This is a genomic window from Capnocytophaga sp. oral taxon 324 str. F0483 (assembly GCF_000318315.2).
GTDB lineage: Bacteria > Bacteroidota > Bacteroidia > Flavobacteriales > Flavobacteriaceae > Capnocytophaga > Capnocytophaga ochracea.
The window spans coordinates 47,477-87,907 of the sequence record NZ_KB291525.1 but is presented as its reverse complement, the minus strand read 5'-3'; the positions used below and the strand labels follow the sequence as shown (position 1 = coordinate 87,907).

General features: G+C 35.1%; 36 protein-coding genes and 2 pseudogenes. 3 read left to right on the top strand and 35 right to left on the bottom strand.

From position 1 onward, the window contains the following. Window positions 1-282 precede the first annotated feature (282 nt). The 3 genes from HMPREF9072_RS07285 to HMPREF9072_RS07275 all read left to right on the top strand — a co-directional run bounded on the left by HMPREF9072_RS07285 (window position 283) and on the right by HMPREF9072_RS07275 (window position 3,765). Window positions 283-1,059, top strand: a complete 777-nt coding sequence (locus tag HMPREF9072_RS07285) for a phosphatase PAP2 family protein (RefSeq protein ID WP_002674231.1) — start codon at window positions 283-285, stop codon at window positions 1,057-1,059. 11 nt (window positions 1,060-1,070) lie between these two features. Next, complete coding sequence (locus tag HMPREF9072_RS07280) at window positions 1,071-2,285, top strand: OprO/OprP family phosphate-selective porin (RefSeq protein ID WP_009750631.1); 1,215 nt, start codon at window positions 1,071-1,073, stop codon at window positions 2,283-2,285. Window positions 2,286-2,478: 193 nt separating this feature from the next. Continuing rightward, window positions 2,479-3,765, top strand: coding sequence for a histidine-type phosphatase (locus HMPREF9072_RS07275; protein ID WP_009750629.1), 1,287 nt, complete (start codon window positions 2,479-2,481; stop codon window positions 3,763-3,765). A gap of 133 nt (window positions 3,766-3,898) precedes the next feature. Here the strand turns inward: HMPREF9072_RS07275 and HMPREF9072_RS07270 are convergent, their stop codons facing one another. The 35 genes and pseudogenes from HMPREF9072_RS07270 to HMPREF9072_RS07095 form a co-directional block, all read right to left on the bottom strand. Continuing rightward, complete coding sequence (locus tag HMPREF9072_RS07270; protein ID WP_009750628.1) at window positions 3,899-4,510, bottom strand: hypothetical protein; 612 nt, start codon at window positions 4,508-4,510, stop codon at window positions 3,899-3,901. A 187-nt stretch (window positions 4,511-4,697) separates the two neighbouring features. Next, window positions 4,698-5,770: pseudogene (locus HMPREF9072_RS07265) on the bottom strand (GDP-L-fucose synthase family protein). Window positions 5,771-5,872: 102 nt separating this feature from the next. Beyond that, window positions 5,873-6,314, bottom strand: a pseudogene (locus HMPREF9072_RS07260) (GDP-mannose 4,6-dehydratase); the annotation flags it as partial. Window positions 6,315-7,122: 808 nt separating this feature from the next. Then, on the bottom strand, window positions 7,123-7,953 hold the full coding sequence (locus tag HMPREF9072_RS07250) for a glycosyltransferase (RefSeq protein ID WP_009750622.1): 831 nt from the start codon (window positions 7,951-7,953) through the stop codon (window positions 7,123-7,125). A gap of 773 nt (window positions 7,954-8,726) precedes the next feature. Further along, window positions 8,727-9,350 carry a haloacid dehalogenase-like hydrolase gene (locus tag HMPREF9072_RS07245; RefSeq protein WP_009750620.1) on the bottom strand — a complete coding sequence of 208 codons (624 nt, stop codon included), beginning with the start codon at window positions 9,348-9,350 and terminating at the stop codon, window positions 8,727-8,729. Between the two features lie 5 nt (window positions 9,351-9,355). After that, window positions 9,356-10,216 carry a glycosyltransferase family 2 protein gene (locus HMPREF9072_RS07240; protein ID WP_009750619.1) on the bottom strand — a complete coding sequence of 287 codons (861 nt, stop codon included), beginning with the start codon at window positions 10,214-10,216 and terminating at the stop codon, window positions 9,356-9,358. Continuing rightward, a complete protein-coding gene (locus HMPREF9072_RS07235; protein WP_009750618.1) occupies window positions 10,149-11,354 on the bottom strand; it encodes a hypothetical protein in 1,206 nt (401 codons plus the stop codon). The genes HMPREF9072_RS07240 and HMPREF9072_RS07235 overlap by 68 nt, the downstream gene beginning before the upstream one ends. Further along, on the bottom strand, window positions 11,341-12,312 hold the full coding sequence (locus HMPREF9072_RS07230) for a hypothetical protein (protein ID WP_009750617.1): 972 nt from the start codon (window positions 12,310-12,312) through the stop codon (window positions 11,341-11,343). The genes HMPREF9072_RS07235 and HMPREF9072_RS07230 overlap by 14 nt, the downstream gene beginning before the upstream one ends. Then, window positions 12,309-13,451 (bottom strand): NAD(P)-dependent oxidoreductase, encoded by a 1,143-nt coding sequence (locus HMPREF9072_RS07225; RefSeq protein ID WP_009750616.1) that lies wholly within the window; start codon window positions 13,449-13,451, stop codon window positions 12,309-12,311. The genes HMPREF9072_RS07230 and HMPREF9072_RS07225 overlap by 4 nt, the downstream gene beginning before the upstream one ends. Next, window positions 13,451-14,056 (bottom strand): DapH/DapD/GlmU-related protein, encoded by a 606-nt coding sequence (locus HMPREF9072_RS07220; RefSeq protein ID WP_009750615.1) that lies wholly within the window; start codon window positions 14,054-14,056, stop codon window positions 13,451-13,453. The genes HMPREF9072_RS07225 and HMPREF9072_RS07220 overlap by 1 nt, the downstream gene beginning before the upstream one ends. After that, the gene (locus tag HMPREF9072_RS07215) at window positions 14,053-15,471 is read right to left on the bottom strand and encodes a lipopolysaccharide biosynthesis protein (protein ID WP_009750614.1); all 1,419 of its coding nucleotides are present in this window, start codon (window positions 15,469-15,471) and stop codon (window positions 14,053-14,055) included. The genes HMPREF9072_RS07220 and HMPREF9072_RS07215 overlap by 4 nt, the downstream gene beginning before the upstream one ends. Further along, window positions 15,468-16,784 carry a hypothetical protein gene (locus HMPREF9072_RS07210; protein WP_009750613.1) on the bottom strand — a complete coding sequence of 439 codons (1,317 nt, stop codon included), beginning with the start codon at window positions 16,782-16,784 and terminating at the stop codon, window positions 15,468-15,470. Before HMPREF9072_RS07210 ends, HMPREF9072_RS07215 begins: the two co-directional genes overlap by 4 nt. A 21-nt stretch (window positions 16,785-16,805) precedes the next feature. Continuing rightward, complete coding sequence (locus tag HMPREF9072_RS07205; protein ID WP_009750612.1) at window positions 16,806-17,573, bottom strand: oxidoreductase; 768 nt, start codon at window positions 17,571-17,573, stop codon at window positions 16,806-16,808. After that, a complete protein-coding gene (locus HMPREF9072_RS07200) occupies window positions 17,570-18,361 on the bottom strand; it encodes a nitrilase-related carbon-nitrogen hydrolase (RefSeq protein ID WP_009750611.1) in 792 nt (263 codons plus the stop codon). Before HMPREF9072_RS07200 ends, HMPREF9072_RS07205 begins: the two co-directional genes overlap by 4 nt. Beyond that, entirely contained in the window at window positions 18,361-19,653 is a 1,293-nt protein-coding gene (locus HMPREF9072_RS07195) for a glutamate-1-semialdehyde 2,1-aminomutase (protein WP_009750610.1), read from the bottom strand. Before HMPREF9072_RS07195 ends, HMPREF9072_RS07200 begins: the two co-directional genes overlap by 1 nt. Further along, window positions 19,650-20,369 carry a cytidylyltransferase domain-containing protein gene (locus tag HMPREF9072_RS07190; protein WP_009750609.1) on the bottom strand — a complete coding sequence of 240 codons (720 nt, stop codon included), beginning with the start codon at window positions 20,367-20,369 and terminating at the stop codon, window positions 19,650-19,652. Before HMPREF9072_RS07190 ends, HMPREF9072_RS07195 begins: the two co-directional genes overlap by 4 nt. Before the next feature lie 3 nt (window positions 20,370-20,372). Continuing rightward, window positions 20,373-21,416 carry a nucleotidyltransferase family protein gene (locus tag HMPREF9072_RS07185; protein ID WP_009750608.1) on the bottom strand — a complete coding sequence of 348 codons (1,044 nt, stop codon included), beginning with the start codon at window positions 21,414-21,416 and terminating at the stop codon, window positions 20,373-20,375. Window positions 21,417-21,427: 11 nt separating this feature from the next. Continuing rightward, complete coding sequence (gene neuC, locus HMPREF9072_RS07180) at window positions 21,428-22,585, bottom strand: UDP-N-acetylglucosamine 2-epimerase (protein ID WP_034566276.1); 1,158 nt, start codon at window positions 22,583-22,585, stop codon at window positions 21,428-21,430. 4 nt (window positions 22,586-22,589) lie between these two features. Next, the gene (locus HMPREF9072_RS07175; RefSeq protein WP_009750606.1) at window positions 22,590-23,576 is read right to left on the bottom strand and encodes a polysaccharide deacetylase family protein; all 987 of its coding nucleotides are present in this window, start codon (window positions 23,574-23,576) and stop codon (window positions 22,590-22,592) included. A gap of 3 nt (window positions 23,577-23,579) precedes the next feature. After that, the gene (locus HMPREF9072_RS07170; RefSeq protein ID WP_009750605.1) at window positions 23,580-24,635 is read right to left on the bottom strand and encodes a hypothetical protein; all 1,056 of its coding nucleotides are present in this window, start codon (window positions 24,633-24,635) and stop codon (window positions 23,580-23,582) included. Between the two features lie 2 nt (window positions 24,636-24,637). Then, complete coding sequence (locus tag HMPREF9072_RS07165; protein ID WP_009750604.1) at window positions 24,638-25,639, bottom strand: 3-oxoacyl-ACP synthase III family protein; 1,002 nt, start codon at window positions 25,637-25,639, stop codon at window positions 24,638-24,640. Window positions 25,640-25,644: 5 nt separating this feature from the next. Further along, window positions 25,645-26,394: an SDR family NAD(P)-dependent oxidoreductase gene (locus tag HMPREF9072_RS07160; protein ID WP_009750603.1), complete on the bottom strand. Its 750-nt coding sequence runs from the start codon at window positions 26,392-26,394 to the stop codon at window positions 25,645-25,647. A 4-nt stretch (window positions 26,395-26,398) separates the two neighbouring features. Next, window positions 26,399-27,457: a ketoacyl-ACP synthase III gene (locus HMPREF9072_RS07155; RefSeq protein WP_009750602.1), complete on the bottom strand. Its 1,059-nt coding sequence runs from the start codon at window positions 27,455-27,457 to the stop codon at window positions 26,399-26,401. After that, entirely contained in the window at window positions 27,457-27,687 is a 231-nt protein-coding gene (locus HMPREF9072_RS07150) for an acyl carrier protein (RefSeq protein WP_009750601.1), read from the bottom strand. Before HMPREF9072_RS07150 ends, HMPREF9072_RS07155 begins: the two co-directional genes overlap by 1 nt. A 64-nt stretch (window positions 27,688-27,751) precedes the next feature. Next, entirely contained in the window at window positions 27,752-28,759 is a 1,008-nt protein-coding gene (gene neuB, locus HMPREF9072_RS07145) for an N-acetylneuraminate synthase (protein ID WP_009750600.1), read from the bottom strand. Further along, on the bottom strand, window positions 28,756-29,349 hold the full coding sequence (locus HMPREF9072_RS07140; RefSeq protein ID WP_009750599.1) for a NeuD/PglB/VioB family sugar acetyltransferase: 594 nt from the start codon (window positions 29,347-29,349) through the stop codon (window positions 28,756-28,758). The genes neuB and HMPREF9072_RS07140 overlap by 4 nt, the downstream gene beginning before the upstream one ends. Further along, on the bottom strand, window positions 29,346-30,488 hold the full coding sequence (locus HMPREF9072_RS07135; RefSeq protein WP_009750598.1) for a LegC family aminotransferase: 1,143 nt from the start codon (window positions 30,486-30,488) through the stop codon (window positions 29,346-29,348). Before HMPREF9072_RS07135 ends, HMPREF9072_RS07140 begins: the two co-directional genes overlap by 4 nt. A gap of 69 nt (window positions 30,489-30,557) precedes the next feature. Beyond that, on the bottom strand, window positions 30,558-31,766 hold the full coding sequence (locus HMPREF9072_RS07130) for a UDP-N-acetylglucosamine 4,6-dehydratase (protein ID WP_009750597.1): 1,209 nt from the start codon (window positions 31,764-31,766) through the stop codon (window positions 30,558-30,560). Between the two features lie 39 nt (window positions 31,767-31,805). Then, a complete protein-coding gene (locus HMPREF9072_RS07125; RefSeq protein WP_009750596.1) occupies window positions 31,806-33,122 on the bottom strand; it encodes a UDP-glucose/GDP-mannose dehydrogenase family protein in 1,317 nt (438 codons plus the stop codon). Further along, on the bottom strand, window positions 33,119-35,044 hold the full coding sequence (locus HMPREF9072_RS07120; protein ID WP_034566271.1) for a nucleoside-diphosphate sugar epimerase/dehydratase: 1,926 nt from the start codon (window positions 35,042-35,044) through the stop codon (window positions 33,119-33,121). The genes HMPREF9072_RS07125 and HMPREF9072_RS07120 overlap by 4 nt, the downstream gene beginning before the upstream one ends. Before the next feature lie 67 nt (window positions 35,045-35,111). Beyond that, window positions 35,112-36,239, bottom strand: a complete 1,128-nt coding sequence (locus HMPREF9072_RS07115; protein ID WP_009750594.1) for a DegT/DnrJ/EryC1/StrS aminotransferase family protein — start codon at window positions 36,237-36,239, stop codon at window positions 35,112-35,114. Next, the gene (locus HMPREF9072_RS07110) at window positions 36,236-36,883 is read right to left on the bottom strand and encodes an HAD family hydrolase (RefSeq protein ID WP_009750593.1); all 648 of its coding nucleotides are present in this window, start codon (window positions 36,881-36,883) and stop codon (window positions 36,236-36,238) included. The genes HMPREF9072_RS07115 and HMPREF9072_RS07110 overlap by 4 nt, the downstream gene beginning before the upstream one ends. After that, window positions 36,876-37,850: an ATP-grasp domain-containing protein gene (locus tag HMPREF9072_RS07105; RefSeq protein WP_009750592.1), complete on the bottom strand. Its 975-nt coding sequence runs from the start codon at window positions 37,848-37,850 to the stop codon at window positions 36,876-36,878. The genes HMPREF9072_RS07110 and HMPREF9072_RS07105 overlap by 8 nt, the downstream gene beginning before the upstream one ends. 21 nt (window positions 37,851-37,871) lie before the next feature. After that, complete coding sequence (locus HMPREF9072_RS07100; protein ID WP_009750591.1) at window positions 37,872-38,495, bottom strand: sugar transferase; 624 nt, start codon at window positions 38,493-38,495, stop codon at window positions 37,872-37,874. A 77-nt stretch (window positions 38,496-38,572) separates the two neighbouring features. After that, complete coding sequence (locus tag HMPREF9072_RS07095; RefSeq protein WP_009750590.1) at window positions 38,573-39,670, bottom strand: methyltransferase; 1,098 nt, start codon at window positions 39,668-39,670, stop codon at window positions 38,573-38,575. Window positions 39,671-40,431 lie beyond the last annotated feature (761 nt).

The following is a 40,431-nucleotide window of genomic DNA, read 5'->3' as shown; positions in this document are numbered from 1 at the left end:
CTGAGGCACAGCCTCATTCCTCTAACTCAACCTCACACTCCATTTTCTAATTTTCTCATTCTCTCATTTTCTCATTCTCTAATTTCTCCCCCGTCTGTGCGGCTCGCACCTCACACCTAAAAACCACAAAATCACCATATTTGTTTTTATTTCTTTCTTTTTTAGTAAATATTTTTTTGAAATAATTTGCACATTTATTCTTTTCTTTCTACATTTGTAGTGTTTTTTAAAACCTAAATACCTTCCAAAAGAGAATACAATAAATTTTAACTGTATAATAAGATGAGAAAAACATTATTATTCGTAGCCTTGCTATCGGTGATGGCAACTACATTCGCACAAGAGAAAATCAAAGACGTAAGAACCAAACCCGACCTCTACTTCTTGCAAATAGGTGAGGTGGCAAACAGTCTTGAACTCCTACCTCCTCCTCCTCAACCAGGTAGTATCCTCTTCCTTAACGACGAAGCCCAATACCAATGGGGCTTAATGCAACGCCGTACCCCTCGTGGTGAGCAAGCTGTATCCGATGCCCGTGTAGAGGGTCCTGGTGTGCCTAATGCTTTTTCCGAAGCTTTTGGCATCAAGATTTCTAAGGAAACTACTCCCGAAATCTTCAAACTCGTAGTAAATATGCGTGAAGATGCAGGCGACCTCGCTACTCGTGCCGCCAAAGAACACTATATGCGCGTGCGTCCGTTTGCTTTCTACGAAAAGACCACTTGCAATCCCGAACAACAAAAAGAACTCTCTACTAATGGTTCTTATCCCTCTGGTCACACCGCTATCGGGTGGGCTACCGCTTTGGTACTTGCCGAAATCAATGTGGATAGACAAAACGAAATCCTCAAACGCGGATATGAAATGGGACAAAGTCGCGTGATTTGTGGTTACCATTTCCAAAGTGATGTAGATGCCGCTCGTCTCGTAGCAAGTGCCGTAGTAGCGCGTCTCCACGCTAATGATGCCTTTATGAAACAACTCGAAAAAGCTAAAAAAGAATTTGAAGGACTTGTAAAAAAAGGCAAAGTAAAGAAAAGTGAACGTATGACTAAATAAAATTTAAAACTATGAAAAAGATATATTTTATGATGTTCAGCCTAATGGCTGTGGGCTATACTTATGCCCAAGAAGAACCAACCACCGTTACCGATACCACCGAACCTATGCCCGCTACACCTATACAGGAAGCTCCTAAACCCGAAGAAAAGTTAGAAGTAAAACCCGGAGGACGTATTTTATTGGACGCTGGTTATTTCAATGCCAATGAGCAAAAAGATAAGTTTGTAAGTGGGGTAGCTATCCCCGATGTGCGTATGGGCTTAGGCGTACGCTATGGTAATTGGAAAGGAAAAGTAGATATCGGCTTTGCTTATGGCAAAGTTTCCCCTAAGGATATCTTTATCGAATACGGTTTCAGCAAACACACACTTTTGCGTGGAGGTTATTTCGTACACCAATTCGGTATGCAAAGTGCCACCAGCTCTTCTTTCAAAATATCGATGGAGGAACCTCAAAGTAACGAGGCTTTCTTCAACTCTCGTCTCATCGGTTTGATGCTCTTACACCAAAAAGATGACTTTATGGGTACTTTAAGCCTCTTTGCCGAAGGTGAAACGATGAAGAAAAGCTCTGATGCTACAGGCGACCAAGGTATGGGTATGATGAGCCGTTTGCTTTATCGCCCACAACGTGAAGAAGGCAAGATTTTTCACGTAGGACTCTCAGGTGCTTTCGAAACACCTCGTTATAACGAAACACCAGCACTTAACCACAACTCTTATGTGCTCAAAACACCTTTCCCTACTCGTATCGCTAAGGTAACCGCACAACAAGCAACTATTGATAACGCTACTTTCCTTTATAAATTCTCCCCCGAATTGCTCTTTGCACGTGGTCGTTTAGGGTTAGAAGCCCAATATTACTATGTGAATGTAAATCGCAAGAGTGGTTTCGATAATTTCAAAGCAAGTGGTGCTTATGGTATGTTCCGTGCTATCGTAAAAGGAAACCCTTACGAATATACTGATATCGATGGAGGTATCGCTACTCCCAGACCTGGTGCTATGGAACTCGTTGCCGGTTATAACTACACCGACTTATCCGACCCTAAAGCGGGTATCTTAGGAGGTCGCCTTAACGATTATTCACTTACATTCAACTATTATATCAATAAGTATATGATTTGGCGTGTACGTGCTTCCTACACCGGTGTTACTTACCGTGAAAGTATTCCCGACACCAATCTAAGTCTTATCGAAACTCGTTTGCAAATCAAATTCTAAGTGCGAGCCACACAGGCAATTGTAAAAGGACTGTTTGAAAAGTTTTTATAGAGGTATAATTGTGGATTGTCCCCCTTTTGGAGGGGGGAACGGGGGAGGTTTATTATCATATAGTTATAAAAGACCTCCCACCATATGGCAGTCACAAACTTTGCCAAAGTTAAAGAATATAATTTTCTAATTAAAACACAGTATGAAAATAAGAATCATAACTCTACAAGCATTACTACTCCTTTTGTGTCCGCTTTTAGCGATGGCACAACTCAACCGCTCTGAGAGTTTTAAAAGTCAGTATAAACTCAAAGAAGTGGTGATCCTCAGCCGTCATAACATTCGCTCCTCTCTATCAGTGAACGGGAGTACCTTGCAAAAAATGACGCCTCACGAGTGGATAAAGTGGAGTGCTGCCCCCAGTGAACTTACCCTTCGTGGAGGTGCTCTTGAGACCATTATGGGTCAGTTTTTCCGCAAATGGACAGTCTCCGAAGGACTCTTTGCCGAAAATGCAGTTCCTACCGTTGATGAAGTGAATTTCTATGCTAATAGTATGCAACGCACCATCGCGACAGCGCAATATTTCTCCTCAGGATTTATGCCCGTAGCCAATTTGCATATCAACCACCGCTTTACCCCCAGCAAAATGGACCCTGTGTTCTTCCCTGCGCTTACCAAAAGTAGCCCTGCCTTCAAAGCACAAGCAATGAAAGAAATTGCTGCTATGGGAGGTAAAAAAGGCATTGTGGGCATCAACGAGGGTTTGAAAGACTCTTACCAACTCTTGGAAAAAGTACTCGATTTGAAGAACTCACCCGCTTGTAAATCAGGTGAAGTGTGTGCTTTCAACGATTACAACACCCAGTTGAAACTCGAAAAAGACGATGAACCTAATATGAAAGGTTCGTTGAAGTTAGCCAACTCCGCTTCCGATGCTTTTATTTTGCAATATTATGAAGATAAAGACCCTGTGCAAGCAGCATTTGGCAACAACCTCACCACCTCCGACTGGGAAAAAATCGCTAAGGTAAAAGATGTCTATGGCGATGTGCTTTTCACCGCTCCTATCGTAGCCGTGAACGTAGCGCACCCACTATTGGTGTATATGAAAGACGAGCTCAACGCCAAAAACCGTAAATTTACTTTCCTTTGTGGTCACGATTCTAATATTGCCAGCGTGAATGCCGCTTTGGAAGTAGGAGAATACAGTTTGCCAAAATCTATTGAGAAGAAAACCCCAATAGGTAGCAAACTCGTGTTTGAAAAATGGGTAGACAACAGCGGTAAAGAGTTTGTATCGGTAAACATTGTATACCAAACCACCGAACAATTGCGTGGAATGGAACTATTGGATATGCAAAATCCGCCAGTGGTATTCCCTCTAAAACTCAAAGGGATGAAAGCCAATGCCGATGGTCTCTACACTTTAGAGAGTGTAAACGACCGCTTCGACAAAGCTATTCGTGCTTACGAAGCTATCAAATAGTATAGTATCTATTAAAACAATAAAAAAAGCTGTCCCATCTCAGGACAGCTTTTTTTATTGTTTCACATATCTCTTTAAGCAGTATCTTAAAATTCTTAGCCCAAATTTACATTAAAGAATATGAAAAAATTAATTATAAAAAGTTTTGATTTTGCAAAACATCTGTCTTTGTAAAGTGGTGCATATTCATTGGCAGATGTCTTCTTCTGTATTTATGAACATCTGCCAATTTGTGATGTGATTTCATTGTTACCAAAAGCATGCAAAATAAGATACTCGCGCTTATCAAAAATATCAACCAAAGATAGGCTAATCTTGAAGTTTTCTTGTTTTTATAAACATTTATAATTTGCTTGAGTTTTTCTTTTGTGATTTCTTTTTTATCAACAAGAATAAACAACTTTTCTTGCCAAGCCTGCTGTAGAGCTTTGTCATTCCAATTAACAAACCATAAATTTCCGCAAAACTGATAGTTGGGTATTGTTTGTTGTAAATGCTTTTGAAGACGATAATTAAAGATGAGCCTTGTGAGAATGTAATAGAAAATATCAAAGACAAGCGCCAAATAAACAAGAATACTTTTCTCAATATTGGTATGGGCTGCGTAGTAACAAAACGAAGCAACAACCATAATAGGCAAAAACAGCGCATTGTGAATACTGTTATGCTCTTTTTTCAGATAGTCATCTCCTTTGAGCATACGTTTAGGAGAAAAGTTTCTAATTTTTAAAGTAGATTCGGTCATAAGTAATAGTGTTTAATGCTAAAATTTAGTAAAAAGTCAATTGTTTTTTAGGGAAGGCGAAATTACAAAAAATATTTTAAATATTACAAACGTTTTACTAAAAATTTTCTTTGTTCTATATGCAATTCATTGTTTTAAAGAGATTTATCACTTTATTTTTAAGCTAAGCAAAAAGAGGAAAGAATCTCTATTCTGCTAAATAATGCTCATACATCAATTTAATTCCTTCTTGGAGTTCTATGGAATGTTTCCACTCAAGTTGGTGTAGTTTAGAGGGGTTGGTGAGCTTGCGCATTGTGCCATCAGGTTTAGAGCTATCAAATATTATTTCTCCTTGATAGCCAATGGTCTCTTTTATCATATAGGCGAGCTCTTTGATAGAAAGTTCCTTACCTGTACCAATATTGATGTGGGTATTGCGGACTTCTTTAGTATCAGCAGGATAGGTATCTTTAAAATTGATGCGTTCCATTAGAAACACACAAGCATCAGCCATATCTTCACTCCACAAGAACTCACGCAAAGGACTGCCCGTACCCCATAGCGTAACTGTTTCGGCTGTAATACCATATCTTGATAAGATTGTTTTTATTTCTTCTTGGCTGTTTTTACCACTTATTCCTTTTACAGGACGCTTGTTGAAGTCTGTTTTTACTGCTTCCCAATCATTTTTAAGCAAGGCGTTTGCTAAGTGTGTTTTGCGTACCATCGCTGGCAATACGTGAGAATTTTCGAGGTGAAAATTGTCGTTAGGCCCATAGAGATTGGTAGGCATTACAGCAATATAATTAGTGCCATATTGTAGGTTGTAACTCTCGCATAGCTTGATGCCCGCAATCTTAGCAATGGCATAGGGTTCATTGGTATATTCTAACGGAGAAGTGAGCAAACAGTCTTCTTTCATAGGCTGGGGTGCTTCCTTAGGGTAGATACAAGTACTCCCTAAGAACAGTAATTTTTTCACCTTATTTTCATAAGCCGAATGAATCACATTGTTTTGAATCATCAGGTTTTCGTAGATAAAATCGGCGCGATAGGTGTTGTTAGCCATAATACCCCTACTTTGGCTGCTGCCAAGAAGACATACTCGGGTTTCTCTTCACTAAAGAATTGAGCCACAGCCAGGGCATCACGAAGGTCGAGTTCGGCACTGGTTCTACCTATCAAATGGGTATATCCTTTTTGTGAAAGATTCTTCCAAATAGCAGAACCTACCAACCCTTTGTGTCCTGCGATATATATTTTAGCGTTTTTATCCATTGTTATTCAAAGTAATTCATTACAGTGAAGCCACCTTCTTTGAGGTAAGCATCGCGTTTGAAGAGTTTGATATCTGAACGCATCATATCTTCAATCAGTCCTTTGAGGTACTTCTTGCACTAAACCGTAGAGTTCGGAGGTAGAAGCCTGATAGATACGCGTTTTTTCGGTAAGCCTCAAGAGGCGTACTGCTTCGAGGATGCGCAAGGTGCCCAGACCATCGGCGTTACCGACGTATTCGGGTGTTTGGAAACTCACGTGCACGTGACTCATCGCAGCGAGGTTGTAGATTTCATCGGATTGTACTTCTTGGACAAGGCGTGTGATATTCATACTATCGGTAAGGTCGCCGTAGTGTAGGATGAGTTTGTGGTGTTCTAAATGAGGGTCTTGGTAGAGGTGGTCGATACGGTCGGTATTGAAGAGAGAGGATAGAGGATCGGCGTTTCATACCGTGTACTTCATATCCTTTTTTGAGGAGGTATTCGGCGAGATAGGCGCCATATTGCCCTGTGATACCTGTAATGAGTGCTTTTTTTGTCATTGGTGATTTGTTTTTGTGAAGGTATAAAAAATATTTCAAATATTACTGATTTATGAAAATATTTTTTAGATGGACACGAAAGTTTTATAGGTATATATTTGTAAATGAGAAAGATATTTTTCAACAAATAATTTGAGTAGAGAAGCTCTTTACTTCATCTTTTCAAGCAGATACTCACAGAGGTCTTCCATTTTTTTATATTTGTTATTATCCACTTCTTTCAAACTTAAAAGATATAGGTAGAAAACTTTAAACATAAAAAAAGTCAAACTAATCAATAGAATATATGTAGCCCAAGTTAAGAACTCTTTTTCATTAGTGTCTTTTTTAAAATTTAATATTGTTATTACAATGCTCGAACTAAGAAATGCTATTTCTTTAAAGAAGGAAGGGTTCTTTTTTTGCTTATTCCTATAGTAATACATTGATGACAATATATTGTCTCTTGAAATACTTTTTTGATTTACTTTTTCTAATACTTTTTCTTGCCATAGGAAAAACAACAACTCATTATCCCAATTGATATTCCAAAGCTCTATCCAAGAAAAAGAGTAATTTTTGACAGTCTTTTTTAAATGTTTTTGAGTTTTTATTGTTTAGACAAATTCTTATAATAGAATAATAGAGTTGCACAGCTATTAATCCTCAAAAATAAACAATATAGTTATTTTGAACTAAAAAAATAATAAAGGAGAATAACTAATATGATTAAAATTGGTAAAAGTAGAAGATAATTTACAAAAAGTGTATTCTTTTTATAGAAATTCATCTTTTTCTAAAATCCTTTTCTGTTAAAATTCTCTAACACTCAAAAGGTTTGAGGAAGAGTTTTTGTATTTGTTCTTAAAAAAGTATAGATTTTTTTAAGTATTTTTGTAGGAAGCATTCTTGGGATTACTCGTAATAAAAAAGTAAAAAAGCCCAAAAAAGCATTTTGCAAATTTAGTTTTCTTTTCAGTTTATAGAGATCCCATTCTCCTTTAATGTACTGTTTCCCCCTGCGGCGTGCGACCATATTATTCCCAACACGAGCATAAACAAGAACTTCATCTATATTGCCTACTTCATAGCCTTTAGCAATGATACGCAACCATAGATTGTAGTCCTCTAACAAATAAGCTCTATATCCTCCTACTTCTATAGCAATATCTCTTTTATAGGCAACAGTCATATGGTTGAAAGGTGTTCTGAATAAAGAAAAATTCCTTATAGCTTTATTACTTATAGGTACATTTCTATAACTTACAACTTCATTAATATTATTGTTAAACTCAGCGATGTGTGACCCAAATAGTATTACATTTGGATGCTCTTTGATGAAGCTTACCTGCTTTTCAAATCGCTCAGGTATGCAAATATCATCAGTATCCATACGGAATACCCATTCATAAGAACAATGTTTCAATCCTTCGTTAAAAGCATTACCCATACCTACATTTTTAGGTAATCGAATAATTTTAAGAGGTAGAACTGTTGTGTATTCTACTACTGTTGTTTCTAATTCAGGGGTAATAGCCCCATCAAAAACCAATACAATCTCAGTAGCTGGAAGCGTTTGATTTTTTAAACTCTCCAAGCATTCTCTTAGAAATTCTGGTTTTTCTTTATGGTATAATGATAGTAGGACTGAGAAATTCATAAAATTACGTGTTTCTATATTTTTTAGCTATTAGAAAAAAAGACAACAAACGATAAAGAGCAAAATAAAAAGACAATATAAGAAATATTATAGTGTATTTATTAAAGATTATTATACATAAGGGAAAGCTTATAAAAACTAATAATATATAATAAAAAACTCTGAATCTGTCAAAGTTAGGAATTTTTATGTAATTACTTGTATAGAATCTACTTTTCGAGGAGAATTCAATAGTAACACATAAAGGATATATAATCCATAATAAGAAACAAAAGAAAATATCTTGCTCTATAAAAGAAAAAAAAGCGAAATATCTAAAAAAATTTAAAAAGGAATAGGACAAGATATTCCAATGATTTCGTATACTATTATGTATAATATAAAGAAATAAAATTCCTCCGAGAGTATAAAAAACCGGATTTATATAATAGGGATATGATAGATAAATAATACCTATAATGATACTTAAAAATAATATTCTAATACTATAAATAATTAATTTATATTTTTCATAGTATTGAATATCTTCTTTTTTTAATCGTAATGTTGGATTTATCTCCTTTTTAATCACCTCGCAATCATTATAGATATATCCTATCTCATAAGTAAAATAGATAGAAAATATAAGAAGAAATGTAAATATAAATTCTATATTTGATAAATAGGAAACAATAAATATAGGAATAATATAAGTAAAAATCCAAGCAATTCTAGAGATATTACTTTTTAGTCGTGAATAGAACAAATAATAAAAAGGTAAAAATATTCTCATTTTAGTATGTATAGGTAACTTTCATATTTTTTTTCTTCCAGTAAGCCATATTATTCTTGGTAGATAATATAATAGGTCTTTCTGCTTTCTTTAGTAAATTATAATCAGATTTGTTATCTGTAATTACATAATTAATTTCTTTATTTTCAAACAGAATATGTTTTTTGTACAAAATATCTTTGCTAAGTTTTCCTGTACAGATGTCATTCTTATCAAATTCTAAAATAGAAGAATCATATTGATTGATGCCTAATTGGACAGCAACTTCTTTTATGATAATATCTAAACTTGCTGAACATAATATTTTTTCTTCGTCTTTTGGTAATGTAGAGACTAAACTGAAAGAAAAATCAATTTTTATATTAGTTAAAACTTGATTGTAAAAATCATTAGCCAATTGTTCTAATTGAATTTTAGAAAATCCTTTTAATAGAGAGATATATAGATATCTATAAATATCATATTTCAACAACTTCCCTATTAGTACTAAAAGCGACTTTATAATATATATATTTAGTATTCTATAGTTTTTTCTTTGCTTTTTCTCCATCACAAAGGAGATAAAGTCAAAAGTAGTATTTGACTTATAAAGCGTCCAGCAAACATCAATTATATTAATTTTCATATTTCCTATTTAAGTAGTCCATCATAAATGCCTTTATTTATTTTATAAAAATATTCTTTTCTTGGAGAAATACACAAAGGTAAATAAAAATACTTAAAAGTATATTTGATAAGATTTGAGATTTTCCAATACAATGGTACATAATTCCTTATTAAGAGTTTGAAAAAATTTCTATATCTATAATATTGACGAAAAGGAGAATGTATAGCTATTTTTTTTACCCCAATAGAAAGATCTTTTTCCCCTAATTGATGACTTAAAAAAATATCTTCACAAATAAAAAAGCGAAAATTCGCTCTATGTGTAGCTCTCCAACACCATTCAAAATCAACAGCATCAATAAATAAATCTTCTTCCATATTTCCAACTATCTCAAAATTTTGTATAGGAATAAAAGAAGCAGAACTAATAATTTCTGTAACCTCAGTAATATTTGGAAATACTCCTTTACCTTTTTTGATAGTTCCTTTATATATTTTCTTTTCTCTCCTATTGTATGGACGAGGAGCAATTCCTCCTACTTTTATTCTTTTTTCATAGAGAAATTTATATTTTTTATAAAGATGCTCTACTAAATCTATAGGAGGAATGCTATCTTGATCAAAGAAAATAATAAAAGCATATTTATTTTGTTTAAAATAGTTTATACCAATATTCTGGGCTGCTGCGATTCCCTTATTTCCTCCTATGAAATGATATACAATATTTTTATACACAGAAAAATCTACCTCTTGCGCATTAGGAGAGTTATCAGCTATAAAAACTGTATCTACTTGTTTATAAATACTTTCTAAAACTTTATGAGTTACTTCCCAATTGGGGTTGTATAGCACTATTATACAACCTATTTTTTTGTTTTCGTTCATTGCTAATACTGATTAATATTAAAATAACAACTATCTGAGTTGTGTCTAAAATATAAGGATTAGTTGTTGCGTATACAATATAGCACAAATACATAAAAAGTAAATCTTTATAAAAGATTTTTTTTATAGCAAGGAATAATAAAAAAGATATAAAAATAAGAGAGTTTATGAGCCCTAATTGATTAAAAAAATACATTGCTTGTATCTCAAAATACAAATTATCTGTATAATCACGAAAAGAAGTTTTTATCATTACATTATTACCTAATCCTTTTCCTAATAACAATGTGGAAACATCTTTTTGTACATCTCTAATAAGTACATCTACTTGATCATTTCTAGTTCCTAATGAATAATCACTTTTTCTATCTAAAATCTCTTGAGTGTATTCTATAGCACTACCTATACTCAATGCAAATATAAAAGAAAATATGATAATTCTATTTATTAGTTTTCGTTTGCGTAAATTATTAAATAAGTACCAAAAAACAAAGAATACAAAAATTGCTATTAAATAAGCAAAATTACCTGCTATTATACTACTGATAAGAAGTATAATTTGCAATGTTCTCCTATGCTTAAATGTATAATCTTTTAAAAATGTGAGAAAAAAAGCAAAGGGTATTAAAGCATTTCCTTTTATCTGCACCCTATAAAAAAAACCATCATAAGTATAGACATCTCCCCACCCTTGGTCTTGAAAAAAGAATCTCAAAGGTAAATAGTTATTTATAGAAAAAAAGAGATTCATAATAGCTTCTATAGCTATTAAAACAAAGCATTGTAGCAAAATAAAGAAAAAAAAGATTCTTTTAGTAGTAACAAGGGGTAAATATACCCAATGAGATAGTAATAGCCACAATATAATAATATAAAACCTAAAAACTAAATTAATAGAATTCTCCCTTATCAAAACAGCATAAGCTAATAGAAATATTGACCATATAAATATCAGTTTTATTGTTTTTCTTGACGATATATCTATAGTTTTATTCTTCCAAAAAAAAGAAACGAATAGCAACCCTATCAAAAACATATTACCCAAAGTAGAGTATGCATTTAGAGGGAACTGCCTTGTAAGAAAAAGAACTACTCCAGCAAATAGAAAGTTAATTACTAAGGATTTACTTATCTTCATAAAAAAAATCTTTAACCCAATTTTCTATAAAAAAAGAGTCTATAAATTCCTTAGGATAAGGAATAAAATCTTTTTCAAAAAAAGATTTAGGTATTTCTAAGTTTTCTCTATTAATAATTAGAATATTATTCTCATTATAAAAACTATAATTAACGATGTCCTTATTAGTAGTTATTAGTTTTCTATTTATTCCAAAAAGAACTTCTATAGTACGCATCGTTAATCCTGTTTGTAAAGGATGTGCTAAATCTAATACAGCCCTTGAGTGTGTACTATATTTAACAACTGCTTTCGGAGAAATTGGTTTCCGTATTGTCATACTGCGCACAGTTCTAATTGATTTAGAGATGTAATAACTCATTTTTCCTACAAATATAAAAAACTTTACCTTTAATTTTTGTTCCTCTAAAATTGAAGCTATTTTTTGTAACAAAGTAGCTCTATCGGAATGTGCCCATCCTATGAAAAATAAATCAAATAAAAAAGAGTGATTACTTTCATCTCTTTTATACTCTGAACGATAAAAAAGAGGTTTAAATTTTAGCTTGTTATCATTCAAAGCATCTACTCTATCAAAAGAATATATAGTGTCAAAATAAGATTCTATTTTCTTATAATTAGACATTCTTTTTATAGAATCCCAAAGATACAAAATAGTTTTGGCGGTCTTATTTTTTTGACGAATAATTTCTAAAGATTCAGGTGTGATAACGTCTCCTTTGATAACAAAAATAAAGTCATAATTTTCTTTACATTTTGTAGCAATAAGTATAGAGTGTTTACTTTTAATTCTATTAGATATACTTCTTATTTTTAAATGATTTGATATTGTATAAGTGATTGTTTTAGGTGTTTCACAAAAATAATCAACCTCAAATCCTAATTTTTCAATAGCTTGCTGAATAATTAGATCATAATCATAAAAGCCTATACCTATGAATAAAACTCTCTTTTTCATTTATACAATCCTTTGGCTTTCATTTCGTCTATAGACTGTTGATATTTATCTTCTTCTACTTCTTGAGTGTTTACCCAGTCGGTGAATTGTTTTAGCCCTTCTTTAAAAGATATTTTAGGTTCAAAGCCTAACAATTGTCTTGCTTTAGTGATGTCGGCGTAATTATGGCGGATATCTCCTAAGCGATAATTGCCGGATATAGTAATGGGTACTTGTATACCATAGTTGTTTGAAAGTTCTGTCGCTACAGTGATCACATCAGTAGCTACTCCTGTTCCTACATTGAATACTTGGTTGTTAGCTGTTTCTTTTTCTATACCCAAAACGGTAGCATCTACTATATCGCTGATAAATACAAAATCGCGTGTTTCTTTTCCATCTTCAAAAATATTGATGCCATTGCCATTTTTTATTTGGGTAGAAAAAATGGAAAGGATGCCTGTATAAGGGTTTTTAAGTGATTGACCTGGTCCATATACATTTTGGTAACGGAAAGCCACCCCTGCAATACCTATAGTGGGACATACTGTCATTACCAATTGTTCTTGTACCTGTTTGGTGATGCCATATACTGAGGTAGGGTGAATGATCGAATCTTCGGTAGTAGCGACTAATTCAAGGACATCAGAATGATTTTGAGGGTCTTTTACTTCAAAATCTCCTTTTTGCATATCCTCATCGGTACGTTGTAGAGGATAAACAAAGGTGTTTTTAGTTTTATTGTAGTACTTGCCTTCTCCATAAATAGCACGAGAGGAAGCTACTACTACTTTTTTTACCGAATGTTTTTCATTGGTAAGAATATCCAATAACAAAGCTGTAGCTCCTATATTGACATCAGTATAATGTTGTATTTCATACATTGATTGCCCTGTGCCAGTCTCGGCGGCTAAATGTACAATCACGGTATTATCGGCAATAGCTTCTCGCAAAGTTTCACGACAAGCCACTGTTCCTTTAATAAACTGTACTTTGTTTTTAATGCTTAGGTATAAAGGAGAAGTTTCTTCAGGGTTTTTGCCGTGAATTTGTTCTGATAGGTTATCAAGTACTGTTACCTGATGTCCTTTTTTGAGGAGAGCTAAAGCGAGATTAGATCCTATAAATCCTGCTCCCCCTGTAATAAGTATTTTTTCCATTACTCTATAAAATTACCTTTATGATCTGTTTTTTTCCATCTTTGTTCTTCAAAGCAATAACGCTTTACTATTTTAGCAGGCGCCCCTACTATTACGCAATAATCAGGAATATCTTTGGTTACTACTGAATTGGCTCCTACAACACAATGTTTGCCTATAGAAGCTCCTATTACACAAACATTTTCTCCTAACCAACTGCCCTCACCTATTTCTACTTCTTTTTTTTGTACAATAGGTTGTTTTATAATAGGAGTGTTGATATCTTCATAACCGTGCAAGTTGTCAGAGATATAAACTTTATCAGCAGTTAGTACATCCTTCCTAATAATAATGGACTGGGTAGCATAGATATGATTAAAATTTCCTATATGTACTCCATCTTCAATCACAAGTTCACTTTTTTCTCCAGTGAGAGGCATAGCAGCTAACCAAGTTTTATAGGCTATAAATACATTATTACCTATTTCTATATTTTCAATTCCGTCTATTTTTAAAGGAGAGTGTAGATATGATTTTTTGTCAAAAGATTTAAACCTATATTTATACAATAAGGTTATGAATCGCAATTTCAATGCAGTTAAATATCTTAAAAGAGGTCTTATCATTTTTTCCTTATAATAGTTACTAAATCTCTTAAGTGTATATTAAACACTCTTAATAGTAGAATAAAGTATAAAGATAGTAATAATATTTTAATCACTATACTCCACCAAGAGGAAACAATATTCATACCATAAAACAATCCAAAGGTAATGACAATAAAGAATAATAAAGCTAATAAAGACGATTTTAAATTCTTTTCCTCATAGTTCATCTTGCTATAGAGAATAAAGTTCATTAGGGCAAAGGACACTGCTGAAGAGATAGCTGCTATATAAACACCTCCATACCTCATTAACGAAAGGTTAAAAGTTACACTTACTATAGCTCCTATAATAGTAGCACTTCCCAAAATCTTACTTTTCTTTTCTGCTATGATGATTCCTCCAAAAATTACATTTTGTCCCGTCATAATCACACCTATCATCAAAATAGGCACTAATAAGTATCCTTCATAAAATTCTTTAGAAGCCATTATTTTAAATACTTCTTGGCTAAATAGGGTGATAAACATTGCTCCCATATACACTACTAAAAAGAAAGTATTTTGTGTTTTTTTTATAAAAGAGTTAAAACTATCTTTTCCATAATGTTGAAAGATTTCTGGTTCTACGGCTTTATAAAAACCTTGTATTACAATATTAAGAGTAAGAGCTAAGGTATAAGCTAAACTGTAAATTCCTATTTGTGCCATAGGGACAAAGCGCTCCAAGATAATTCTATCAGAAAGACTTAAAGCTAAATAGGCTAAGGCTCCTGGTAGCAGGGGAGTTGAAAAAGCAAGTCCTTTTTTTAGTTCTGTAAAATTGAAATTAAGAGTTGCATTGCGCGCAATAATGACCCAATAGATAAAGAAAAAAGGAATTAGGCTGAATAATCTTCCGTAAAAATGCCCTAATATTCCCCATTTAAAAACTACTATTAAAAGAAATATTAGCAACATCTGTAATAGGGTTCTGCTCAAACTCAAAATAGTAAACCATTTAGCTTGTTGCTTTACACGGTACAACACCAAAGGAATCACAGAAAATACCTCTAAAAAATTTGCAATAACAGCTAATTTAAAGTAGGGATTCCAAGGCACCTGTATATGGTATTTTTCAATAATAAAAGGCAGTGAGAAATACGCTAAAAGAGATAATAAAATATTAACCCCCGCAATGATAATATAGAAATTACCTAACAATCGTTTGCGATAAGTTTCATCTTCTTTTTCAAAATAGAATCGTAGCACATAAGAATTGAGTGATAGTACACAAAGGACAAAGAGGAACATCACAAAAGAGTTGGTATAACTGATAATCCCATAATCTGTTTTAGAAAGATAGTGGGTGTAGATAGGCAATAAAAAGAAACTTACCAGCTTAGGTACAATCTCCCCTATAGCATACAAGACCGATTGTTTGAGCAGTTTACTCATAATGCTTTTAGAAAGGCTTCCTTGTCAAAAGGAGCAAAAAATGTCACATTTTTATCTATTACTATTTCAGTATTAAGAGCTGAAATAAAATCTTCAACTGTATCTACCAAATGCAAATTTTTTCTATCAAAAATATGTTTATGATCTTCATAAGGAAATTCTTTCAAAAGGATTACTCTTCGTTGAGATTGTAATGCCTCATAGATAGTAGTAGATATGATTGTAAAAATAGTATCACATTTTTCTATCAGATCGCTTACAGAAAATTCATTGCTAATAACTTCTACATTCTCAAATTCTCTTAGGCTTTCTATATAATACTCTTTTTCATCAAATTGATTAGGGTGTAATTTGAAAAAAATAGGGATATTTTGAGTCTTTTTTTGAAAAGCATCATTTTTTATAAAATTTAAAAGTTTTTTTCCAAAAACACTAGTTGATATTATTAATAAATCTTTTTTAGGTTTAGTTAAGCTATTAATTTTTATAGAATTATATAAAAAATCATTACCTATAGGCACAATATTAACATTTGGTAGAAAAACATCTTGAAACCAAAAAGGAGAAAAAGAAAAAATAGTATTAGGTAGATATACTTTTTCATTTAAACATTCTGTTGGATAATTATATGCCAAATGGTTTTTATATACCACACCGTGTTGAAATTCAAAAATTTTTATATTTAATTCTTTTGCTGCTTTTATAAGTCCTTTTTGTATTCCATTTTGAGTCATAAAAATCTCTTCCACTTTATGTCTCTTTAATATTTTCTTAAAGAAAGATAAATCAGAATAGTAATGGTTCAATATAGCATTAAGATATTCATTGCTAATTTTTTTTTCTCCAAAAGAATTATTTAAAAGATTCAAGACATTCGTAAAATCAAAATATTTCTTCCTAAATAATTTGTAATAAATGTTTTGAGGTAAAAAATAGGTACCTTTTAAGTTAGGGTTAAAAGACTCTATTAATAAAAGTTTTTTTTCTTTTAGTAAATCATAAGAAGCCTTCAAATTTCTGTCTATATTCTTTTTATGAGTATCGTTATCTCTAGAAGCCAGATAAAATAAATATTGTTTTTTTGAATAGGTGAAAAAAATAAGAAAAAAATCAAGGATTCTTTTTAAAATCAATAAATAGTTTTTCCTTTGTTTCTTTTTAATCAAGGGATCTTCCTGATATCTCAATTTGACACACACATAATATCTAATGATATCCCAATAATAGGTGCCTTTTGAATCTTGTAGATCAAAAAGATTATTTTTCTTTTCAAAAGCTAAAAATTGAGCTACAATATCTTCTTTGTTATTCATTTTTTCAATTTATATATTTTCCTACAATGTGAAACCATCGTCTACTACTATATTTTGTCCATTTACGAACTCTGATAAATCAGAAAGTAAGTATAGTAGAGTGCCTGAAATATCTTTAGCATTGAGCATTCCTTTGTTTAAGCAAAACTCTTTATACGCTTTTAAGAAAGTTTCAGGTTGTTTGTCTTCTATGCCTCCTAAAGAAATAGTATTTACTCTAATATTTTTCCCTTTAAAGTACTTAGCCATATATTTTGTAAGGTGTATTAAACCTGACTTAATAGCTGCATACTCTACAGGCATCGTCATTGGGGTATTATCATAAATCTCAAAACGTGGTGCTATTACTCCATAAATAGAAGCTAAATTAATGATATTACCATAGCCTTGCTTCTCAAAATAAGTAGCAAACTGTTGTGAGGTAAGAAAGTAACCTCCTAAGTTCATTCCTAGATTTTCACAAAAGTCATTGTAAGTTACTTCAAAGAAGTGTTTTCCGTAGTTTTTGTTGCGTGGATAAGCACTATTTACTAAAGCATCTATTTTGCCATATTTTTGGGAAATAGTAGTTATAAGTGCCTTAATAGAATTTTTCTCAGTAATATTTACTTGTGCAGGTACTATACTAGCATTTTCTAATGATGTGCACAGCCTCTCAGCTATAGCAATATCATATTCCGCTACCACAGCAATACCTCCATTATCAGCTATTGCCTGACAAAAAGTTCTGCCTAACAAACCAGCACCTCCAGTAACTATTACTACTTTATCTCTTACTAATTCGCTCATAGTATTTCTTTGTATAGTGTTATTTTTCTATCGTTTTTAACAGGAAATTCTGCTCTGTATTGAACTACTTCCTCAAGATTGAGGTCATATACTACCACCTCTTCTGAGAGAGATGTCCCTTTCAGCACTTCGCCATAAGGTGACACAATGTGCGATGAGGTTACATATAACAATCCATTGCCATCTTTTCCTATACGATTTACACCCACCATAAACACTTGGTTTTCTATAGCTCTTGCCTTGATAAGTGCCCACCAATGAGGTACTCTGCGCTCAGGCCAATTAGCTATATTTAGTATCACTGAGCAATCTTTAGAGTATGCTTGGTAAAGTTCAGGGAAGCGCAAGTCGTAACAGATGGTTAGGCCTATAGTAGCTCCTGCGATAGTTAGCTTTTTCAGTTCTTCACCTGCTTGGTAAAAATCATTTTCATTAGCATACGAAAAAGGATGTATTTTAGCATAAGTAGTTAGCAAGACACCTTGATTGTTTACTACAGCCAAGTTGTTAGTAGCTTTATCTCCTTTTGTCAGAACAACTCCGAAAGCTATAGACACATTATGTTTTTTAGCTTGTTCTTGAAAGAAAGTAATCGTTTCTGACGAAAGTTCATCTTCCTTGACTTTTTCGCTTTCCATTGTAAAACCTGTGAGGGTCATTTCAGGATATACTACCAAATTGGTATCAGAGCAATGTTCAGTAATAAGAGCTAATGTTTTTTCTACCTTTTGCTTATTCTCGGCTTTATTTTCCCAACTTTGGTTGAGTGAAACTAAGGCTATTTTCATTAGTTATATTTTCTAAATACAGGTTTTATAGTAGCTCCTACTAAATATTTATCTACTCCTTCATTAAGTGCTTTTGTATACACTTGTAATGATTTTCGCACTGCCTCAAGAGTTCTGTTTAATTCTTTGTCAGTATGAGCATACGAAATAGCAATCCAAGGTATTAAAACACCATTTTTAATCATTTCTTGTGAAAAAAGTGTTCTAAAAGCCAATGATACTTCTTTATTAGTATCTTTTGTAATATAGTTAGGAGAACATTCAATTCCTGTAGCTGCAAAATAATCACTTATTTGTAATTCCTTTGCAATAGCATTCATTTCTGAAATTAATTTTCTACCATAGTTCCATAAATGATCTACCACTTTGTGTTCTTTATAGAATTTTATAGTTTCTACTAAAGCTCCTAAACCACACATCTCGGCGCCGTGAGTAGTAGAGGTTAAGAATACACGTTCTGCTCCAATTTCTTTGATACCTCCTATTTTCATAAACTCTCGTTTACCACAGAGGGCTGCTACTGAGAAACCATTAGCCATACCCTTACCAAAGGTACAAAGGTCAGGTTCTACATTATAGTAAGTTTGTGCTCCTTGTAAATGCCAACGGAAACCTGTTATCATTTCATCAAGGATAAATAAAGCTCCATTTTTATGACATAGTTCTTTTACTTTTTGCAAGAAATTATCTTTAGGGTGCTCCCCTGTGGCAGGTTCTAAAATTACACCAGCTACCTGATTAGGGTGTTGGGTAAACAAGGTTTCTAATGACTCTATATCATTATATCTAAAGTGTACTGTGTGCTCATAGTTTTCTTTAGGAATACCACGAGTAAGCACTGTATCACCGATAAACCAATCGTCGTAGGAAAAGAAAGGGTGGTCTAAGCAACGAATGATATATTTTCTACCCGTATAGGCACGCGCCATTTTCACGGCGGCAGAAGTTACAGTAGATCCATTTTTAGCGAATTTGACCATATCTACACTTGGTATAAGGTCTACCATCATCTCAGCAGCTTCTAATTCTATCACTGAAGCACGTGTAAGGTTATTACCCTTCCAAATTTGCTCAATAGCAGCATTGGCAACTCTTTTTTCGCCATAGCCTAAAGTGACAGCTCGTAAAGCCATACCATAGTCTAAGAATTCTTTCCCATCGGGGGTGTAAAGATAAGCACCTTCACCTCTTTCAAATATTTGAGGGGCATTTTCGGGGTATTGGTCGTCTCCTCTACTATAAGTGTGACAACCACCAGGGATTACATTATTGAGTCGTTGGCTATAATTCATTTTAATATGTTATTTAATTTCAGTTCTAATAATTTTTCAATGATATAGAAGTCTACAATATCATCTACTTCATACGATTTATACTTGGGTACTACATAAGGTAAAGTAAGATTGTGATAGAAAGATTGTGTTTCTATATAGTAGTCAGTTTCTGATAAATATAAAGAGCCTTCAAAAAAATATAAATCATTTAGCTCTTGCCTTCTTAATACTTTCATTTCTTCTAAATAAGGTTTTAACAATCCTTCTTTAGATATATTTACCAAAAAAGCAGGGTGAGTTGCTTCTACTTTTGAGACTCCTACTATACTTTTAGCTGTATTATGGTTTAATAATTGCTCTATAGCTATATTAATATCATCTACATCACGCAAAGGAGAAGTAGGCTCTAATAGTAGTATGTAGTCAAATTCCTGTCCTTTGGTACGATAATATGCTATTGTATGTAGGACAAATGCTGAGGAGGGAGAAGTATCTGTTGCTAATTCTGAAGGTCTTAAAAAAGGTACTTTTATACCAAAACTCTCAGCTACAGTAGCTATTTCAGTACTATCAGTTGAAACAAATATCTCATCAATATACTCACTTGCTTGGGCTTGCTCTATACTCCACCCTATCAAAGGTTTACCACATAATGGTTTTATATTTTTACCAGGCAAACCTTTGCTACCTCCTCTTGCAGGGATGATAGCTAATATTTTTTTATTATTATACATTACTTAACGTTCTAAATGTTTGATAAACTCTTGTGCGTGTTCATAGTCTACAGTTTTACCGATGTCTATCCAATAGCCTATGATGGGGTCGTAGACTAATTTGCCCCCTTCAGCTACTAATCGATCCATTACATCGGTGATGTCGCAATACTTGCCTTTTTCTATTTTAGCAATCAAGGAGCGTTTGAGAATATAAATACCAGCGTTTGAGTGGTATATAAAACTAGGTTTTTCCTTAAAGTTCGTTACTCGTCCTTCTTGGGTTTCAAATACAGCATAAGGGATATCTACTTTATACTCAGTAGAAGCTACAGTCATATCTGCACTTTCATTGATAAGCTTTAAGTAAAGGGACTCGAAGTTTACATTGGTAAACAGGTCGCTATTCATCAACAAAATATGTTCAGAGCTTAGGTTGTTTATCAGTGCCAAAGCACCTGCTGTTCCCAAGGGTTCATCTTCCCATACATATTCTATGGTAATCCCCTTTTGGCTACCATCCCCCAAGTAGTCGACTATTTGCTGCCCCAAGTATTTGACTGAGATATAAATCTTTTTGATGCCAAAACTAATCAGTCTATCAATATTGTGTTCTATGATAGGTTTGTCGCCTAATCGCAACATTGGTTTGGGGACAGTATCCGTAAGCGGACTCAAGCGTTTGCCTCTTCCTCCAGCCATAATCACTGCTTCCAAAGGGAGTTGGGCTTTGGTGTATTCCAAATCTATCAAATCGACCATTTTACCTTCTTGGTTGAGGATAGGTAGAATTTTTATATCGCTTTTTCGATATTTCTCAAAGCTCTGATAGGTATCTTTTTGATATAGCCGTTTGAAATCTGGGTTTGCAATCTCTCCTAAGGTTTTCAGTAGATTTTGCTCAGCTATGATGGAGCGACGGATGTCACCATCTGTAACCGACCCTATTACGCTCTCATTATCATCTACCACAAAGAGGATAAGCCTACTCAAATTGTGCAATTTGTTGAGGTGTTGTAGTCCTTCTACCAAGTTTTTGTTCTTATGTATTAAAACATCGGTTCGCATTGTAGTATATATTAGTAATCAATGTTATAGAATGATTTTTTTAAAGGAATAATAGGGTGTTCTTTGATTATTTTTAAAATCTTTTCAGCAGCAGTGCCATTACCATATAGCATTTCTTGTTGCTGTATTTTTTCTCTAAACTGTTTATTGAGAGCAAAAGTAATACTTTTTCTGATATCCTCCAAAGTATGTGTGCTATTTATAATGCTCTCACAATTGATACGTCCCTTCTGTCTATCGCCTATATTGATAGTGGGGATACAAAAAGCCGGCACTTCTGTCATTCCAGAAGAAGAGTTTCCTATGACAAAATCTACAAATTGTAAGGCTGATAGATAACGTAACTGCCCTAATGATTTAAAAGCGACAGCTTTATCTTTATGGGTCTCTACATATTCAGCAATCATTTTATTGATCACTCGTCCATTCTTATCTGAGTTAGCGTGTGTGAAGATAAGAGCAGTGTCTGTAAGTTCATCAAGGGCTGTTAGTATATTTTCAAAAGTCTCTATAGGAGGTTCTTTTTCAAGCGTTACAGGATGATAGGTAATGAGTACATTTCTTTTTTTGAGTTTGAAGTCAATAGATTTTTCAAAAACTTGTCTATCCAATAACTTTAACTTTTTTATACTATCTAAGCCTATAGCTCCTACATTAAATACTGTATCAGGCTGCTCTCCTAATTGTATTACTCGTTTGCGATAGACTTCTGTAGAAGTGAAGTGTAGATGACTAAACTTAGTAATGCTATGCCTAATAGCCTCATCATAAGCGCCTTCAGTTGTTTCACCTCCGTGTAAGTGTGCTATTGGAATGTTAGCCATTCCAGTTGCTATCACCGCCCCTAATATTTCTGTTCTATCACCTAAAACTACCACTAAATCGGGCTGTAGATCCTCAAGGGCATCCGCAAATCCTGATATTGCCAGAGCAATAGTTTTTGAAACTCCTACTGAAGTATCTGACGAGAGCAAGCACTCTACTTTTTTATCTACTGTAAATCCTGCTGCTATTATTTCATCTAAGGTATAACCAAACTCAGGAGAGAGATGCATCCCAGTAGCGATGAGTTGCAATTGTAGCTTTTCATCTTTTGAAATAAGTTCAATCAGAGGTCTCAATAAGCCGAACTCGGCTCTTGTACCTGTTATGACACAAATTTTTCTCATAAAATTACTTATACCAATTGTTAGGTAATGCTTTTGCATCTTTAGGCAAATCATTAGTATCCAAACGGGGAATTTTAAATACATTATCTCCCATTTGGTTATTTATATCTGCTAACTTTACTTCTGTTGTAAAACCTAAAGCACAATGATTTTCCTTCAAAAGAGTTATAGTATCATCATTATAATTTCCATAAGGATAACAAATAGTCCAGTGTTTTATGTCTCCACCTATATTTTCTATAAATTTTAAAGATTCTTTAATTTCTACTTCTTGTTTTTCCTTTGGCAAAGAGCCCAACCAATAATGGTCGTAACCGTGGCTTCCTATATGCATACCAGCGCTAACCATATACTTCATTTGGTCTTCCGACATATATAGCTCTCTACTAAAAGTACCTTCCTCAACTCCCACTATTTTTTCAAAAAGTTCTGTTGTGATAATATTTCTCAGTTCTTCAACCAATTCAACTTGCAATAGTCGCTTAACAAAAATAACCTCTTTAGTATCGAATCTATCTAATTGAGCTAACTTTTTGTAATAAAACTCAAAGCTTTCCAGATGATACACTTCTCTATATTTATCTAATAACAAAGCTATTTCTTTTAATAGAGACGACATTTTCTCTTCTGGAGTTGAAGCTAAAATGAAATGTATTTTATTTACGTCCAATACTTTGTGCTGAGTAATAGCTTTTACAGGTGCATAAAAAGCCCCTTGTACTCCTTCGTTTTTCAAAATAGGAAATACGTAAGTAAAATGGTCGATATAAGCATCGTCAAAAGTAAGAAGAACAGGGTGAGATGGTAGTTTATGAATGCCTCGTGTAGCTGCTATAACTTCTTCAACGGTTACAAAAGAGTAGTGTTTCTTCAAAAAAACTACTTGCTCTTTAAAAAGAGTAACATCAAGCCCTTTGATAGAAGGGTATCTCGAATATTTTAAGTCTCTCACATAGTGGTACATCACTACTGTTAGATTTTGATTTTCCATTTTCTATTCTATTATATTAGGTCTGTCTTGATCAGCATCACCTTTGAATATTACATATCGATCGTTTTTATCTTTTAACTTATAGGTAAAATATAAAGATATATTTTGCTGTTCAAAGGGTTCAAAGTAATCAGGAATAATTACCTCATTTGTTGAGGTGTCTAATTTTGTAAATCCCATCGTTTCAAATACTTCTTCAGCAAAACCATAGTTTAAACAATCTATATATTCAGCCTCGTATTTTGATAATAATTTTTGTATTTGGTTATATAAACACGGAAGTACTTCTGCCCCAGCACCGTACATATCTACTATTCTCAGTGCTTTGGCTGTTTCTACTTTCACTATCCGAATAACCCAAATAGCTTTCAGCTTATCTTCTACAAAAACACCCCAAAAATTATATCTGTAGATTGGGTGATATAAATATCTGTTTTTTAGATATTCTATAGATTTCTTAGGTCTATACTCCCCTGCTTGTATACTTTCTTCGGTAAGAGGCTCAATATCAAAATTATCCTTTATAGTTAATTTTTCTATAGAAGCATTATCCTTTTTGTTTAACTTTTCGTTATGACTAGCTTTAGCAATTTTAAAATTTTCAACAGAATTATTGAGAATGTAATATTGATTAACTGTATTTACAAAATTTCTTAAAGCCTTATAAACTTTTATAGCATCATTGCTCAATCCAATACTTCCATAAGAATTAGCGTTTTCTATGTTAAAATAAAGTTCCCATAAATATACTGCTAAATCAGCTGCAATATCTTTAGAGATATCTTTTCTTACTTTTACAATAGCTCCCCATATATCTTTATCTTTATAAAGTTTTATATCATATTGGTAAACAGGGATAAATCCTAATAAAGCGTCTATTTTCTTTGTTTGCCTATTTTTAGCAATAATAAAATTATAATCTCCTGTAATAGGATTTAAATGTTGAAAATCCATTAGTTTTTTTGAGACCACTAAACTGTGATTTTTTTTCCAATGGGTGTCCAAAAATTCTATAATAAGAGGTAAATCCTCTTTCTTTGCATAGCGAATATCGTACATTTTTAATTAATTTTCAATATGCATCCTCCCCACGAATAGCCTACGCCAAAACCCGCAAGTAGGAGATTTCCTTTTAGTTTGTTCTCTTTTAGTTTTTCACAGAGTACTATAGGGATAGTAGCTGAAACGGTATTTCCTACTTCACTCATATAGTAATGAAATTGCTCTTCTTCTACTTTTAGTTTTTTACGCAAAAAATTCAGCATAAAAGCATTTGCTTGATGAAATACATAACCATCAATATTCTCTTTGGAGAGTTGATTCTTGTTCAATGTGTCGTTTACCAAAGAGGGTACAACATCAATAGTAAAGTTAAAAATCTCTGAACCATTCATAAATAAATAATCAGAAGCAATAGGATTTGCTTTTTCATCAAATTTTAAGTCGTTTAAAGAACTTTTATGACGAAAAGCTCCTGTTTTTACGATTAGATTTTCAGCTCCTTTGCCATCTGTTCCTAAACTAAAATTACCTATTTCAGCAAATCCTTCGGTAGATATAAGTGTAGCGGAACCTGCATCTCCAAAAATAGTGCGATTTCCTTTGTCTTTGGGGTGCAAATGTTTAGTATAGGTCTCTCCTGTAAGGAATAGTACATTCTTAGCAATTCCTCCCATAATGAGCCCTTTGGCTAAAGAAAGCCCATATATATATCCTGAACATCCTAAATTAAAATCTAAAGCGCCACAAGTAGTGGGTAAACCTAATTTATCTTGTATTAAACAAGCAGAAGTAGGTAGGAAATAATCAGGACTTTGAGTGCAGAAAAGCACAAAGTCTATATCATTTTTATTGATATTAGTTTCCGTAGCAAAAAGTTTCCCAGCTGCTTTCACAGCTAAGTCTGCTGCAGTTTCATTCTCATCTGCTATGTGGCGGGTGTGTATACCCACTTTATTAGCGATTTTATCGACACTCCATTCTGAAAATTCTTCTACTAACTGTTCATTAGTAAGCGCTTTTTTAGGGAGTGCGTATGTCAGTGCTTTAATATATGGTTTCATAAATTTTAATAACAAACAGAACGTCCTCCATCTATGAGTAAATTAGTCCCTGTTGTCCAAGAGCTGGCATCTGATAAGAGATAAATTACTGCATATGCTACTTCTTTAGGAGTACCATATCTCTTTAAAGGATATTTTTGTTTATCTAATTCAATTTGTTCATCCGTAATATTTCCTGAATCCATTATAGAGGTTTCTATCATACTAGGCATTACACTATTTACTCGTACTTTTTTTGGAGCAAGCTCAATAGCTAAAGTTTTTAAGAGTCCATTTAAAGCTCCCTTTGTAGCTGAATAAATAGACCCACCTATATATGAAGATAAAATTCCTGATGTTGATGTAATAAAAATTATAGAACTATTTTTAGTCATCTTTTTCTTATTAAGGACTTCTTTTGTAAGATATAATTGTGAAAAAAAATTGATATTAAACATTTTATTTATATCATCTTCTTTTAAAAAGGAGAATAGAAGATGTCCTGAAATACCAGCACAATTTACCAACCCATTTAAACTATCTATTTGTTTTGCTAAGGTTTCAATATCCTCCTTTTTGGTAAGATCAGCTACTATATAAGCGGGTTGTGCACCTTCTAACTGTCCATAGGTTTCTTGCAAACGCTGCTCATTACGCCCCGTAATAACTACTTGTGCTCCCATCTTAGAACATTCTATGGCAATGGCCTTTCCTATACCAGAAGAAGCTCCTGTTACTAAAATAGTTTTATTTTCTAATGAAAAAGGATTGTACATATTACTAAATTTCTTGTAGTTCTGAAATTACAATTTTATCAGTTTCAAAATAAACACTAGCCCATGATAAGCCTACACCAAAACCACAAGCTATATTTGTTTGTTTTTTATTTGCTAATGGTTTATCTTTTTGAATAACCATTGTTAGAGGAATACTTGCACAACTTGTGTTTCCAAAATCTTGAAGTGAATAAGGAACTTTTTCTTCAGAAATTTTAAGTTTCTTCCTAATTTTTTCATTCATAAAGAGATTGGCTTGATGAAAATAGAAATTATCAATATCTTCTATTTCAATAGAAAAATGTTCTACAAGCCCTCGTATACTTTTAGGTGCTTGTGAAATTCCGAAAGCAAATACATCCATTCCTTCTAAAACTAAATGAAGATCATTTCGCTCTATACCTTCTGAAACAATATGAGGGACAAAAGAATTTAGACTTGGTAGGTTTCTATAACCACCATCTTTTATCATAATAGTTTGATAACCTGCCCCATCTGTATTAAAAATGAAATTCATATTGTTTTCCCCATTCTCTGTATATTCTAAAGCAGTTGCTGTTCCGGCATCACCAAATAATGGATAGGAACTTTTGTCTTTATCAGAAGCCATTTTTAGTATAGTATCACCTGCTAATAACAAACCTCGTTTCATACTCCCATTACTCATCAGTGAACTTATCACACTAAGAGCATATACCCATCCTGAACAACCTAATGAAATGTCTAATGTATAGCAGTTTGTTGATAGTCCCAATCGTTCTTGTAAAATAGCAGAAGTTGCAGGAAGTATATAATCAGGTGTCTGTGAAACAAAAACCAAACAATCTATTGTTTCTTTCTCCCATTTCAGATCGTTAATAATCGCCTCTGCTGCTGATAAGCATAAATCAGAAGCACAAACAGCTTCATTTGCACGTCTATGTCGCTCTACTCCTGTAGTTTTTATGAAATTATGAGCTTCAATAGTAGAAAACAACGGGAAAGAGGTTGTCTCTTCTATTGTTTTAGGCACACAAGCTGCAACACCACTAATTTTAATTTTTTGTAAAGATAAATAACTCATTACATTCTGCTTTTCACTACATTATATAAATCTTCTACGGTATGAGCTGCTTTGATATCATCACCTTTTAGTTTTACATTGTATTCCTCATCAGCCATAGCAATAACTGATAGGGCAATTAGAGAGCTCCACTCATCTAAACTTCTGAACTCTGTAGAAAGGCTGATTTCTGCTGCATCTGTTTCATCAAACAGATTTACAAAATTTTGTACAAATTCTTGTGTATTCATATTTATAACTATTATTTAATTTGCAATTTATTTCTTTTCAATATCTTAAAGATAGCGACTAAATTCATAGCTCAATCAAATCATCTTCTTTAAAGTCTTTTTTAGCTGTTTTACCTATCACATCATCCCATTGCATAGGAGAAATACCCGTACCAGGGCGTTTTACCGTTAAGTTTTCAACGGTAAAAGACTCTCCTTTCACTATTTTTTTTGCAGCTACAATACTTTTACGAGCAATAGCTTTATTTTTAGCTTCAGATTTTGAAACTTCTTTCAGTCCTGAACCTCCTATGGCTTTTTCTATATTACGAATAGCCATTACCATAGCTTTTAGTTCCTCAGGTTCGAGCGATGCTTTATGGTCGGGACCTGGTAAGGTTTTATCCAAGGTAAAGTGTTTTTCAATAACCGTAGCCCCTAAGGCTACTGCTGCAATGGGGACTTCTATCCCCAAAGTATGGTCGGAATAACCTACGGACACTCCTAATTCTCGCTGGATATGGAGCATAGCCTTTAAGTTTACATCCTCCATAGGGGTAGGGTATTCCGTATTACAATGCAATACAGTAATTTTATCTTTGCTTACACCATTATCAGTCAGCACTTTTATGGCATCTTTTATTTCGCTTATAGTAGCCATCCCTGTAGAAAGTATCACTTCAGTAAAAAGAGTTGCTACTTTTCTTAAATAGGGCAGGTTGGTAATTTCACCTGAAGGAATTTTAGCGATGGTAATTCCTAACCCAGCTAAGAATTCTAACGATTCGAAATCAAAACCTGTAGAGAGAAATTGTACGCCTTTTTTTGTACAATAGTCAATTAACTCTTGATGAACAGCTTGTGAAAGCTCTAATTTTTTAAGCATTTCATACTGAGAGTCGTTGTCTTGTGTATTTTTATCTTGATAAGCCGCGCGTTTTGCTTGTTTGGTCACCAAGTTACTGGCTTTAAAGGTTTGGAATTTCACATAATCCACACCAGCTTCAGCTCCTTTATCAATGAGGGCTTTGGCTTTGGCGATATCGCCATTATGATTTACACCTGCTTCGGCTATGATAAGTGTTCTTTTCATCTTTTTACAAATGTTCCTGCTGATATGATACTATTAGGTGGAATGGTTACCCCATTAGAAATAGTAGCATTACTACCTATAAAAGTACCTCCGCCGATCACACAATCTCCATTGACTATTGCTCCCGTAGAGATATGACAAAAATCGTCTATCACTACACCGTGTTCGATATTTGCTTTAGTATTGACAATACAGTTTTTTCCTATTTTAGCCCCTGCATTCACTAAAGCGTGATGCATTATAATTGTACCTTCTTCTATAATAGTGTGTTTTGATACATACGCCAAAGGAGAAATCACTACAGGCAAATGATAGCCTATTGCTTTCAACTTTTGGGACAAGTGCACTCGCAAAACATTACTTTTTATTTGTCCTACTGAAATTATAGCATTAGGGCAAGTTAGGTATAATTTTTCTAAATCATCATCAGTAGCTATAATTTTATATCCTAATACTTCTTTTCCTAAATGCTCCTTGGAGTCGATAATTCCTTTGATGAGATATTTTTCTTCTTGTTCAATCACATCTATCACCGAGGTGCAATGCCCTCCGCCTCCTACAAGGATGATATTAGGTTTTTCTTTTTTCATCTCACTCCACTGGGTATATTCACTACTCTTGCTTCTAACCATTCGGCATTGCTGAGGTCTGCTTTAGGACAATCTTTAAACATTGGTAGGCGGTTCATCAGTTGCCATATTGGGCGGCTCATTACCCCCTTTGCATTTGTTTCGGTAAGGAAAGCGTCGCGCTCTTCTTTGTTGTTTAAGATAATGGCATTGAGCCAATAGTTACATTTTTCGTATTCACGTTCGGCAAAAAAGGTAATACCTTGTTTTTTGAAATAAGCTTTATAGGTTTCGGCTGTAGCGCGTTTGTTAGCTAAAAAGCCATCTAACTGTTCTAATTGGGCTACCCCTAAGGCAGCATTGATATTGGGCATACGATAATTATAACCTATTTCATCGTGTACGAATTCCCAAGCGTGAGGGACTTTGGCTTGGGTGGTGAGGTGTTTGGCGTGTTTGCCTATAGTCTCATCATTGGTGAGTATCATACCGCCACCTCCTGTAGTAATGGTTTTATTGCCGTTGAAAGAGATACCTCCTATTTTGGCGAATGTACCCAAATGTTTGCCTTTGTAATAACTACCGATGGCTTCGGCAGCATCTTCTACTACGTCTATTTGATAACGTTCACAGATAGCTATAATTTCTTCTATACGGCAGGCGTGTCCAAAGGTATGCATTGGCATACACGCTTTGATACGTCGATTTGTTTGCTTATGGTAGCATTCGTTCCCTCGTAGTTCGGTGTTTTCTTTTAAAAAGTGTTCTAAAGAGGTAGGAGAGAGTCCCATTGTATCTTTATCGACATCTACAAATACGGGTACAGCCCCTGCATATACAATGGCATTGGTAGTAGCTATAAAGGTTAGCGGTTGGGTAATAACTTCATCGCCTGCTTTTACCCCACTGAGTTTTAGTGCTATATGGAGGGCATTGGTGCCATTCACACATACTACAGCGTATTTAGCCCCTGTATATTCAGCTACCTTTTGTTCGAAGAGGTCTACAAATTTTCCTACGCTTGATACGAAAGTAGTATCGATGCACTCTTCTAAATATTTTTTTTCGTTCCCTGCAAAAGTAGGGGCGTGTAGAGGGATAAAAGCCTCTTTCTCACCATAAAGGTCGCGTATAAAGGATATGGTTTCAGCGATATTCATATTCAATTTGCCTATAATACTTTGACAAAGTTCTAGACTTTGTCAAAGTTGAAATTTTTATCATCAATATTACATTTTGCTATCCAAATACTTTCCTGTTTCTTGGTGGTCGAAATTTACTAAGAATTTTTTCATCAGCAGGGTGATGTCTTTTTTCTCAGTAGTAGGATTGTCAAATAGTTGGGTTAGCTTATCTATAAAACTTTCTATTTCAGTTATTTTTTTTAAAGATTGTAGACTAATCACTCCTAAAGAAGTGTATTTATCTAATGTTACTTGTTCTCCTTCAGTATAAAATTCCTCGTAGGTTTTTTCGCCTGTGGTATCACTTGTTGAGAAATAAACGGGATACCATTTATCAGTTTCTTTTCGGCTTTCAGCCTTAGCAATAGCTTCAGCTTCACTCTTGCATTCCAAAGGGGTATATCCTAAGTCTTTTAATAGCTGGGAGGCTATTTCTGAGAAAGTAAGTACTTGTTCTTTCTTCAGTTTAGGGAAGTATATTTGTCCTGTTGTGCCTAATATACAAGCCATTAAACAAATTTGTCCGCTTTCTTCGGGAGATACAAAGTAGCGAGTTACATCAGAAGGAGCTGACAGAGGTTGGTTTTTAGCAATACGTTCTAAAAAGCCTGCTGGCAGAGAGCCATTAGAAAAAGCAACATTGGCAAAACGAGCAGTCGTAACTGGGAAAAGGTCAGCATAAGCCATTATCATATCTTCCATTATCTTTTTGCTACCTCCCATTATATTTACAGGGTTAGCAGCTTTGTCGGTCGATACACAAAAGAAGTGTTCAGGAGGATAGTCACATAATAAGTCTAAGAATTTTTTAGCGTTTACTACATTGTTTTTGAGTAAGGCTTCTACCGAATATTTATCTTTTTCGCTTCGTACATGCTTGTGAGCTGAAAAGTTAGCTATTATATCAAAACCGTCACGAGCTTTGAACATTTTTACAAAAGTATCATCGGCGTAATTCATAGGGTAGGTTACATAGTCGGTAGGCACTGTAAAGGCGGAAGTACTGCGCAACTCGCGAGTGAGTTCGGTAAGTCCGTTTTCACTAATATCTACTACTACCAAAGTTTTAGGTTTAAAAGGTAGTAAGGCTTTGATATACGAGCTTCCAATAGAACCTGCTCCTCCTATTACCAATACACTTTTGCCTTCAATAGCCTTAGTTAATGCTGATTGATGAGTGTACAAATCTGCCTGAAACATACTCTCAGGGCGCTTGGTAACATATTTCGATATAAAATGTTCTATATTTAGCATTAAATAATTTCTTTGTGTTTATTTTTAAAGTGAGTTTATTTATACTCCTATCTGTACGTACTCCCAACCCTTGCTTGGTAACTCAAAGGCGTTGTATTGGTTTCTGCCGTCAAAGATTACTTTTTCGTTTAGCAATTTGGCTATTTCATCGAAATCGGGGACACGGAATTCTTTCCATTCGGTAAGCAAAAGTAAGGCGTCAGCTCCTTTTAGGGCTTCGTATTTGCTCTCTACATAAGTAACCTCTACATCTTTTAGGTAACATACTTTTGCCTCGTGAACTGCTTTAGGGTCGTAGGCTTGTACTTTGGCTCCGCGTTTCACCAATTCTTTAATGACGTAAATTGCAGGTGCTTCGCGCATATCATCGGTTTCAGGTTTGAACGAAAGCCCCCATACAGCAAAGGTTTTGCCGCTGAGGTCTTCCCCATATTTGGCAACTACTTTCTGGGCAATCACTATCTTCTGACGGTTGTTCACATTGTCTACTGATTCAATCAGTTCTGCTTTGTAATCTACCTCTTCTGCTAATTTTTTAAGTGCCAATACGTCTTTCGGGAAACAAGAACCTCCATAGCCACATCCTGGGTAAATAAAGCTATAGCCTATCCTGCTATCAGAACCTATCCCTATACGCACTTTATTTACATCAGCCCCTACACGCTCACAGATATTCGCGATTTCGTTCATAAATGAAATCTTAGTAGCCAGCATAGTATTCGCAGCGTATTTGGTCATCTCTGCCGAACGAATGTCCATCGTGATAAAGCATTCGTGTTGTAAGAAAAAGGATGAGTAAAGGGCTTTCATCTTAGTAAAAGCATCATCGCTATCAGCCCCTATTACCACGCGGTCAGGTTTCATAAAATCTTGAATAGCTTTACCTTCTTTTAAAAACTCGGGGTTGGACACCACGTGAAATTTGTAATTCATTCCGCGTTTATCCAAGGCAGCTTGCACGGTAGTGCGAACCTTGTCGGCAGTGCCTACAGGCACGGTCGATTTGTCTACTACTATTAACTCTCCTTGCATTGTTTCGCCTATGGCTTGGGCTACCGAAAGCACATATTGCAAGTCTGCCGACCCATCATCCCCCATAGGAGTTCCTACAGCTATAAAAGCTATCTCAGCATCTTTGATTGCTTCCGCGAGGTCAGTATTGAAAAATAGTGTTTTACCTAAATTGCTCTGTACCATTTCTTCCAATCCTGGCTCGTAAATAGGAATCACCCCTTGTTTGAGCTTCTCTATTTTCTCAGAGTTTACATCTACGCAGGTTACCTTGTTGCCCATCTCAGCGAAACAAGTCCCTGATACTAACCCCACATAGCCGGTGCCTATGACTGCTATTCTCATTCTATTTTCTTATCTAAGGTTTCATATTCGGAGTTATTGCTTTTAAACTCCTTTACTATTTGTTTTAATAAACGCACTACTTCTGTCTTATCCCCTTGCGTAGCTACCTCATACATTTGAGTAGTGAGCGCCTCTATCTCAGTAAACGACATTGAAGGGTCTTTGCTAATCATTATTTTCTTGTGGTGAGTAGGCATTGTTTTAGTACTGTCACTTAATAGTTCTTCATAGAGTTTCTCACCAGGGCGCAAGCCTGTGTACACGAGCTTGATATCTACGTTTGGTTCATAGCCTGATAGTTTAATCATACGAGTAGCAAGGTTGAGTATCTTCACGGGTTCACCCATATCAAAAACAAATATCTCACCACCTTTGCCCATAGTTCCTGCTTGAAGTACCAACTCACACGCTTCGGGTATAGTCATAAAGTAACGCACTATATCAGGGTGGGTGATGGTTACAGGACCTCCTTTTTCTATCTGTTTCCTAAAATGGGGGATTACCGACCCATTAGAGCCCAACACATTGCCAAAACGAGTAGTGATAAAAGCTGTTTTATTGCCTTCTTTGTTTTGTAAGGCTTGTACAAAAAGCTCTGCCACCCTCTTTGAAGCTCCCATTACATTGGTGGGGTTTACAGCTTTATCAGTGGATATCATCACAAAGTGAGGTATTTCATATTTGTTAGCCAAAAGTGCTACATTTTTAGTCCCTTGTATGTTTACTAACACAGCTTCGTGCGGATTCTCTTCTATCATCGGTACGTGCTTATAGGCAGCCGCGTGATACACTACTGAAAACTTATGTGCTTTAAACACACTTTCTAAACGTTCACAGTTAGTAATATCGGCTAAAACAAATTCAAAAGCGATGTCTGGGAAACTCTCTTTAAGTTCTAACTCTATGTCGTATAGAGGCGTTTCTGCTTGGTCGAGCACAACTACTAAGGCGGGGGTGAAGGTAGCTATCTGTCGTATCAACTCACTACCAATAGACCCCGCTCCTCCTGTCACCAATATATTTTTGTGGTAGTGTTTTTCGCGTACTTCTTCGTTATCTAATACTATCTGTCTACGTCCTAAGAGGTCTTCTATTTGTATTTTATGAAGATTAAATCCTTCTTTTTCTGGACGTAATTTCTGTAATGCGGGGGTTTTGAGTATTTGCAAACCTTTGTCTAAACACACATTCACCCAAAAAGTCATCTCTTCTTTCGAAAGATGGTTCTTGTTTATGAGCACCCCATCAGCCTCTAATTCTTCACAAGGAGTATCTATAAATTTATCTTTTGAGATAATAGGTCTACCTAATAGAGTAGCCTGTTTAGGATTCGTACGCCCTGTAAGAAAACCTACTACCGAATAAGGAATGGCAGCATTGCCTATAATCCCATTGGCAAAAGCAACTGCTTCATCATCTATCCCCAAGATAAGAATACGCCTCTTAGAAGTACGCCTATTAATTTCTTTTACCAAATAGAAAAACTCTTTTACCGATAACCTAAATACAAATAGTATGATGAACGACACTGTAAAATATATCAGTAGAATAGGGTTCAACAACACTTTTTCACCTATAACGTGCAGACTTATCTTGTTGGCAATAAACATTGCTATTACCGTGCACCCACTTGAAAGCAGAATGCGAAACAAATCTCTAAAAGTAGAATACCGTATAATCCCTGAATAAGTACGGAAGATGAACATAAAAAAGATGTTCACCCCGATAACTAATAAATAGCGTTTGTAAAGAGGAATACTGTCGGAAATATATACCCCCAAGCGTTCTACTACAAAAAAGGAAAAGAATAGAGCTATAAATAGCAAAAACACTTCCATACACACCACTATCCAACGTGGGGTGTAACGGGCAGTAGCTAAGTTTACCAAAGTGCTATCACTATATGTATGTGCTTGAGGCATTGTTTTAAATATAAATGGAAAAATTTGCACAAAGGTACAAAATTCTTTTTAATTTTATAGAGACACTTTATAATTTCTTAAAAACGCCTTTTATTCTCTCTCGGTCTGCATCAGTAAGATTAGAACCTGAGGACAAACATAAACCATTGTTAAATAAGTGCTCACAGGTCTTTTTACCATAGTAAGGAGCTGAGGCAAACACAGGTTGCAAGTGCATAGGTTTCCACAAGGGGCGCGTTTCAATATTTTCTTCCAAAAAGGCTAATCGCAAGTCTTCTCTATCAAATCCTGTTTTAGTTTTATCAATGGTAATAGCCGAAAGCCAATAATTACAAAAGTAATCTTCATTGGGCTCTGTAAGTAATTTTATCCCTTCAATTCCTTTGAACAAGTCGGCATAAAAAGCGTGCATCTTTCGGCGGGCTTCAATGCGCTGTGGCAATACCTCCATTTGTCCACGACCTATGCCTGCCGTAATATTGCTCATACGGTAGTTATACCCTATGTGCGAATGCTGGTAGTGAGGAGCGTTGTCGCGCGCTTGGGTGCTCAAAAATACAGCTTTATCTTTCTCTTCTTGAGTGTGACATACCAAAGCCCCTCCTCCTGAGGTAGTGATAATCTTATTGCCGTTGAACGACAGTACCCCAAACCTACCAAAAGTACCACAAGGTTTCCCTTTGTAAGTGCTTCCTAAGGCTTCGGCGGCATCTTCCACCAATGGAATATCATACTTTTTACATAGAGTGAGCACCTCCTCTATTTTGAAAGGCATTCCGTAGAGCGATACAGCTACTACTGCTTTGGGCTTCTTGCCTTTCTTGATGCGGTCTTTAATAGCTTCTTCTAAGAAAACGGGAGAGAGATTCCAGGTGCTCTCTTCCGAGTCTACAAACACGGGCGTAGCTCCTTGGTATACGATAGGGTTAGCAGAAGCTGAAAAAGTCATCGATTGACAGAGCACCTCATCGCCTGCTTGCACCCCACACTCTATAAGAGCTAGGTGCAAGGCTGCCGTACCCGCCGAAAGTGCCGATACTTTCACTCCATTGCCTAAAAAGTGCTGTAAATCCTCTTCAAAGCCATTTACATTAGGACCTAAGGGGGCTACCCAATTCTCCTCAAAGGCTTGATGGATATATTTAAGTTCGTTCCCTCCCATATGTGGGGAAGAAAGCCATATTTTTTCTTTCATAACGTGTGTATAAGGTCTTTTAATTCTGTGATAATATAGGTAGGTTGTTGTTCAGGAGCTACCTCGAAATCCTGCGGGTGTATATTCCATCCTTTATTGAGCAAACAGTAACTCGTCAATCCCAATATATTTGGAGCTATAAAGTCTTTTGCAGGATTGTCGCCTATATAGCAATACGCCTTAATATCTTTTTCTGTAAACACTTCATAGTTGCGTAAGTCAGGTTTACTCCTGCCAAATTCTTCCGAAATAACAATTCTGTCAAACAGGGCTTCTATTCCTAAAGCTCTCAACTTATTGCGCTGTGTAACTGATCGTCCATCAGTAATGAGTCCTATTTTATAGCCTTGGGCTTTGCAAAAAACTAAAACTTCTTGTGCTCCTTCATTTAAAGATATTACAGGGAAATGGTTTCTATAAACCTGCAATAATTGTTCCATACTGAAATGTGGAAAGTACTTTGCCACATATCCAAAAGCATTCCTTCCTTCTTGATATTCACAAATCATTTGCTTATAAAGCCTTTCCGTTGCTACCGCCTCAGAGACAACCAAAGAAGCTATTGCTCGGTAAGCCGACTTCAAATAGTCGATTTCATATACCAAAGTATCGTCTAAATCAAAAATAACGTACTTGCTACTCATAATGGCTTACAAAAACAGCTTCGTCATACCTAAGCATCAACAAACGGTCTTCCCAATTGTTGTTCACTGGTATTTCTTTGTCTAATAAGTATTCTTCTATTAAATATTTAGGGTAATTAGCTCCTGCGGCATAGCTAAGCGGGAAACCTCCTCCAAAACGAGGATTGATTTCAATAGCTATCACTTGTTTTGTCGTCCGATTTAAAAAAAATTGCATCGTTAAACAGCCTTTTGCCCCTTCAATATGCGCAAGATGTTTTGTAACGAATGGCACTAATACGTTCTTTTCAGTAATCCCTTTATTGATTTCACCTGCACGCACAAATATGCGTTTGCGGGGTACCGCGCATTTTAAATCTCCATTGCGATTGTAATAGGTATCTACTGTATATTCATCGTGCATTTTTGGGTCTATATACTCCATAAAAAGCAGGTCGGGGTTGTTAAGGTGATAATCAGTCAGCTCATCTGCCTTGCGTATCACAAAAATATCTTTGCTAAGCGAACCATTGTAGGGCTTTATAAGGAGCGGAAAAGTAGGTCGTGTTTTATCAATAGAAACAGGTACCTCTATGCCTTTTTCTCGAAAAAAAGTGTTTGTAAGTCGTTTATCCCTACATTGTTGCACAAATGCTAATGAGGAAACCACAGGGGTAATTCCTTTGTCTAAAAAAAGTCGTTGGTGCTTAGCAAGCATCAGTAGTTCAGTATCAATAGTAGGGGCAATAAGTTTTACACCCCATTGCAAACATTGTTCTAATAAGGCTTGTGGATAATTCTCATCAGTTGCTTTACATATAGAGGCATATCCATCGGCTATCTGGCAAGCAGGCGAGAAAGCGGGGTTCATATCTACCGCATACACCTTGCTCTCAGGGAATAGCTCTTTTAATTCTCTTTGAAAAGCTCGCAACAACGCCACCCGTTGCCCTGCCGACGTAATTAATATATTATTTTCTCCTTTCATTTATAAAAAATACTTGTCGTGCTACAAACTGCTTGTCGTGCTACGACCTCCTCTAAACTCCTCCATTGTAGCTTGTCCTTCTTGTGATATCCCTTCGCGTATAAACACTTTCTTCACCGTGAGAAGCAGTATTTTAAGGTCTAATACGAATGATTGGTGGTCTACGTACCACACGTCCAACTCAAATTTCTTTTCCCAGCTGATAGCATTGCGCCCATTCACTTGCGCCCAACCAGTGATACCTGGTTTTACCTCGTGCCTACGCTTCTGAGTCTCGTTATACAAAGGTAAATACTGAGGTAATAACGGTCTCGGACCTATAACCGACATATCCCCTTTCAGCACATTCAGCAACTGTGGAATTTCATCAAGCGAAGTCTTCCGTACAAAAGCCCCTATTTTCGTGAGTCGCTCTGCATCAGGCAAAAGCTGTCCATTAGCATCACAACGGTCGTTCATTGTTTTGAACTTGATAATCCTAAAAATGCGTTCTCCTTTCCCAGGTCGTAACTGATAGAAAAACGGCTTCCCGTCATTAGCAAACCACAACCCTACCATCACCACCACAAAGATAGGACTCAGCACAATAAAGGCAATCAGTGCTGTAAGGAAGTCTAATACCGGTTTTATAATATTTCTATACATCTATTTTCTCCCAAAAGTTACCCGTGTGGCTCCCACTGCCTGTCGCACAACCACCATTAATCATTAACCACTAACCATTAACCATTAATCACTACCTTAAACAGCGTATGGCTATTGCCACTGCCTAAGTTGTCATAGATATCCACTACCTTTAGTCCAGCGCGTTCCACGCATTTTATCATATCGCCCGAATAGTACATCTTGCTATTGCCGTTTGCCATTGCCGTAAAATACACACTGATTTGGGTAAGGCAATACGCCCCCGTTTCGTGTTGTTGTCTGTCCCAATAGGCTTCCAGAATATACAACTCGGTATGAGCGTCCATCGCAGCAGCTGCCCTACTGAGAATACTCGTTACTTCCTCCTCTGAGAAGCAATCCAAAAACTGACTCATCCATATCACATCAAAACCTTTCGGAAAAGGCACAGAGGCGTCCAACAGATTAGCCGGATAGCCTCCAATACGCTCAGCTCCTTGTTTGCCTGCGATATTGTTTTTCATCAAACCCAGTTGCTGAGGTAAGTCCATAATGGTTACCTGCACATCGGGGTTAAAGCTCACGGTCTTTAACGCAAAGCGTCCCGTATTACCTCCCACGTCTAAGAGCGTCTTTACAGGGCGTTTAAAAATGATATTTAAAGCATCTTCAAAAGAGTAATCAGAATAGTAATGGTCAAAAGCAAACCACTTTTCTTGCGCCTTTTTAGGCAATTGTGAGAGCCCCTCATAAATTGTAGGCCAAGACCCAAACACTTTAAGTCCCGCAGGTTTCCCTTCTTTAAGTGCTTCTTCAAGGTGAAACAACCCTTCGTAACACACCTCTTGAATGAATTCCATATTCACACGGGTGCTCTTGTCGCGAAGTAAAAACCAACCTGCTTTTGATATCGCAAAGCGGTCGCCCTCTTTCAAGAGTACCGTACCTATGGAAAGCGACGACTCCAAAAGTATTTTTACAGCATAGTCACTCAGCTGTGTTTTAGTCGCCACCTCCTGCATTGTCAATCCTTCAGGGGCATTGCACAAAGCCTCGAACACGCCGAGTTTTACCATTAGGTGTGATATTTGGAACACCACAGGCGCAAAGGCAATCTCTTGAGCCAAGCGCTGAGCTTCCAAAGCCGTTTTTTGTTCAGTAGTATATTGTTTTCTGATTGCTGGTGTTAAATTCATATGCTTAAATATCTCAGTTTAACAATTAAGGTGCAAATGTACAAATTAAATAGCAAATAACAATAAAAAGATTTTTCAGCTATTCGCCTTGCCTATTCCACCATCAAGTGCAATTTTTTCTTCCTTTGTGCCTCTCATTTTGATAATGTCTCAAACTTTGCCCCAATTTTAATCTTCAAACGAAGTCTTAAAAAGCTATTTCATAATTCGTAGCCTTGATTTCCGATGATTAGCCTCTCACCTCTCCTGCTACTTTATGTCTAACCGACGTCAATATAACTTTTATTATCAATCTTTTTTGAGAGCATAGCGGAAGAGGACTCTTAAGAATGCTCAGAACCTCTTTTTTGAAACCAAAAGAACACAAACATCCCCACAAAAGGGAAGATTAGCACAGAAAATGTTTTCGACATCGCCTCATAGCTAAAATAAGGAACTTCTATAGCATAAAAGAAGTTTACATAGAAAAACGACGCAATGCAAATTAAGATAAAGATTATAATATTTCTTGCTTTCATATCTTAAGTCTTTAAAAAATACAAAGTATAACCTTAATAAGGTACAAAGATATAAAAATAATAAACACCCGTCAATATTGATTTTTAAAAAAGTTTTTCGTATTTTTGTATTTTTCCTCCCTAATCTTTACTTCACTATATCCCTTTTCTCAAATAGAGGGCAGGTGAAAGCATTATTACTTTCTCTTCCTTTCGTATCGAAACCCCGATTTTAACATTTTTAACCTTGTTGTATTATATTAT

Bases quoted from the DNA above. Each gene is read 5' to 3' on its own strand.
- HMPREF9072_RS07235 (WP_009750618.1), bottom strand. From the start codon at position 11,354: ATGAAGATAAGTAAATCCTTAGTAATTAACTTTCTATTTGCTGGAGTA.
- HMPREF9072_RS07150 (WP_009750601.1), bottom strand. From the start codon at position 27,687: ATGAATACACAAGAATTTGTACAAAATTTTGTAAATCTGTTTGATGAA.
- HMPREF9072_RS07210 (WP_009750613.1), bottom strand. From the start codon at position 16,784: ATGAATAACAAAGAAGATATTGTAGCTCAATTTTTAGCTTTTGAAAAG.
- HMPREF9072_RS07195 (WP_009750610.1), bottom strand. From the start codon at position 19,653: ATGAATTATAGCCAACGACTCAATAATGTAATCCCTGGTGGTTGTCAC.
- HMPREF9072_RS07140 (WP_009750599.1), bottom strand. From the start codon at position 29,349: ATGAAAAAAGAAAAACCTAATATCATCCTTGTAGGAGGCGGAGGGCAT.
- HMPREF9072_RS07225 (WP_009750616.1), bottom strand. From the start codon at position 13,451: ATGGAAAAAATACTTATTACAGGGGGAGCAGGATTTATAGGATCTAAT.
- neuB (WP_009750600.1), bottom strand. From the start codon at position 28,759: ATGAAAAGAACACTTATCATAGCCGAAGCAGGTGTAAATCATAATGGC.
- HMPREF9072_RS07285 (WP_002674231.1), top strand. From the start codon at position 283: ATGAGAAAAACATTATTATTCGTAGCCTTGCTATCGGTGATGGCAACT.
- HMPREF9072_RS07230 (WP_009750617.1), bottom strand. From the start codon at position 12,312: ATGAAAAAGAGAGTTTTATTCATAGGTATAGGCTTTTATGATTATGAT.
- neuC (WP_034566276.1), bottom strand. From the start codon at position 22,585: ATGAGAAAAATTTGTGTCATAACAGGTACAAGAGCCGAGTTCGGCTTA.
- HMPREF9072_RS07190 (WP_009750609.1), bottom strand. From the start codon at position 20,369: ATGTATAATAATAAAAAAATATTAGCTATCATCCCTGCAAGAGGAGGT.
- HMPREF9072_RS07135 (WP_009750598.1), bottom strand. From the start codon at position 30,488: ATGAATATCGCTGAAACCATATCCTTTATACGCGACCTTTATGGTGAG.
- HMPREF9072_RS07185 (WP_009750608.1), bottom strand. From the start codon at position 21,416: ATGCGAACCGATGTTTTAATACATAAGAACAAAAACTTGGTAGAAGGA.
- HMPREF9072_RS07175 (WP_009750606.1), bottom strand. From the start codon at position 23,576: ATGGAAAATCAAAATCTAACAGTAGTGATGTACCACTATGTGAGAGAC.
- HMPREF9072_RS07125 (WP_009750596.1), bottom strand. From the start codon at position 33,122: ATGAGAATAGCAGTCATAGGCACCGGCTATGTGGGGTTAGTATCAGGG.
- HMPREF9072_RS07110 (WP_009750593.1), bottom strand. From the start codon at position 36,883: ATGAGTAGCAAGTACGTTATTTTTGATTTAGACGATACTTTGGTATAT.
- HMPREF9072_RS07280 (WP_009750631.1), top strand. From the start codon at position 1,071: ATGAAAAAGATATATTTTATGATGTTCAGCCTAATGGCTGTGGGCTAT.
- HMPREF9072_RS07240 (WP_009750619.1), bottom strand. From the start codon at position 10,216: ATGAACGAAAACAAAAAAATAGGTTGTATAATAGTGCTATACAACCCC.
- HMPREF9072_RS07220 (WP_009750615.1), bottom strand. From the start codon at position 14,056: ATGATAAGACCTCTTTTAAGATATTTAACTGCATTGAAATTGCGATTC.
- HMPREF9072_RS07155 (WP_009750602.1), bottom strand. From the start codon at position 27,457: ATGAGTTATTTATCTTTACAAAAAATTAAAATTAGTGGTGTTGCAGCT.
- HMPREF9072_RS07205 (WP_009750612.1), bottom strand. From the start codon at position 17,573: ATGAGCGAATTAGTAAGAGATAAAGTAGTAATAGTTACTGGAGGTGCT.
- HMPREF9072_RS07095 (WP_009750590.1), bottom strand. From the start codon at position 39,670: ATGAATTTAACACCAGCAATCAGAAAACAATATACTACTGAACAAAAA.
- HMPREF9072_RS07250 (WP_009750622.1), bottom strand. From the start codon at position 7,953: ATGAATTTCTCAGTCCTACTATCATTATACCATAAAGAAAAACCAGAA.
- HMPREF9072_RS07100 (WP_009750591.1), bottom strand. From the start codon at position 38,495: ATGTATAGAAATATTATAAAACCGGTATTAGACTTCCTTACAGCACTG.
- HMPREF9072_RS07270 (WP_009750628.1), bottom strand. From the start codon at position 4,510: ATGACCGAATCTACTTTAAAAATTAGAAACTTTTCTCCTAAACGTATG.
- HMPREF9072_RS07105 (WP_009750592.1), bottom strand. From the start codon at position 37,850: ATGAAAGGAGAAAATAATATATTAATTACGTCGGCAGGGCAACGGGTG.
- HMPREF9072_RS07245 (WP_009750620.1), bottom strand. From the start codon at position 9,350: ATGAAAATTAATATAATTGATGTTTGCTGGACGCTTTATAAGTCAAAT.
- HMPREF9072_RS07165 (WP_009750604.1), bottom strand. From the start codon at position 25,639: ATGAAACCATATATTAAAGCACTGACATACGCACTCCCTAAAAAAGCG.
- HMPREF9072_RS07215 (WP_009750614.1), bottom strand. From the start codon at position 15,471: ATGAGTAAACTGCTCAAACAATCGGTCTTGTATGCTATAGGGGAGATT.
- HMPREF9072_RS07130 (WP_009750597.1), bottom strand. From the start codon at position 31,766: ATGCTAAATATAGAACATTTTATATCGAAATATGTTACCAAGCGCCCT.
- HMPREF9072_RS07200 (WP_009750611.1), bottom strand. From the start codon at position 18,361: ATGAAAATAGCCTTAGTTTCACTCAACCAAAGTTGGGAAAATAAAGCC.
- HMPREF9072_RS07170 (WP_009750605.1), bottom strand. From the start codon at position 24,635: ATGTACGATATTCGCTATGCAAAGAAAGAGGATTTACCTCTTATTATA.
- HMPREF9072_RS07115 (WP_009750594.1), bottom strand. From the start codon at position 36,239: ATGAAAGAAAAAATATGGCTTTCTTCCCCACATATGGGAGGGAACGAA.
- HMPREF9072_RS07120 (WP_034566271.1), bottom strand. From the start codon at position 35,044: ATGCCTCAAGCACATACATATAGTGATAGCACTTTGGTAAACTTAGCT.
- HMPREF9072_RS07160 (WP_009750603.1), bottom strand. From the start codon at position 26,394: ATGTACAATCCTTTTTCATTAGAAAATAAAACTATTTTAGTAACAGGA.
- HMPREF9072_RS07275 (WP_009750629.1), top strand. From the start codon at position 2,479: ATGAAAATAAGAATCATAACTCTACAAGCATTACTACTCCTTTTGTGT.